This is a genomic window from Neobacillus cucumis (assembly GCF_002860255.1).
GTDB classification, from domain to species: Bacteria; Bacillota; Bacilli; order Bacillales; family Cytobacillaceae; genus Neobacillus; species Neobacillus cucumis_A.
Window position 1 is genome coordinate 1 of the sequence record NZ_PGVE01000080.1, and the last position, 52,691, is coordinate 52,691.

The following is a 52,691-nucleotide window of genomic DNA, read 5'->3' on the forward strand; positions in this document are numbered from 1 at the left end:
CTGCGGATTTTTCAGTGTAATTTTTTTCTTAACAAAAAGAATTTTCTTTAGTATAATAAAATCGTAATTTAATATCGATCTATCTTCGGGGCAGGGTGAAATTCCCGATCGGCGGTATTAGAGTATAACTCTTAAGCCCGCGAGCCTTTTGGGGCAGGATTTGGTGTGATTCCAAAGCCGACAGTATAGTCTGGATGGGAGAAGATGGAGGTTCTGCAGACATTCAAAAAATTTTGATTAATTGAATGTTTATTAAGCGTGCCTTTGTAAACTCCCCCAAGATTTTTCTTGTGGGAGTTTTTAATTACCTAGGTCGTCTGTTTGCTGAACCTCTCTTCCTAACATGATGGATCAAAAGGAGAGAGGAAAATGGAAAAAAGAAAGAGATTAAATGTAAGAGCCTATGTTTCAATTGGAATGCTAAGCAGTATAGCCTATTTATTAATGTTGTTAAATTTCCCGCTGCCGTTTTTTCCAAATTTTCTTTTTGTTGATTTCAGCGATATCCCAGCTTTAATTGCGGCATTAGTTTTCGGTCCGCTTGCAGGAATTTTAGTGGAGTTTCTCAAAAATGTTCTTAATTATATTGCAACTGGAAGTCAAACCGGTGTTCCTGTTGGTCATATTGCCAACTTTATTGCCGGGATCGTCTTTGTCCTTCCAACTTTATTTGTATACAACAGACTTAAAACTAGAAAGGGTATGACTCTTGCTTTAGTGGCTGGGACGGCTATTATGGCAGTTGTGATGAGTATCTTAAATTATGTTGTCATCCTTCCGGCGTACACGCTGCTTATGGGATTCCCGGATATGAGAAATTTGGTCGTACCTGCAATTCTTCCTTTTAATATCTTAAAAGGTGTTATGATGTCAATTATTTTCATGTTGCTGTTTATTCGAATGCAGGCATGGATTAATAAATTTTCTACTGTAAAAGGTGCATAAAAAACAACAAGAGCAACCATAAGGGGGCTCTTGTGTTTTTTAGAGAAAAGAAAAAACCCCGTCTTTTGAAAGATGGGGTTTGTTTAAAAGTAGCTTAAGGGTAATATTATTCGAATTTTGTTGGGTTACCGTCGAATGGCTCGTCTGCAACTTTGATTGAATCTGTTGGACAGCCTTCAAAAGCATCCATCATGTCATCGATTAATACATCAGGAATTTCAACAATTCCCTCATTATCGTCAAGAGTTACAAATGCAATACCTTCATCATCATAATCGTAGATATCTGGTGCTGCTGCGCCGCATGCACCACATGCGATGCAAGTTTCCTTGTCAACAATTGTATACTTTGCCATGAAAAAAAACCTCCCAGTAGATAACAAATATTATTCTTCCCTGTTTCCTGATGCAAATATGGAAACGAATTACTCATTCCTATTGTAAAACTGTATGGGCAACTTTTCAATAGAAAAATGATATTAGGGTATAGTTTGAATGATATCCTATTCATTGAAACTTCTTTAGTATTAGCCAACCAGTTTATGAATTTTCATGGTAAAATATATATGAAAAAATGAAGATTTTTGTCGATTAATAGGTGGAAGTGGTGAGATAGATGCTGCAAATAAAAACCGTTATTCTATATTGTTTAAAACAGCTCAACAAGGAACGGACCATTTATTCCATCTATCATCTTTTAAATGGAAAGAAATCATCACAAACCATTCAAGATGCCCATTTGTTTTCATTGAAAGAATTTTTTGGTATATATGAGTCTCTTACAAGAGAGACCTTTGAAAAAATAACGGAAGAGTTATTCCGTGAAAATTTTATTGAAAGTTTTGGTGAACAGAAGTACCAATTAACGGCTTTCGGAAGAAAACATTTAGAACATATATCTAAGGCCGATTATTTAAATGGTTGGGATTATCACTCCTTTACAGCAACTTTCTGGGAAAGATTGTCGCTGCTTATACAGGTCACTTCAAATCTTGTATATCAAGAAACAAAATACATTCCAATTCAAAAAAACAAAGAGGTCCATAATTGGCTTAAATTAATGTTAAAAGAAATAAAGGTTCCCAGAAAAGAATTAGGTAGTGTTTTATTTACAGAATTAATAGAATGTCTCAATGAGGCAAAGGATATCGATCCGTCTATTTTAGTGTTTCGATTAACTGGCTACCAAAAAATAGGGCTAACTCCACTCCAGACCGCTAGGAAACTGAATTTAGATGAGCACAATTATCACCTTGAATTTATAAACATATTACATTATTTGCTCCAGAAGATTACAAAAGATTCGAACCGCTTCATGGTTTTACCCTTTCTCATTAAGGATTTAGAAAAAGAAAATGAACTAACTATTACCTCAAGAAAAACTTGGGCTCTTTTAAAGCAAGGCTTCAATCCTGAAAAAATAGCCGCAATAAGAAATTTAAAACTAAGCACAATAGAAGATCATTTAGTTGAATTTGCACTGCATCTAGAAAACTTCTCAATCGATACTTATGTTGATAGGGATTTACAAAAAAAGATCATAGAACTTTCACGCGGCCTGGGAACAAGACAATTAAAGTTGATAAAGGATCAATTAAGATCTGCAACGTATCTACAAATTAGGCTAGTATTGGCAAAGTATGGTGATTAAGATGGAATTAGAAACTCTTTTAAAAAAGTACTTTGGATATTCTTCATTTAAAAAAGGACAAAAGGAAGTTATATCCTCAATCCTTGCCGGTGAGCACACATTAGCTATGCTTCCGACAGGTACAGGCAAATCATTGTGTTATCAACTTCCTGGCTATATTCTAAGCGGTCAGACATTAATTATTTCACCATTACTATCTTTAATGCAGGACCAGGTAGAGCAAATGAAACGTTTAGGTGAGAAAAGAGTAGTTGCATTAAATTCTTTCCTCTCCTTGTCAGAAAGAAATAAAGTGCTTCGTCAATTAGACGGTTATAAGTTTATCTTCATATCACCTGAAATGTTACGGGTACCTTTTATTATTAACATCCTGAAACAGCTTACCATTTCTTTATTCGTAGTAGACGAAGCCCACTGTATATCACAGTGGGGATTTGACTTTCGTCCAGACTATTCCAAACTAGGTGATATTCGAAAAACATTAGGTAATCCATTAACCCTTGCGCTTACAGCAACTGCTACCAAAAAAGTCCGTGAAGATATTATTACCTACCTTGGTCTGGGTAAAAAAGAAATGAAAAAAATAGAATCAACCATAGACCGGCCTAATATAGCTTTTAATTTTGAAAGATTGAACGATTATCAAGATAAACAAAATCGAATCATAGAACTTGTTTCACAATTGCAAAAACCAGGGATTATTTATTTTTCCAGTAAAAAAGCTGCAGATCAAATGGCCTCTCTCTTGATGGAAAAAGGGATTTGTCAAGCAATGTCTTATCATGGCGGATTAGATTCAAGTACAAGAGTATTGATTCAACAACAATTTATTCACAATCAGCTAGATGTTGTTTGTGCCACAAGTGCATTTGGAATGGGGATTAACAAGGAGAATATCCGTTTTATTATACACTTTCATTTGCCGATGCAGATTGAGTCTTACCTTCAGGAAATTGGCAGGGCAGGACGGGATGGGCTGCCAAGTGTAGCTATTCTTTTATATGCACCAGGTGATGAACAGCTTCCATTTCAGCTTGCTGAGAGTGAAATACCTTCGGAACTGCAAATAGATTGGTTATTTGAAAAATTATTAGAGCATAGCGTCCAAAATGATGGAAGAATGGAATTAAATGAAGAGTTAAGTTTACTTGGAGGGTTCTCTGAAATACAGTGGAGAATTGTAAAGGAATATGTAAATCACCATGAGAACAGGAGTACTAATTCGGAATTGTTAAGAACATCTATGAAGGAATTTATAAGAGAAAGATTGAGAGTAAAGCAAGATAATATCTACCAAATGAAGAAATTAGTTGATTCTTCTTCATGCAGGCGAGAGTTTATTTTAAAGTATTTTGCTGAAGAAGTGGTCGAACAGATTCCGTCCTGCTGTGATATCTGTGGTGTGGACCTACATGATTACCAAGCTGATGCGAATGCTGCCATTTCACAGATAAGCGAAGAGAACTGGCAGGATTATCTTTCAAAAATTTTAATTCATAGTGAGTTGAGTGAATGAAAAGAAAATATCATCAAATAATTGCAGAACTAACAGATAAAGAACTTCTCTATCACTTATACCTAACACAAATTATTCTTTTAATTGTTTCACTCATCTTGGGAGCAATTTTATATGATCATTTTCCATATATTCAAAATTTTAGTTTGTCAGATGATCATATTTTCACCATTGGTATTCCAACAGGTGTAATGATTGTAATTGTTGATATTTTGTTAATGAAGTTGCTGCCTGCTTCTTTTTATGATGATGGAGGATTAAATCAAAGAATTTTTAAGAATAGACATGTATTTCATACATTTATCATTGCCCTTTTTGTAGCGTTCAGTGAAGAACTGCTTTTCCGGGGCATTATTCAAACGAAAGTGGGTCTAGTGATGGCAAGCACAATATTTGCCATCATTCACTATCGTTATCTATTTAATTGGTTCCTCTTTTTAAATATTATCCTGTTAAGTTTTTTGATAGGGATCATTTATAAGTGGACTGGTAATTTAGCGGTAACCATTATGATGCATTTTGTCATAGATTTTCTTCTAGGATTATATATAAAATTTAGACATACAACAGTTGACAAGAATGGAGAGGAACAGCTCTGTGAATAGAGAAGAACCATACAGGGACCAAGCGGAGAGATTAAAACAACGGATTCAAAAAATAAATGAAAAGGCAGCAGGTAACAGTGAAAAACTCCCTCCGAGAGAGCAGGTTCACAGACAAAAGAAAAAGAAAACTAAATTGAAGGTAAAATATCCGGTCATTCGGTTATTAGTGCTGTGTTTTATTCTTCTTCCTATCATTATTTTTAGTGTGATTTCATACCGAGATCATGGAGGGAAAATTAATGGAACACAAAAAACTTCCGGAAATTCAGTGGGGTATGAAACCATTAACCTCAAAAAAAACAATCCTGAAAATGATGATAAAAAAGTTGAACCCTCAAACTCTGATCAAGACACAAAGGATGCTGTGAAAAAAAGTAAAACAAACACTGTCACACCTTAATATTCCTATAAATAACTAGCCGATCTTTGATCGGTTTTTTTGCGACATAAATTTTAGGACAAGATCATAAATATATATATATCGAATATAGGGAGGGTGAACAACATGGATACACCAATTCAACAGCTTGAACATACAGATCAGGCGACCAAACAAATGTTAGAGAATGTAAGAAAGAGAAAGAAAAAATTTGATGATGTAAAAATGTGGCATTATTTTTCAATTTATGGAACACTCTTTTTGGCATTTATCTTTACTTTCTATTTCTATATAACTTTCGTAAAACAATATTCCTATTCTTTTTTAGCGATGTTGTCAGCCGGTTTAAATGATACTGTTGCTGTGTACTTATTAGCGTTCACAATTGTAGGATTTGGGGCCATGAATCTTTTAAAACAGCAAAAGGAAAAAAAGGAGAAGGAGTATCAGGAGCTAAGGTGTGAAATTGTGGATCGCAGTAAAGACCTGTGGAAGAGGGAAGAGGAATGGAAAAATCGCCATATTGTTTTTGAAATAATGAAAAAGCAATATGATATTAATTTATACCATGAAAAAAAATAAGAAGCAGATCTTGCCGCTGCTTCTTAATTTCACTAAAAAATTCGCTTTTTGTCCCGCTCTTCTTTTAATATTTCTACAGCTTCACGGAAACGTTGGGAATGAATGATTTCTCTCTCCCGTAAAAATCTTAAACCATCATTTAAGTCAGGGTCGTCACTCATATTAATAATCCATTGGTAAGTTGCTCGTGCCTTTTCTTCTGCAGCTATGTCTTCATAAAGGTCTGCGATTGGATCTCCTTTAGCTTGAATATAAGTGGCTGTAAATGGAACACCTGCGGCATTATGGTAGAACAAGGCCTTATCATTGTTCACATAGTGATCCTCGATACCGGCAGCCTTTAATTGTTCTGGTGTAGCATCCTTTGTCAACTTATAGACCATGGTAGCTATCATTTCAAGATGGGCAAACTCTTCTGTTCCAATATCGGTTAACAGACCGATAACCCTATCTGGGATTGTGTATCTCTGGTTTAAGTAACGAAGGGCAGCAGCAAGTTCCCCATCAGCACCGCCATATTGCTCAATTAAATATTTTGCTAATCTTGGATTACATGAACTGACTCGTACAGGATATTGTAGTTTTTTTTCGTAAATCCACATGTATGGCCCTCCCTTGAACTTTGTTTACTTAGTCCGCTTTTAAACTTGCCATGGCCAAGGTGTATCATCCCAGTTCCAAGGGTATCCAGAGTAACTGTTTCCGTATTGCTGTAAAGGCCCAAATTGGCTTTCAAATAATTTTTTTATTCTTTTTCTTTCTTTTGCATAATGATTAAATTGATTAATCGCTTCCTGGTCATCATTATGGGTATCTAAGTACAAGGTTAATTCAACTAATACAAAGTCCACTGCTTGAAGCTGTTCCATTAGTTGATAATATTCAGCTGGAACCTGTTTCATTGTGGAAGTCCTCCTTTACCTGGTTCAAGTGGACTGAACCAAGGATCATAAAAGGCTTTCCATAATGTCCCTGCCCTAAGAGCTTCAAGTGGTGTAAATTGGGGTAAATTTGGAGGTTGAAAGCCCATATATAAATTGGGTGGTGTAGAGTATGCTTTTTCAAGGATTGGCTTACAAGGGTCAAACGGACTAGCGTAAGGATGATAGGTTTTAAAATGTGTATTCATAGTCGCCCTCCCTTTATACAATATCATTTAATCATATGAGATTATTTCGGTTACATGACATAAAACTTTAATATTAAAAGGGGTTTTTAATTGTATTGTAGAAGTATAATAAGGATATAGGAAAGATTTCAGGAGGTGATGGGAATTGTTTGTTAAGAATATTATGATCCCTAAGCATGAATGTTTTGTCGCTCCAGTTGATGTAACACTAATGGATGCTTTAGAAATGTTAGAAAAGTACCAAATTGACGGGTTGCCTGTATTAAACGGTGATAAATATGCAGGTGTGGTAACAAGATTTAACATTTATGAAGGCTTTTTTAAGTCTGGCAAACAGAAAGATGACTACCTGACATCAACTTTTGTAAGTAATATTACTTCGCATGAAGACAAATTTTTGCTAGGTGGAGAATTGTTTGAAAAAACACTTCTCGATTTAAAGGATTTTCCTTTATTAGCAGTTGTTGATGAGAATAAAACTTTTTTGGGCGTATTGACACGTTCGGATGTTTTAAGTTCATTTGAAAGTGCATTTGGTGTTAATCGGCCAGGAGTACGAATTGCTTTTACATCTGTTGAGACCGAAGGACGGATAGCCCGTCTTTCAGAAATTGCTCATCAATTCCATGAACACATCATCTCTCTTGTTACCTTTGATGAAACCGATAAACTTGTAAGAAGAATCGTAATGAAGATTGAAAAGAAAAATAATATAGATAGGTTTACAAAGAAGCTTGAAGAACACGGCTTCCGAATATTAAGTATTCAAGAAGACTAAAAAACGAAGAGGTAAAGAAAAATGATCCCTCTCATACACTGTATGGGAGGGATCATTATGTTTGTCTTTTTTTCTTTAAGTCTTCTTTATGGTATGATTTCCATAGAACTTTAAGAGGGGGAGAATCGGTGATTATTTGGGGGGCAGTAGTAATTCTGATATTGGGAGGTATCTTTCTCCTTTTATTTATGGTGAGGGAGGCCTTTTTAAATAAAGTAGTTAAGCATGAAATTTCCTTCCCTGACTTTCCTGATTCCTTTGGTAAGGTTAGCATTTTTTTTATTTCAGATATTCATAGAAGAGTTATTTCAGATTTGATTATTAATAAAGTAAAAGGAAAAGCGGACTTTGTTATCATTGGAGGAGACTTAACGGAAAAAGGGGTTCCATTTCAACAGGTAAAGGAAAATTTATTAAAATTAAAAAAAATTGGCCCTGTCTATTTTGTTTGGGGAAACAATGATTATGAAGTGGATTTTCGTAAATTGGATGCCATTTTATTAGATTTGGGAGTAAAACTCTTGGATAATACCGCAGTAACATTTGAATCCGAACACGGGGACAAATTATCCCTCCTTGGAGTTGATGACTGTAACCAAGCGAGGGACCGTCTTGATTTTGCCCTAATGGATGCTGATGACAACAGTTTTAAAATATTAGCTAGTCACTATCCAACTATAACAAAAAAAATCCTTCCTGAGCATAGAATTAGCTTAGTGCTGAGCGGACATACTCATGGAGGCCAAATACATATCCTAGGATATAGCCCTTTTGAAATAGGAAAAATTAAAAAACTTGAGAATACCATTCTTTTAATAAGTAATGGTTATGGCACTACAAGCGTGCCTTTAAGGTTAGGAGCCCCTGCAGAAACACATCTTATCTCACTGAAACGAGGACCGGAAAAGATAGGCTGATGTAGACAATTCACCAATAGTACCCTGCGGCATACACTGAAAACAAGAGTTACGTCACGGCAGGGGGCAAAAGCATGCGCTTAGAACGCTTAACGGCCAATAAAATAAAAATTTTTTTAACCTCTGATGATTTATTTGAAAGAGGTCTTTCAAAAGAGGATATTTGGAAGGATTCAAGTAAATGGAATCAGCTCTTTCATGATATGCTCGAAGAAGCTAGTGAAGAATTTGATGTTGATATCCAGGGTTCTGTTGCTGTAGAAATTTTCTCCCTTCAAGCTCAAGGAATGATCTTAATCATTACTGTGGATGAAGTAAAAGATGATGAAGATTTATTATACGATGGATATATCGAAATGCAGGTAAGGGTTGAAGGATGCGAGGATCTCTTATATGAATTTGGAGAATTTGAGCATCTAGTCGGCCTGGCTAAAAGACTTGCCATAATAGACATTTATGGTGGAAGTCTTTATTGGTTTAATAATCGCTATTACCTTGTAATGGATAATATGGAGGCCGCACATAAGGAAAAGGCTGCTTGCATTTTATCGGAATTTGGCAGTCCATCCATTCTAAGTCCATATGTTCTTGCAGAATATGGTAAACCAGTGATGAAACATTTTGCTGTCGAAACAATTCTCCATTTTTTTAAATAACTTTTCATAATCAATATCATACTAAAGGGGCGAAGGCCCCTTTATAAATTAAGGTCTTTTTCTTAAAAATAATATTTTTTTACATTAATAATAGCGTTTACATACAGCGCTTTTAGTCTATGTTTTCTTCTTGCATAAATCGGGTAAACGTGTATACTTGTCTCTGAAAGAAGAGATCATACGTAAAGCATTTTCTAGGAGGATTTCAAATGGTTGCCGATAAAGCAAATGGTCAAACTAATCAAGAGGGAGAACACCACGATGTGTTGAAAGCAACACAAACAGTGATACATAAAGCCCTTGAAAAGTTAGGTTATCCTGAAGAAGTATATGAGCTCTTAAAGGAGCCATTACGTTTGCTGACAGTGAAAATTCCAATAAGAATGGACGATGGTTCTATAAAAATATTTACGGGCTACCGTGCCCAACATAATGATGCGGTAGGACCAACAAAGGGCGGTATTCGTTTTCATCCAAATGTAACTGAAACAGAAGTGAAAGCCCTTTCGATTTGGATGAGTTTAAAATGCGGGATTGTTGATCTCCCTTATGGCGGGGGAAAAGGCGGTATTGTTTGTGATCCACGGGATATGTCTTTTAGAGAACTAGAGAGACTAAGCCGTGGCTATGTAAGAGCAATCAGCCAAATTGTTGGTCCAACAAAGGATATTCCTGCCCCAGATGTATTTACTAATTCACAAATTATGGCATGGATGATGGACGAATACAGCCGTATCGATGAGTTTAACTCTCCTGGATTTATTACTGGAAAGCCGCTTGTATTAGGAGGTTCTCATGGAAGGGAATCTGCAACAGCAAAAGGCGTAACGATTTGTATTCGTGAAGCGGCAAAAAAGAAAGGTATTCAAATTGAAGGAGCTAAAGTAGTCGTCCAAGGATTTGGAAATGCAGGAAGTTACTTATCAAAATTCATGCATGATGCAGGAGCAAAAGTGATTGGTATTTCTGATGCCTATGGTGCTCTTTATGATCCAAACGGTCTTGATATTGATTTTCTTTTAGATAGACGGGACAGCTTTGGAACTGTAACAAAACTATTTAATAATACGATTACCAATAAAGAATTACTTGAACTTGATTGTGATATTTTAGTTCCTGCGGCAATTGAAAATCAAATTACGGAAGAAAATGCTCATAATATTCGTGCGAAAATCGTGGTTGAAGCTGCGAATGGTCCAACAACACTGGAGGCAACCGAAATCTTAACTGATCGTGGAATTTTGTTGGTGCCAGATGTTTTAGCATCCGCGGGAGGGGTTACTGTTTCATATTTTGAGTGGGTGCAAAATAATCAAGGCTATTATTGGACCGAAGAAGAAGTGGAAGAAAAATTAGAGAAAGTAATGGTTAAATCATTCAAAAATATTTATGATACTGCACAAACCCGCCGGGTAGATATGCGTCTTGCTGCCTACATGGTAGGGGTAAGAAAAATGGCTGAAGCGAGCCGATTTAGAGGCTGGATATAATTTATTGGCAGCAATAGTAAAGGGTTGTTTGTTGAAACTAGATTAAAAATCTCCTATCATGATACGGTAGGAGATTTTTTTTTGTAGTAAAAATAATTCTTTTATATATAATTTGTTCTTAAGGAGTTGGCCATAATGCAAATAGAAGATATTATAATTGTGGGCGGGGGGCCTTGTGGATTAGCGGCAGCTATTTCGTTAAAAGAAATCGGAAAGAGACCTTTAATTATCGAAAAGGGGAATGTCGTAAATTCCATTTATAATTATCCCACCCATCAAACCTTTTTCAGTACAAGTGAAAAATTAGAAATCGGCGGTTTTCCCTTTGTTACAGACAGTTATAAACCCAAACGAAACCAGGCACTTGTGTATTATAGAGAAGTAGCTAAGCGTAAACAAATTCGGATTAATGCATTTGAAACGGTTAGAGAAATTTCTAGGAAGGACGATCACTTCCAGGTTAAAACGGATAAAGATACATACCAGACTAGTTATGTGGTCGTTGCAACAGGCTATTACGACCATCCTAACTATATGAACGTACCTGGTGAAAACTTGCCAAAGGTTTTCCATTATTTTAAGGAAGCACATCCATATTTTGATAAGGATGTGTGTGTCATTGGAGGAAAGAATTCAAGTGTTGATGCAGCAATTGAACTTGTAAAGGCAGGAGCACGTGTTACAGTTCTATATCGTGGAAAAGAATACTCACCAAGTATAAAGCCATGGATTCTGCCAGAATTCGAATCATTAGTAAGAAATGGTACGATCAAAATGGAGTTTCAAGCTGATGTAAAAGAAATTACGAAAGATCAAATAATTTATTCAAGGAATGGAGAAGAAAAAGCGATTCAAAACGACTTTGTCTTTGCCATGACTGGTTACCATCCAGATCATGATTTCTTAGTAAAAATGGGGATTAAAATTGATGAAGAAACAGGTCGTCCTCTTTTTAATCCCGATACAATGGAAACCAACATAAGCGGGATTTTTATTGCCGGGGTGATTGCGGCCGGTAATAATGCAAATGAGATATTTATAGAAAATGGCCGTTTCCATGGCGGTCAAATTGCGCAATCTATACTAGAAAAGGAAACTAAAGGGTGATTAATGATGAAGAAGGTTGTTCTTTTAACAACTGGCGGTACGATTGCAAGTAAACCGAATAAGACTTCTGGTAAATTAGCATCTGGAGCGATAACAGGAGAAGAACTGGCTTCCATGTGTAATTTACCTAATGAAATAGAAGTAATAGTGGAATCAGTTTTCCAAAAAGCGAGTATTCATATAACGTTTGCCGATTTAGTTGTTTTAAAGAATAAAATAGAGGATTATTTTAAGGACGAGACAGTTTCTGGTGTAGTTGTTACACATGGGACTGATACGATGGAGGAAACAAGTTATTTTCTTGATTTAACTATTAATGACCACCGTCCTGTAATTGTAACGGGATCACAGCGTTCCCCAGAAGATCTTGGCAGTGATGTGTATATTAATTTACGCCACGCAATTTATTCCGCTTGTTCCCTGGATTTACTTGATGTAGGTACTGTTGTTGTTTTCAATGAAAGAATTTTTGCCGCTAGGTATGTAAAAAAAGAGCATGCATCTAACATCCAGGGATTTAATGCTTTTGGTTTCGGCTATCTAGGTATAATTGATAACGATAAAGTTCATGTTTTTCAAAAACCTATTAAAAGAGAGTATTTTCAATTAAACTCTTCAATCCCTGAAGTTGAAATTATCAAATGCTATATAGGAGCAGATGGGAAATTTATTAAAGCTGCCCGAGAAGCTGGGGTTGCCGGTATCATTCTTGAAGGAGTAGGAAGAGGACAAGTAGCTCCGAAAATGATGGAGGAGATTGAAAAGTCTATCAAAGCAGGTATAAAAATTGTAATAACTACCAGCGCTGAAGAAGGCGCTGTGTATACAACCTACGATTATAAAGGGAGTGCCTACGACCTTTATAAAAAAGGAGTAATCCTGGGAAGTGATAATGATTCTAAAAAAGCAAGAATGAAATTGGCTGTAGCGTTGGCCAGCGGATTAGAAAACATAAATTTTTAACTTATGTTTTTTAAACAATAGAGTTAGAAAACAGTAAGCGCTGGAATGAAACTTTCATTTTCTTTATAGGCTATCCATGGTACCATTAAGAAAAAGGATTGGAAAAGAGGTTCAGCATGCTTGGAATATTATCTGCTGGAGTTGCTCCAGGTTTGGCCTTGCTAAGTTATTTTTATTTAAAAGATGAATATGAGCCCGAGCCTATTTCCTTTGTTTTTCGGACATTTTTATATGGAGTTCTGCTAGTGTTTCCAATAATGTTTATCCAATATGTTTTGGAAACTGAGCATTTATTAAAATCTAATGTATTAAATGCCTTTTTTGGCTCAGGTACTTTGGAAGAATTTTTTAAATGGTTTATTCTTTTTTATCTTATATATCAACATGTTGAATTTGATGAACCGTTTGATGGCATCGTTTATGGCGTTGCAGTTTCCCTTGGGTTTGCTACGGTTGAAAATATCTTTTATTTAGTTGCAAATGGAATTGAGCATGCCATGACTCGTGCATTGCTACCAGTATCAAGCCATGCTTTATTTGGCGTTATTATGGGATTTTATCTGGGAAAAGCAAAGTTTACCAAAGGGAATAAAGCAAAATGGATATTATTATCCCTGGTTTTACCGATACTTCTGCATGGTTCTTATGATTATATATTAATCTCACTTGAAAATTGGATGATGATTATTTTTCCTTTTATGATTTTCCTTTGGTGGTTTGGATTACGAAAAGTTAAAAAGGCGAAAATCCTCAGTGCCAATCATTTTAAGAAGCAATATTCGGACCAAAAGGCACAAGCGCCAGTGTAATTTCATTTTTATTAGTTAAAAAAGCCCTTCAATAATTTTGAAGGGTTTTTTTCTGCTTGAAATGGAATAAAAACACCAATTAAACAAAAAATAGGTTTAATGCTAAAAAGATTCAAAACGGGGGTTATTATTCCATGATTAAGAAAAGCATCCTAATCAAATTCTTCATCCTATTCTTTTCTTGCCTTATGCCATTTTCTTTATTGGAGAGCCAAAAAGTATTTGCTTTTAGCAATCAAGTTATCCAACGAGGGGCAGTTGGTGAGGATGTCATTGAACTTCAATCCAGGCTTAAGTATATTGGGTTCTACCATGGGAAAATTGATGGAGTATTTGGATGGAGCACCTATTGGGCATTAAGAAATTTTCAATATGAATTTGGTTTACCGATTGATGGACTTGCCGGGGCAACAACTAAAGCGAAATTAGCCAAAGCTACAAAATATAATAAACAAACAGCACAGAAATCTACTGCTCCAAATTCAACTGCTCCAAAATCAACTGGAACAAAGAAGGCTGCGTCTAATACACCGAAGGGTTTTTCACAAAATGATATTCGGCTAATGGCCAATGCTGTTAATGGCGAATCAAGAGGAGAGCCTTATATAGGTCAAGTTGCAGTTGCCGCTGTTATTTTGAATCGTGTTAATAGTCCTTCATTCCCAAACACTGTTTCTGGAGTTATTTTTGAACCAGGGGCATTTACAGCTGTTGCCGATGGACAAATTTGGCTTACTCCAAATGAGAATTCAAGAAAAGCGGTACTAGATGCAATTAATGGTTGGGATCCGACGGGCGAAGCGTTGTACTACTTTAATCCTGCTACGGCTACAAGTGGATGGATATGGGGAAGACCGCAAATCAAACGAATTGGTCAACATATTTTTTGTAAATAGAGAGGTGAGTTGAAATGATAAGAGGAATATTGATAGGAATTCTCGCTCTGGGTATTGCGGGAACAGCATATTGGGGCTATCAAGAACATCAAGAGAAAAACGCAGTACTTATTAATGCTGAAAACAACTATCAACGAGCATTCCATGATCTTGCATATCGAATGGACATGTTGCACGATAAAATTGGGACTACGCTAGCTATGAATTCTAAAGAGTCCTTATCTCCATCCTTAATTGAAGTATGGAGACTGACGTCACAGGCACATGGAGATGTTGGCCAGCTTCCTTTAACACTATTACCATTTAACAAAACTGAAGCATTCTTAGCGAATATTGGAAATTTTAGTTATCAGACTGCCGTAAGAGATTTATCGAAGAACCCATTAACAGATAAGGAATATCAAACACTTAATTCTCTGTATAAACAGTCTGGTGACATTCAAAATGAACTGCGGAATGTACAGCATATGGTCCTAAAAAATAATCTTCGTTGGATGGATGTAGAACTTGCCCTTGCATCAGGGAAAGAGAATACGGATAACACGATTATTGATGGTTTTAAGACAGTTGAGAAAACAGTAACCAGCTTTGATGAATCAGACTTTGGACCTACATTTGCTAACTTTCAAAAAAGAGATGAAAACTTTAATAAAATAAAAGGCAAAACCATAACACGTCAGGAAGCCATCCAAATTGCTAAAAAATATATGAATTTCGACGGGAATGCAAACGTAAAGGTAACGGATAATGGTAAAGGTTCTGATTTTGGTTTTTACAGTGTATCGATTAAAAATAATAAAACAGGGCAAGAAGCAAGTATGGATATAACCAAAAAGGCTGGACACCCAATATGGTTTATTAATAGTCGTGATGTAAAGAAACAGACACTAAGCTTAAATGATGCGAACAATAAAGCAGCTGCATTTTTGAAGGATACAGGTTTTAAAAATTTAGAAGTATTTGAGAGCACACAATATGACAATATTGGAGTATTTAATTTTGTTACTAATATAAATGGGGTAAGAATTTATCCGGAATCAGTGAAGGTTAAAGTAGCATTGGATAATGGGGATATCATAGGTGTTTCAGCAGAAGAATACTTAAAAACCTTTCAAACTCGAACAATTGAAAAACCGGTCCTAACGCTTGAACAAGCTCGTGCAAAAGTAAATCCTAAATTAAAGGTGATGGAACACCGTCAAGCAATGATCGTGAATGATTTAAATGAAGAAGTACTATGCTATGAGTTTTTAGGTACAATGGGCGAAGATACCTACCGCATCTATATAAATGCTAAATCCGGAATAGAGGAAGAAGTAGAAAAGCTAAAAAACACAGAGGCAACATATGAAGATGTATTATGAGGGAAAAGAGGCTTTTCCCTCTTCTTATTTATTGCTGGCAGTTGTAAGAAGAATAAAATCAGTGGCGTACTCCAATACTAATGGATATATAGTCTTGGAGTGATTTGATTGAAAACAGTGGAGAGAATTCTAATTAAAGTGGTCATTGTTCAATTTATTTTTTTATTTATTTCACAAATACTATTTCATCAAATGGATATCCTTCCACAAGTAAAACATTTGGCAAGGTATGAAGGAGTTAATGAAAATACATTAACGGAAATTTTACAAACTTTTTCAGGGAAACGATAAAAAATGAATCTATTTGCAATAGGAAAGTATAAAGTACTTCCATCTAACAGGGAGGTTTATACTTTCCTATTTTTATATGGTGAATTGGGGAATCTTATTTTAAAACAGTTGAAAATTCTTTTAATTATATATTTAAAAAAAAGAAGCATATCTTTATCTTGTGGTAAAATAAATAGAGTGGACCAGACGATTAAGAGAGCATTTAGGAGGATTTATGGAAAACAAAATATCAATCGCAATTGACGGACCAGCCGCAGCCGGGAAGAGTACAGTAGCAAAAATTGTGGCAGAAAAACTATCTTATATTTATATTGATACTGGAGCCATGTATAGAGCATTGACATATAAAGCCATTATTAATCAGCTGGATTTGGAAGATGAAATCACTTTATTGAACACTCTTTTATCCACTGTAATTGAATTAAAACCGTCAGATAGAGGACAATTAGTCTTTTTAGACAACCTTGATGTCACTGATTTAATCCGTTCAGCTAAAGTAACTAATTCTGTATCATATGTGGCTAGGCTTCCAAAAGTCCGTGAAGAAATGGTAAAAAGACAACAGGCATTTGCTACAGAAGGCGGTGTTGTAATGGATGGCCGGGACATTGGAACGCATGTTTTGCCAAACGCTGAAGTAAAAGTATTTTTGCTGGCAAGTGTAGAAGAGAGAGCTGAGAGGCGGCATGCTGAAAATCTTGAAAAAGGCTTTCCTTCTGATTTAGAACAATTAAAAGCAGAAATTGCACAGAGAGATAAAATTGACTCAGAAAGAGAAGTAGCTCCATTAAAGAAGGCAAGTGATGCAATCGAAATCGACACAACCTCTTTGACTATTCCTGATGTTGTCGGTAAAATCATGGCGCTCGTGCAGGAAAGGATTGGTAGAGTGTGACGTTTTATGGCTTTGCAAGATCGGTGGTTTATACCATCTTCAAACCGTGGTACCGGATACAAGCTATAGGGGTGGAAAATATCCCGAAAGAGGGAGGCGTCCTTCTTTGCGCCAACCATATCTCTGTACTCGATCCCATTGTTGTCGGAATTATGTGTCCTCGTCCTGTGCATTATATGGCTAAGGATGAGCTATTTCAGGTCCCTGTACTAGGAGGGATTGTTAGAAAATGTAATGCGTTCCCAGTGAAAAGGGGATTTAATGACCGAGAGGCTCTAAGGACAGGATTGAAGCTTTTAAAAGACGGACATGTTTTTGGCCTCTTTCCGGAAGGGACCAGAAGTAAAACGGGGGAACTAGGAAAAGGGCTTTCAGGGGCTGGTTTTTTTGCATTAAGAACGGAAGCTCAAGTTGTTCCATGTGCGGTCATTGGTCCGTATAAAAGTCTAAACAAATTGAAAATGGTATATGGAAAACCAATCGATATGACTGAAATGCGGCAAACAAAAGCTTCAGCAGAGCAGGTTACTGAATTAATTATGTCAGAAATTGATAAACTTATAAAAGAGCATAAATAGCTTCTGCTTGACAAAAAAGACTATTTGTAAGAAGTTAATAAAAAGAGATTTTTTTTGAAAATTCTATTGGTTTTGTTTAATTTATATGTGGTGGATGCAGTGTGCTTCTCACCAAATCATATATAGATTTTTTAGAGTAAATGGAATAAGGAGGAATACATATGTCGGAAGAATTAAATCAAGTAGAAGTGAAAAACTTTGAAATTGGGGATAAAGTAACTGGACAAGTTACTAAGGTTGAAGAAAAACAGGTGCTTGTGAATATCCCAGGCAGTAAGCTGGATGGTATTATACCAATTAGTGAACTTTCAAGTCTCCATATCGAAAAGGCCTCTGACGCTGTAGCAGAAGGCGACGAATTGGAATTAGAAGTAACTAAAGTAGAAGAAGATGCACTTGTATTATCAAAACGGAAAGTTGATGCTGAAAAGGCTTGGGAAAGCTTAGAACAAAAATTCCAAGCTGGAGAAGTTTTTGAAACAGAAGTAAAAGATGTAGTTAAAGGCGGACTAGTTGTGGACCTTGGTGTTCGCGGATTTGTTCCTGCTTCTCTTGTTGAAGCTCATTTTGTTGAAGATTTCAGTGACTACAAAGGACGTACACTTTCATTTAAAATTGTTGAACTTGATAAAGAAAAAAATCGTTTAATTCTCTCTCATCGTGCAGTGGTAGAAGAAGAAAAAGGTAAATTGAAACAAAACCGTCTTGGTGCTTTAGAAGTGGGGCAGGTTATTGATGGAACTGTACAAAGAATTACTGATTTTGGTGCATTTGTAGATATCGGTGGAATTGATGGTTTAGTTCATATTTCTCAGTTATCCCATGAACATGTTAATAAGCCTTCTGACGTTGTCCAAGAAGGACAGCAAGTGAAAGTGAAAGTATTAAGTGTTGATCGCGATAATGAGAGAATTTCATTATCCATAAAAGAAACTCTTGCAGGACCTTGGAGCGATATCTCTGAAAAAGCTCCTAAAGGAAGTGTTTTAAATGGAACAGTGAAAAGATTAGTTTCTTATGGAGCTTTCGTGGAAGTTTTCCCTGGTGTAGAAGGACTTGTTCATATTTCGCAGATTGCTCATAAACATATTGGAACTCCACATGAAGTTTTAAAAGAGGGTCAAGAAGTACAAGTGAAGGTTCTTGATGTAAACCAGCAAGATCAGCGTTTATCATTAAGCATAAAGGAATTGCTTGAAAAAGAGGCTGAGGAAAACTTTGATTACGAGCTTCCTGAAGAATCTAAAGGGTTCCAGCTTGGAGAAATGATCGGAGATAAACTAAAGAATCTAGGAAAATAATGGTGATGTAAGTGTCAAGATCTGAACGAAAATGGGATCATATTCGCTTTGCCTTGGAAAATAGGCAAAATCGTTCTACAGTTTTCGACGATATCAAATTTATTCACCAAAGCTTACCGAATATCCATGTATCCGATGTTCGATTAAATGACTCAATTGGCGAACTTTATTTAAGTTCGCCAATTTTTATCAATGCAATGACAGGCGGCGGCGGAGAAAAAACATATCGAATTAACGAGCAACTGGCGATTGCCGCTAAGCATACTGGGGTAGCGATGGCTGTAGGTTCACAAATGTCAGCTATTAAAGATAAACAAGAGAGATACACTTATGATATTGTACGTAAAGAGAATCCGAAGGGAATCGTTATTGCTAATTTAGGAAGTGAGGCGACCATTGAAAATGCTAAATTGGCAATCGATATGATTGGTGCCAATGCCTTACAAATTCACTTAAATGTGATTCAAGAACTGACGATGCCAGAGGGAGATCGTGATTTTACCGGCTCTTTAAAAAGAATAGAAGAAATCTCAAATGCAGTGGATATACCCATAATAGTGAAGGAAGTTGGGTTTGGTATGTCCAAGGATACGGTTTCATCTTTGATTTCTGCAGGGGTTTCGATTGTCGATATCGGAGGCTTTGGAGGAACCAATTTTGCTGAAATCGAAAATAAGCGCAGGGAACATTCTCTTCCGTTCTTTAATGATTGGGGAATCCCTACACCAATATCAATCATAGAAGCTGTAAGTACAGGTAATGGAGTTCCAATTATTGGATCTGGTGGTTTTTCCTCAAGTCTTGATATTGCAAAAGGTTTGGCAATTGGTGCCAGCGCTATCGGTTTGGCTGGTTTCTTTTTAAAAATTCTTGTTGATGAAGGTCTAGAGGCACTAGTAAAGGCTATTGAAAATCTTCATATGGAATTACGGATGATCATGACCGCGTTAGGAGCAAGAACTATTTCAGACTTAAAAAAAGTGCCTCTAATTATTTCCGGTGATACGTATCATTGGTTAAATCAAAGAGGAATCGACACTAAACAATATAGCCAGCGTAAAATTTAAAGCTCTCGCATCAGCGAGAGCTTTTTAAGTAGCTAAGAAAGAAAAATCGACTTTGAGACTTGTCCAGCGCCTAGCCCCTCGAGGTCACAAGCCAATCCGTCCAAAAGGTTAAAGAGCAACCTTTCCGCCGGCTTGTCTTGTGCTTGTCGGGGCTAACCAAGGCGCTTGCGCTCTTAGTTTTAACGATCATATTTTCCATCGTTTAAATCCCTAGCTTCTTCGGGACTAGATAATTTTGTAGCACCCTTATAATGTAATGCCTGATCACGATCTGACTCCACTCTTCTACTAGCTTTTAGCTTTTTCTCTTGGCGGTCTTTTCCCATTTTCCACACCTCCTCTTAATAAGATGATTCACGATTGAAATATTATTCAAGGAAGTATGAAAGTACATAAAGATTACCAATAATGATAATAATAGGAGGTGTATGTATGGAAGGTTCGATGTTTTATTTGATTTTTTGGTCCTTTTGGGTGTTTTTAACATTCATCGTAGATAAAAAAAATCCCTATCGATTAAAATTATCTGTAATTATTCTAATTGTCATTCTTTTATCTAGTTTTCAGTTTGTCATTTTTGGGTATGAAATTCATGCTAGTGGTTTATTTTTATTAATGATTTGTTATTTATTTATTAGCCAAGAAACAAGGGGGAAAATAGTCTATTTCTTTATTTGTTCATTAATTGTTTCGATTGGTTATGTGGCGTTTCATTTGTTTGAGATTTTTGACCCAATCTGGATTATATTCAAAAAGGAATGGATGATGGGTTTTTGCTTTGGATATCTAGCGATTCTTCTTCAGAAAACTTTAAAAGGCAGAATACTGATTACCATTTGCGGAACGATGCAAGGGGAGTTCTTATATGCTTATACCTTAAGTAAATTTCCTTTTCCATATGCAATAGGCACTTTTGAATATCTTGACGTTTGTGCATTAATTACAGCTATACTCGCATGCTGGAGTGTAATTGAAAATGCAGGGACATATATGCAGACTCACTTTCATTTTTTTGAAAAAGGAAAACAAAAATCATCGTAAATGCCATGCTTGGATAAACCTTTCCATTGCGGGAAAGGTTTAACATTGTTAAAATAATTGAAGTTAGGCCCTTCTTGTTGACAGAAGGGTTTCTTTACTTAAGGCTATTTTCCTTACTTAAATAAGAACTTTCAATTTGAATAATGCTAACTAATATTTTTTGTGAAATATATAAGAAAGGATGGCGATTTTAATGGTAAAACCCGTTATTGCCATTGTAGGAAGACCTAACGTTGGAAAATCCACGATTTTTAATAGGATTGTCGGTGAGCGAGTTTCCATCGTTGAAGATGTACCAGGAGTAACGAGAGATCGGATTTACAGTTCAGGAGAATGGTTAACACATGATTTTAATGTGATTGATACTGGTGGAATAGATATTGGTGATGAGCCGTTCCTAGAACAAATTCGTCAGCAAGCGGAAGTTGCTATCGATGAAGCCGATGTTATTATCTTCTTAACAAATGGGCGGGAAGGTGTAACAGCTGCGGATGAGGAAGTAGCAAAGATTCTTTATAAATCAAAAAAGCCAATCGTATTAGGGGTGAATAAGATAGATAACCCTGATATGCGTGAGTTTATTTATGACTTTTATGCATTGGGTTTTGGTGAACCAATCCCAGTTTCAGGATCCCATGGACTTGGTCTTGGTGATTTATTAGATGAGGCAGCTAAACACTTTCCAAAATCTAAACCAATAGAATATGATGAAGATGTCATCAAATTTTCTTTAATTGGACGTCCTAATGTTGGGAAATCATCACTAGTAAATGCCATTTTAGGAGAAGAACGTGTCATTGTCAGCAATATTGCTGGTACCACCCGTGACGCTGTCGATTCACCATATACCTATAACGGCCAAAAATATGTCATTATTGATACAGCAGGGATCAGAAAAAAAGGAAAAGTATACGAGAGTACCGAAAAATATAGTGTACTGCGTGCGCTAAGAGCAATAGAACGTTCTGATGTTGTTTTAGTAGTTATTAATGCTGAAGAAGGCATTATTGAACAAGATAAGAAAATAGCAGGATATGCTCATGAAGCAGGACGAGCTGTAGTCATTGTAGTTAATAAATGGGATGCCGTTGAAAAAGATGAGAAGACGATGAGAGAGTTGGAACAAAAAATAAGAGAACATTTCTTATTTCTTAGCTATGCTCCGATTGTTTTCTTATCCGCAAAAACAAAAAAACGGATCCATACACTTATGCCAATGATTAATACGGCAAGCGAAAACCATTCGATGCGGGTTGAAACAAGCGTGTTAAATGATGTAATTATGGATGCAGTGGCGATGAATCCAACACCTACCGACAAAGGAAAACGGTTAAAGATTTACTATGCAACCCAAGTAGCAGTCAAACCTCCAACCTTTGTTGTGTTTGTGAACGAACCTGAATTAATGCATTTTTCCTATGAGCGTTTTCTTGAAAACAGAATTCGAGATTCTTTTGGATTTGAGGGAACTCCAATTAAAATTTATGCTCGAGAAAGAAAATAATAAAAAAGCTGGTGATTAGTTTGCAGGAGGAAAGCAAAATAGTAACAGTAATAGGGGCAGGCAGCTGGGGAACTGCCCTTGCCATTGTACTTGCAGATAATGCTAGTAATGTGCGTTTATGGAGTCATAATGAGGATCAGGTAAAGGAAATTAATCAATTCCATACGAATAAAAAATATTTACCTGATATCAGACTGCCTGAATTAATTGTCGGTTATGCCTCGCTAAGTGATGCTTTAATGGGGGTGGAACATGTTATATTAGCCGTTCCAACAAAAGCCATACGCGAAGTCTTAGGGAACATTCGGGCAATACAGAAGGCGCCTATTACCATTACACATGTAAGTAAAGGGATTGAGCCTGATACTTTGTTACGAATCAGCGAAATTATAGCAGAAGAGATGCCAAAAGAACTCTTGAAAAATGTTGTTGTATTATCGGGACCAAGTCATGCTGAAGAAGTAAGCCTCAGACACCCAACAACCGTTACAGTTTCATCTGAAAGTATGGAAGCAGCTGAACAGATCCAGGATTTATTTATCAATCAAAATTTCCGTGTTTATACAAATTCAGATGTCATTGGTGTGGAGATTGGCGGGGCATTAAAAAATATTATCGCTCTAGCGGCAGGTATCACCGATGGCCTTGGATATGGTGATAATGCAAAGGCCGCTCTAATGACCCGTGGACTGGCAGAAATAGCGCGCCTCGGAACAAAAATGGGGGCTAATCCATTAACTTTCTCGGGGTTAACAGGGATAGGTGATCTAATTGTAACATGTACGAGTGTGCATTCAAGAAACTGGAAAGCAGGTAACCTCCTAGGGAAGGGAAAAACACTTGATGAAGTTCTTGATAATATGGGAATGGTAGTAGAAGGAGTTAGGACAACTAAAGCTGCATATCAGCTCGCTCAAAAGTATGATGTTCAGATGCCGATTACATTTGCCCTTTATAATGTTTTATTTAATGGTAAAAATCCAAAGGATGCCGTGGATGTATTAATGGCACGCGGCAGAACACATGAGATGGAAGATTTAGTAAATGTCCTTGAAGAAAAATCCTTTGAAGAATAAAAATGTGCATTTTTATTAAGAAAATAGGCTTTCTCATGATGCGTTTTTTGTTTAGTTTGCATACAATGCAACGAAGCAACCTGGTAGTAGACGCTGGAGTATGGGTTATTTAGTCCAGATTTGGCTGAAGTAAAGAACTCGCCCCTCTTTACTTCAGTTTTTTTATTTTGGTAAAAAAATTTTTTTATAATATCAGCTATGTTATAATTAAATTTCGAAAAAGGGGGAATAACAATTGTCGCCAGCTATGATTAAAATGTGGATATCCATTGCAGGGATGGCTCTTATGTTTCTTGCCATTATAACGATTTATTTAAGCCGTTATAAGTTAAATGGGGTATTTCGAATTATAACAGCTATTGTTGCTTACTTATTTATGATTGTTGCAGGATTGACCTTACTAATTGTCTTCTTCACTTAATATTCAACCATACATAAATCTAAAGGTGATCTTATGAAAAGAATAATGCTGTTTGGCACTCTAATTATTACAGCTGTACTTTTATCGGGCTGTTTATATCCGAAAGAGGAATTAACACAAAACCAAGTACCATATAATGATCAAATTAAAGCTGTACAATCGGCAGTAGATGACTTTCAAAAGGATAATGGCGGTATTTTGCCGATTAAAACAAAGGAAGCGGATACCCCCATTTATCAAAAATACCCAATTGATTTTAAAAAAATTGCACCAAAGTATATGTCCGAGCCACCAGGAAATGCCTATGAGAGTGGTGGTATATTTCAATATGTACTTGTAGATGTGGAGACAAATCCTACTGTAAAATTATTGGACTTAAGGATGGCAGAGACTATTCGCGATATCAAATTGCGGATAAAAACAAATGGTTATCCTCCGTATAAAGAACAACTTGCTAAAAATGTCTTTTCTCTCGACTATTCAAAACTCGGGCTAAAGAAGGCACCATATATTGTTAGTCCATTTACTAATCAAAACCTCTCATTAGTTATTACCGGTGAAGCTGAAGTATATGTTGATTATCGTCCGGATCTCTATCAGGTCCTAAAAAAGTCAGGTAAGGAGCTAAAACCGGGGGAAGATATACGTTCTATCTTAGTGAATGACTCAATGTTTGTTCCTGCTTATTCCCTGCCCTATACAATTGAAACTAAGACGAAAGAACCGATATTTTTAGAAGAATAAGATAACTTAGGTGCATCTAATATACTGAGTAGCGGGAGTCTCAAACTTTATTTTTGTCATAACCCTTTTCCTATGAAATATATTGTAGGAGAAGGGTTTTTTTATGCTAAATAATATAATGGCGATATGGATTCAGGTAATACACTCCGTATCCGTTAACCATAGTTAGAAACCCTCCATACAACCTAATTTTCAGAGAAAACAGATATCAGTACATTATGTGAAATTTTAACAAGGGGGTAAAAAAATTTAGAAAAGTGTCATAACAGGATAGGACAACATCATAAATATATACTGTCCAAAAATACCTAATATGGATGATATTATCCCACTTTACTCTATGATCGGGAGGGGATCACTTGGAAAAGGTCGATATTTTTAAAGATATTGCCGAAAGAACAGGCGGTGATATTTATCTAGGAGTAGTCGGAGCAGTTAGAACAGGTAAATCAACATTTATTAAAAAATTCATGGAGCTTGTTGTCTTGCCGAATATAAGTAGTGAAGCTGAAAGATCTCGTGCACAGGATGAGCTTCCACAGAGTGCCGCGGGTAAAACCATCATGACTACTGAGCCAAAATTTGTACCAAATCAGGCAGCCACAGTGAATGTTGAAGAGGGTCTTAATGTTAATATTAGGCTTGTAGATTGTGTGGGATATACTGTACCAGGTGCTAAAGGCTATGAGGATGAAAATGGGCCTAGAATGATTAATACACCATGGTACGAGGAACCAATCCCATTCCATGAAGCTGCTGAAATTGGTACGAGGAAAGTAATACAGGAGCATTCTACGATTGGCGTTGTGGTTACCACTGATGGAACAATTGGTGAAATACCTAGAAGCAATTATATTGAAGCAGAAGAAAGAGTGATTAATGAGTTAAAAGAAGTTGGTAAGCCATTTATTATGGTAGTCAACAGTGCTCAGCCATATCACCCTGCGACTGAAACACTTAGAGCAAGTTTAGCTGAAAAATATGATATTCCTGTCATTGCGATGAGTGTTGAAAGCATGCGAGATACCGATGTTCTGAATGTTCTTCGCGAGGCTTTATACGAATTCCCAGTACTTGAGGTAAATGTCAACTTGCCGAGCTGGGTCATGGTGCTTAGAGAGAATCATTGGCTCAGGGAAAGCTATCAAGATGCAGTAAAAGAAACAGTTAAAGATATCAAGAGATTAAGAGATGTTGATCGTGTCGTCCAACAGTTTAGTGACTTTGAATTCATTGAAAAAGCCGGATTAGCTGGTATTGAAATGGGTTCTGGTGTTGCTGAAATTGATTTAATCGCACCTGATGAATTATATGATGATATTTTAAAAGAAATTGTTGGAGTGGAAATCAGAGGGAAAGATCACTTGCTTGAATTGATGCAAGATTTTGCCCATGCAAAGGCAGAATATGATCATATTGCCGATGCGTTAAAAATGGTTAAACAGACTGGCTATGGGATTGCCTCGCCAACACTGACTGATATGAGTCTTGAAGAACCGGAAATTATCAGACAGGGTGCCAGATTTGGTGTGAGATTAAGAGCAGTTGCTCCATCCATTCATATGATTAAAGTCGATGTAGAATCAGAATTTGCCCCTATTATCGGCACAGAAAAACAAAGTGAAGAATTAGTCCGCTATCTAATGCAGGACTTTGAAGACGATCCATTATCAATTTGGAATTCCGACATCTTTGGCCGCAGTTTAAGTTCCATTGTTCGCGAGGGAATTCAAGCAAAACTTTCTTTAATGCCAGAGAATGCCAGATACAAATTAAAGGAAACTCTAGAGAGAATTATAAACGAAGGTTCTGGAGGATTAATAGCCATTATCCTCTAAATGTTGGGCTCCATTTCGGAGTCCTTTTTTATTGTTCATAAAATTAGGGCTCCAAATGGGTCAAATATAGCAGAATATTGATAAACTAAAGAAAAGATTACCATTATTTCATGAAATCTTCTTGATAAGCGGAAATGATTATGATAATCTTTTAACAGAATTACGTTATAGTGCTTAAAACCTTTATTTTATAAGGTTTTCATCAAATAAATAGATTAAGGTAACTAAAGTCATCAATTTGGATAACTTTGGTAATAAAAACCTTGCTATGACGTATAGAAATTAGAAAAATTGTTTAGAAATGTAGATAAGTAATCTTATTTACGAATCTTGATAATTTCTTTGGGAGGAGGTGAATGGCATGAACAAGACAGAACTTATTAATGCAGTTGCTGAAGCTAGCGAGCTTTCAAAAAAGGACGCTACCAAAGCAGTTGATGCTGTTTTTGATGCGATTTTAGATGCTTTAAAAAATGGTGATAAAGTACAATTGATTGGTTTTGGTAACTTTGAAGTACGTGAGCGTGCTGCCCGTAAAGGTCGTAACCCTCAAACTGGTGATGAAATCGAAATCGCTGCTAGCAAAGTACCAGCTTTCAAACCAGGTAAAGCGCTTAAAGATGCAGTTAAGTAATTTACATAAATTGCTTAAAGCGATAGCTTAGGCAAAAAGGTCATGGAGAAGTCCATGACCTTTTTTCTATTGATAAGCTAACATCATTAGAAATCATCTATTTTTTTGCTTGCACTGAAATGATTGTGCTAATATGTATTTGTTGTTTATACTTAATAGATATACTTTAGGAGGAATTCAGTATGTCGGAATTCAATCGTGCGCAAATAGAAGACGCGGTACGTTTAATATTAGAAGCAATTGGTGAAGACCCAAATCGTGAAGGGTTACTTGACACACCTAAGCGGGTGGCAAAAATGTATGAGGAAGTATTCAGCGGTTTAAATGAAGATCCAAAGGAGCATTTTGAGACAATTTTTAGTGAAGATCATGAAGAACTTGTCTTGGTAAAGGATATTCCATTTTACTCTATGTGTGAACATCATTTAGTTCCATTCTTTGGAAAAGCTCATGTAGCATACATTCCACAAAATGGCCGTGTAACCGGCTTGAGTAAATTAGCACGTGCAGTTGAGGCTGTTGCTAAAAGGCCGCAGCTGCAAGAACGGATTACATCGACCATAGCAGATAGTATGATGGAAAAGCTTGAACCACGGGGTGTCATGGTTGTTGTTGAAGCGGAGCATATGTGCATGACAATGCGGGGAGTAAAGAAACCTGGTTCAAAAACAGTAACAACAGCTGTCCGAGGGATTCTCGCAGACGATGCAGTGGCGCGGTCTGAAGTACTTTCCTTAATTAAATATTAAATAGATATTAACTTCTTGACATATTGGAGAGTGTTTAAATTGGAAAAGAAAAATCCGCAAAATAGCGATTATGTAGTTATAAAAGCAGTAGGTGATGGAGTCAGCGTGATTGGGTTAACAAGGGGTTCGGATACAAGGTTCCATCATTCAGAAAAGCTTGATAAAGGGGAAGTACTTATTGCTCAGTTTACCGAACATACATCAGCGATTAAAATTAGGGGAAATGCTAAAATTCTAACACAATTCGGTGAAATCGAGAGTGAAATGAAGAAATAGTTTAGGCAGTTATCGGATGAAGTGATTATTTTGTGAATTTCTGCCCATGTCAGACCTTTTATGATATAATGGTGTCTGCCTTGTTTATTAGAAGTAGAGATTTTTCTTTAGAAAGAGGCATGAAAATCCCATTCAAATAAACAATATAAAATACATAAAGCGAAAACATCGGGGAAGCAAGGGTGATGAAAGTGCAGGATGTTCGACAAAAATTTAATAATATAAAAGAGCAGGTCGAAAAGAGGGTTTTTAATTCCTATTTGCTTGAATATATAGAAACCCCAAATATTGATGAGGATAAGCTATTAATCCTTGTCTCCATATTGGAATCATTAGATCTGTCTTTTGAAAAGATAAAAACCTATACCTTGTCAACTATGCTAATACAAATTGCCCTTGACACCCATGAATACATCTCAGGTGCTGTGGTTGATGAGAAAAAGCGTCAATTAACAGTGCTTGCTGGAGACTATTTTAGCGGACTTTACTATAAACTTCTTGCTGAATCAGAAGATATTAACATGATAAAATCTCTTTCAAAAGGGGTTAAGGAAGTTAACGAAAACAAAATTCTTGTCTATCAAAGTGACCTTGATAGAGTAGATAGTTTAATGACCAGTATCATTCGAATTGAAAGTTCACTTCTTACAAAAGTCTCTGATTATTTTAAGGTTGAATTTTGGAATGAATTTCTTGCCAATTTGCTATTATTTAAACGCTTAATAAATGAAAGAAACGAGTATTTTCAATCAGGATGTTCTATTTTTTTTCAATCATTACAAAAAATCTTCTTTAGTGAGGTAAAATTAGAAGATTTAACAGAACCACAACAACAGCAATTACTCAAGGTTTGTGATGATTATTTAGAACGTTTAAAACAAGCTGTTGAAAAAGCTTTAATAACACTCCCTAACCTGAATGACTTCCTTGTAAAAAGGGTTAAATTGTTGTTGAGTCAATACCAGCCATATGCAAAAACTTTTGTGGAAGAAGGGTAAAACATGCAGCAATCGAAAGAACAGCGCGTTCACAATGTGTTTGAAAAGATATCTGATAACTATGATAAAATGAACTCAGTTATTAGCTTTCAGCAACACATCAAGTGGCGGAAAGATACCATGAGAAGAATGAATGTTCAACCTGGTTCAAAAGCTCTCGATGTCTGCTGCGGAACTGCCGATTGGACAATAGCCTTAGCTGAAGCAGTTGGCCCGGCCGGAAAAGTAACAGGTCTTGATTTTAGTCAAAATATGTTGAATGTAGGTAAAGAAAAAGTTAAAGATTTAGGTCTTGAGCAGGTAACATTAATACATGGAAATGCTATGGAATTACCATTTCCAGATAACAGTTTCGATTATGTAACCATTGGGTTCGGATTAAGGAATGTACCGGATTACCTTCAAGTCCTAAAAGAAATATATCGGGTTTTGAAGCCAGGGGGCATGGCAGTTTGCCTTGAAACATCACAGCCTACCTTAATTGGTTATAAACAACTATATTATTTTTATTTTCGTTTTATCATGCCGTTGTTCGGTAAATTGTTGGCGAAAAGCTACCGAGAATATGCATGGCTGCACGAATCGGCCCGTGATTTTCCGGGAATGAGAGAACTTGCCAAATTATTTGAGCGTGCAGGTTTCAACGATGTGAAATATAAACCGTATAGTGGTGGTGCAGCTGCTGTTCATATTGGTAAAAAAAAATAATTGATCAAAAATGAAGACAGGATGAAAAGCAGGGTGAATACAAATGAAATTAAAAATGATGTATTCATTTTTGAATTCGGATATTAACATTATAGAGAGAGAACTTGAAGAGACCATCCAGCCGGAGTCTCTTCTTTTGAAACAAGCTTCTATGCATACATTACAAGCCGGAGGAAAAAGAATTCGTCCTGTTTTTGTTTTGCTTGCAGGTAAATTTGGCCAGTATGATATCCATATGATGAAAAATGTAGCTGTTGCATTAGAATTGATACATATGGCCTCGCTCGTTCATGATGATGTAATTGATGATGCTGACCTTCGCAGAGGACAGCCAACAGTTAAATCAAAATGGGATAACAAAATAGCCATGTATACAGGTGATTTTGTTTTTGCCCTTGCGTTGGAATTAATGACTAATATTAAAAATCCGGACGCACATAAAATTTTAGCAAACACCATCGTCGAGGTAACCGTTGGGGAAATCCAGCAAATAAAAGATAAGTATCGTTTTAATCAAAATTTAAGGGATTATCTAAGAAGAATTAAAAGGAAGACAGCACTGTTAATAGCAGTAAGCTGTCAATTAGGTGCGATTGCTGCGGGAGTGGAAGAATACCATCATAAGAATCTATTCCGATTTGGTTATTATGTAGGGATGTCCTATCAAATTATTGATGACATATTAGATTTCACCTCCACTGAAAAAGAATTAGGCAAGCCGGCAGGTAGTGATCTTTTACAAGGAAATATAACTGCCCCAGCGCTATTTGCAATGGAAAATCATTATATACGAAGTGAAATAGAAAAGGTACATGATAATATGAAGCCTGAGAAAATTGGTGAAATTATCTCGCTGATCAAACAATCAGGTGCCATTGAAAAATCCTTCGCTTTAAGTGATTCCTACTTAGAAAAAGCATTAACTGTTTTAGAAGAACTGCCGGATCATAAAGCCAAAAAAACCCTTCGAGATATTGCTAAATACATAGGCAGACGAAAGTTCTAATTTCTCTGTCAGGGTCATCTTGCTAAAAATTCAAAAAAATGATAACATTTTCATGGATTGTTCATTCTAACAACCAATATACATAATATTTTTTAGGAGTGGAATTCATGGAGAAAACATTTTTAATGGTGAAGCCTGACGGAGTTCAGCGTAACCTTATCGGGGAAATTGTGTCTCGTTTTGAAAAAAAAGGGTTCCAATTAGTTGGGGCAAAATTAATGAGTATTTCGAATGAGCTCGCTGAAGAACATTATGGGGAGCATAAAGAGCGTCCATTTTTTGGAGAATTAGTAGATTTTATTACCTCTGGACCTGTTTTTGCAATGGTTTGGCAAGGTGATAATGTTATTGCATCAGCACGCCAAATGATGGGTAAAACTAATCCAAAGGACGCTGCCCCAGGAACTATTCGCGGTGATTTTGGCCTCATTGTTAGTAAAAATGTAATTCATGGTTCCGATTCTCCTGCAAGTGCAGAACGTGAAATTGGATTATTTTTTAAGGAAAATGAGTTAGTTGATTATTCTAAGTTAGTGAACGAATGGATTTACTAATTGATTTGAAAAGCACTTGTATAAACCTTATACAAGTGCTTTTTTTGTATCCGATTACACAAAAATTTATTCTTATTTTCTGAATAGTAGTACTATGTTTATTTTGCTCAATATGTTATATTGATACATAATTCTTTAATGAGTTGAAGGGGGAAAGAGCAATGGGAATGAGATACTTAACAGCAGGAGAATCCCATGGGCCGCAGCTAACAACAATTTTAGAGGGCTTGCCAGCGGGTATGCCGCTTGAGGCTTCAGATATAAATGATGAATTAGCAAGACGGCAAAAAGGCTATGGCCGCGGAAGACGCATGCAAATTGAAAAGGATACAGCAGAAATTGTTTCAGGTGTTCGTCATGGACAAACCCTTGGTTCACCAATAGCATTAGTGGTCAAAAACAATGACTGGAAGCATTGGACAAAAATTATGGGCATTGAGGCTTTAGAGGAAGGGCAAGAAGATGAGATTAAACGAAAGGTAACCAGGGCAAGACCTGGTCACGCAGATTTAAATGGGGCCATAAAGTATGGTCACCACGATATGAGAAATGTTTTAGAGCGTTCTTCAGCTCGAGAAACAACCGTTAGAGTTGCAGCAGGTGCAGTTGCTAAAAAACTTTTATCATTGCTTGGCGTGGAGATTGTCGGACATGTTGTCGAATTAGGAGGAGTAAAAGCTACGGTTAATCCTAATCTTTCGATGGAAGCTTTAAAAGAATCGACAGAAGCATCCCCTGTTCGAGTCGCGGATCCGAATGTAGAGCAAGCAATGATGTCTGCGATTGACGAAGCAAAGAAAAATGGAGACTCGATTGGCGGGGTTGTCGAGGTTGTTGCAACAGGTATGCCAGCAGGTATTGGAAGCTATGTTCACTACGATAGAAAATTGGATGGTAAACTAGCAGCCGCAATTATGAGTATCAATGCTTTTAAAGGTGTTGAAATTGGGATAGGTTTTGAAGCGGCAAGATTACCGGGAAGTCTAGTTCATGATGAAATTGCATGGGATGGAAAAACTGGCTATTACCGTAAGACCAACCGTCTAGGAGGTTTTGAGGGTGGAATGACCACCGGTATGCCTGTTGTAGTTAGAGGTGTGATGAAACCCATCCCAACACTCTATAAACCACTAATGAGCGTTGATATTGAAAGCAAGGAGCCTTTTGCAGCAAGTGTTGAGCGATCCGATAGTTGTGCAGTACCCGCAGCTGCCGTTGTAGCAGAGCATGTAGTCGCATGGGAACTTGCCAATGCCCTAATTGAACAGTTTAATAGTGACCGGTTTGAAACCCTTGTCGATGAAATCAAAAGACATCGTGAATATGCGAGGGAGTTTTAATGGAAACCATTCAAATTCAAACAGAGTCCAAGAAATATCCCGTTTTTGTAGGTGAAGGAATTAGAAAAGAGCTGAGCAAATTTCTAACTGATCATTTTCCCAATCTAACAAAAATATTAATTATTACCGATGAAACCATAGCAGATCTTCATCTTGAAAAATTACTTCGGGTGTTAAAACCTTTGGAACCAGTCATTTTTACGGCACCTTCTGGTGAAAAGGCAAAAACTTTTGATGTATATTATGAGGCCCTGTCTACTGCTCTTGGTAATCACTTGGATCGTAAATCCGTTGTTCTTTCTTTTGGGGGAGGGGCAGTTGGGGATTTAACCGGATTTGTTGCTTCGTCGTTTATGCGAGGGATTCCTTTTATTCAGATACCTACAACCATTCTCGCGCATGATAGTGCTGTTGGCGGCAAAGTTGCAATTAATCACCCGCTTGGCAAAAATATGATTGGAGCCTTTTATCAACCCGAAGCTGTATTTTATGATCTTGAATTATTAGAAACACTTCCAATTCATGAAATACGTTCGGGGTTTGCAGAGGTTATCAAACACGCTCTCATTGCAGATCCTCAATTTTATAAGTGGTTAAGATCAAATGTTAATGATTTGAATGTCATTACAAAAGGGCAATTATCCGATTCTTTAGTAAAAGGAATTAAAATTAAAAACAAATTTGTATCACAGGATGAAAGAGAAACAGGTGTACGTGCTTATTTGAATTTAGGGCATACACTTGGACATGCTATTGAAGCGGAAATGGGTTATGGAAAATTTACTCATGGCGAAGCGGTTATGATCGGAATGATTTTTGCATTAAAATTAAGCAGTAATTTATTAGGTTTATCATTTAATATAAGTGAATTTATTGACTGGATTAAAAAGTTGGGTTATGAAACATCAATCCCAACGCAACTATCCTTTGAGAGCCTTATCGGTAGAATGAAACAAGATAAAAAATCTGTTGGTCATTCAATCCGTTTTGTTTTACTTGAACAGGAGGGGAATCCAGTACTTCTAGAAGTAGCTGAAGAGGTAATAAGACAAGAGTTAACACAATTTTAATATATAAGGGGGTTTGTCTATGATTAGAGGGGTAAGGGGAGCCACTACGGTTAATATTAATTCTGAAGAAGCTATCATTACAGCGACAGAGGAACTTTTTGCGAAGTTAATTGAAGCTAATCAAATACAGCCTGAATCCGTGGCCTCGGTATTAGTTTCAACCACAGAAGATGTGGATGCGGCTTTTCCAGCTAAAGCATTGCGAAAATTTACTGGCTGGACCTATGTACCAGTAATGTGTATGCGGGAGATGCCTGTACCTAATTCTTTGAAAATGTGTATTAGAGTAATGATTCATGTAAATACAAATGTATCACAGGAAGAGATTGTCCATTTATATTTAAGAGATGCAAAAGTGTTAAGACCTGATTTAAACAACAGTCTGACACTATAGAGTTAATTAATTTATTTATAGAGCAAACGAGGTGGCTAATAATGAGATGGAAAGAGCAGTTATTAACACTGACTCCATATCAACCAGGTAAGTCTATTGATGCGGTAAAAAAACAATTTAATCTTGAAAATATTGTGAAGTTAGCTTCCAATGAAAATCCTTTTGGTTGCTCAGAGACAGTTTCCGCGGCACTAAAAGAAAATCAAACCAGCTTAGCCATCTACCCTGATGGTTATGCCACTAAATTAAGAGAGACACTTGCTTCATTTTTGCAGGTTGAAGAGAATGAAATAATCTTAGGTAATGGATCAGATAATCTGATTCAAATCATTTCAAGGGCACTCCTACATCCTAATGCCAGCACAATTATGGCTAATCCAACATTTTCTCAGTATAAACATAATGCTGTAATTGAAGGAGCTATTATAAAAGAACTTCCTCTAGTCGATGGTGAGCATGATTTAGATGCAATGTTAGAGGCAATTGATGAACAGACCAATGTAATTTGGGTTTGCAGTCCTAATAATCCAACCGGTACATATATACCGGAGAGTAAATTAGTGCCGTTTTTAGAAAAAGTACCGGCACATATCCTAGTGGTTCTTGACGAGGCTTATTATGAGTATGTAGTGGCTGAGGATTATTATAATTCTATTAGTTTGACCCGTAAATACAATAATTTAATTGTATTAAGGACCTTTTCGAAGATTTATGGTTTGGCTGCTTTAAGAATTGGATATGGGGTAGCTAATCCAGCAATTATTAAGGCTTTAGAACCAGCAAGGGAACCCTTTAATGTTAATTCTTTAGGTCAGTTGGCAGCAAGTGCAGCGATTAAAGATCAACAATTTGTCGAAGACTGTAAAGAGAAAAACAGACAAGGGATTGCACAATTTTACGAATTTTGCGAACAGCATAATCTTGAATATTACCCTACCCAGACCAATTTTATCTTAATAGATTTCAAAGTAGACGGAGATAAGGTTTTCAATTATTTACAAGAGAGAGGATTTATTGTACGTTCCGGAAAAGCGCTCGGCTTCCCAACTTCAGTAAGAATTACAGTGGGCTCCGAAGAACAAAACGATGGAGTATTAAAGGTATTAAGTGAATTTCTGGGAGCGAACTAAAAGAGCTTTCTCAAAATAGGGGGACTGAAATTGAAGGGCCGAGTTTTTGTCATTGGCTTAGGATTAATAGGTGGTTCCTTGGCGTTATGTATTAAGAAGGAACATCCCGATTCAAAAATTGTTGGGTTCGATATTAACTACGAACAGGCAAGGCTAGCTAAGATGCTTGGTGTAATAGATGAAATAGCCCATAGTATTCAAGATGGAGCTATTGAAGCAGATTTAATTATTATTGCTGCTCCGGTAACTGAAACAAAGGAAATCATACAGCTTTTAGCTGAACTTCCACTTAATCCAGAAGTGATTGTTACAGATACAGGCAGTACTAAGCGGAAGATTGTTGAGAGCAGTCTAAGTTTAGAAAAACGCGGCATAACCTTTATTGGGGGTCACCCAATGGCAGGTTCACATAAGAGCGGTGTTTCAGCAGCCAAGGAAATATTATTTGAAAATGCCTTTTATTTATTAACACCTGTAGATTATGTTGACAGTGCCAAGGTGGCTGCTTTAAAAGAGTGGTTAATCGGGACTCATGCTAAATTTTTAACAATCAGTCCGGAGACACATGATTATCTAACAGGAATCGTCAGTCATTTTCCACATATTATTGCTGCATCGATTGTTCGTCAAACGGAAAGACTCTCTGAATCAGAGAGTCTAATCCCTCGCCTTGCTGCTGGCGGTTTCCGCGATATTACAAGGATAGCGTCAAGTAGCCCTAAAATGTGGAAAGATATTTTAATTCATAACCGTGAAATCTTAATAGAATTGCTTAATCAGTGGCTGCAAGAAATGAATGAGGTTAAAGCACTGTTAGAACAAGAAAATAGTTCGGCCATCTTTAATTATTTTGATCAGGCAAAACAGTTCCGTGATGGATTGCCACAAAAAGAAAAAGGGGCTATACCTTCATTTTATGATTTATACGTGGATGTGCCTGACTATCCAGGTGTGATTTCAGAAATTACTGGTTATTTGGCAAAGGAAAAAATCAGCATTACCAATATACGCATCTTAGAAACACGTGAAGATATTAATGGAGTGTTAGTAATAAGTTTTCAAACGGAGGAAGATCGTCAAAGAGCAGAGAGTTGTATAGGCAGCTATTCAAGCTACGCAACTTCAGTGGGTACCTGACGACTGCTCATTGAGAATCTAAAAACAAATTCTGATATAAATAAAAAGGTGATTTTGATGGCGACATTAAAACTTAAGACCAAGATAAATCAATTAGTTGGTGAAGTAACAATCCCAGGTGATAAATCTATTTCCCATCGCTCTGTGATGTTTGGTTCCATCGCTCATGGCGAAACAAGTGTAACTAACTTTTTACCTGGTGATGATTGTTTAAGTACCATATCTTGTTTTCGAAAATTAGGGGTTACTATTGAGGAATCTGATGGTCAGCTTCGCATTATTGGGAAAGGTTTTGAAGGCTTGACTGAGCCGACCGAAGTCTTGGATGTGGGGAATTCTGGAACAACGATTCGATTATTAATGGGGATTTTAGCTGGCAGACCGTTTTATTCATCTCTAGTTGGTGATGCTTCGATTGGTAAGAGACCAATGACAAGGGTAACAGTCCCATTGTCTAAAATGGGTGCAAAACTGGATGGACGAAAAAATGGAGATTTTACACCCATTTCAATCCGAGGAGGCCAATTACAGCCAATTCAATATGAACTTCCAGTTGCAAGCGCACAAGTGAAATCTGCACTTATCCTTGCAGGACTCCAGGCAGATGGAGTGAGTACCATTATTGAGCCTGCTGAAACTCGTGATCATACAGAAAGAATGATTCGACAATTTGGCGGTGAAATAATAAAAGATAATCAGACAATCAGGGTTAAAGGTGGACAAAAATTGACAGCTTCAACCATCCATGTACCTGGTGATATTTCATCTGCAGCATTTTTCCTTGTTGCTGGTGCTATTATCCCAGGGAGTGAAATTGTCTTGAAAAATGTTGGACTAAATCCAACTAGAACTGGGATTATTGAAGTTATGCAAAAAATGGGGGCGGATTTAGAAATTGTTCAAGTGGAAAACAATAATTTTGAACCGGCTGGGGATCTCATAATCAAAACTTCTAATCTTAAAGGAACAGTGGTGGAAGGAAGCTTAATTCCAAAGCTAATTGATGAAATTCCAATAATCGCTCTCCTTGCAACTCAAGCGGAAGGAACAACGATTATTAAAGATGCTGAAGAATTAAAGGTAAAAGAAACAAATCGAATTGATACAGTGGTTCAAGAGTTAAAAACATTGGGAGCAGATATTGAAGCTACTGAAGATGGTATGATAATTCATGGGAAATCGAAGCTGTCAGGCGGAGAGGTTTCTAGTCATGGAGACCATCGAATTGGCATGATGCTTGCTATAGCTTCACTTTTATGTCAGAATGCTGTAGAGCTTGAACATCCTGAAGCAATTTCAGTTTCATACCCAAACTTTTTTGATCACTTAAATAGCCTTATTCAATAAAGCTGCCTATGTGCAGCTTTTTACTATTTATTATACTGTTACAAAGTCATAGATTTACTTTTTATTGCATAGCTTGTCTTAAGAATATTAAATAGGTGGTGGACGATGTATATAATCGAAAATGCCAATATACTTAGAGACAAGCGGCTCCATACATGTTCGCTATTCATTTGTAATGAAAAAATAAGCATGATTCGAAAAAGTACAGCACATGATCAGTATATGCGAATGAATCTAGAATCCTATATTCTCACCCCTTCATATGTCCTTTTAAGTACAGCTTTTCCCATGAAAAGTACCTTTCAGGTTTTAAAAACATTTTTGTCAGAAAAATTTTTATTAAAAGGATGTACCACCATCTTTACCTATGTAGAGCTATCCTACGAGAATGAACTTGAAAATAAGATAAATGAAATGAAGACGGCCCTAATCAGTAGTCCCATTGATTTTATAATCGGGGTTAAAATTCCTCCCAGACTGATTACCCTCTCATTGATTAGAAATTGTAAAAAACTTAAAATTCCTGCTATCTTCGTCGAACTCAAAGATAATGATGAATTAGAAGAAATTCCGTGGGGGTGGATTAGGGAAGCAATGTTTCCATTTAATAGTCCATTAATTCCATTAATTTCTTCTCCACAAAAGAAGGAAGCAAGGATGCTTCTGTCGAAATGGAAAGATATAATGGTGAAAGAAAAAATTACAGCCATATACGATGTAATTGCTGAAAACCAACCTTTGTCTCTAGCTGTTTTAAATAAAATCGGTCTTTATCCGCACAAAGGCAGCCTTATGACGGGCACAGAATTGAGTTATAATTTATATTTAAAGGAAAGTGAAATCCTTAAGGTTGATGCAGAAAGTTTATTTCATTATCATAGTAATAGACTTGTTGCTACAGTCCACAAAGGAAAAGTAATCCGTGCGGGCGAAAAAGTATTATATAGTCCAGGAAGTGGAGAATATGTTAAGGTACGAACCCCATCGTATTTTTCTTTGTAAATCTGGGAAGTAGAGGTAAAGTAATGGAACGAGTAAATAAAATTATTCAAATGTTAGAAAACGGCCAACATAAAGAGGCATTAAATGAATATAATGATGTATTACAAAGCGGTAATCCGGAAGAAAAATTTCTTCTCGGCGAAGAACTGTACCATTATGGTTTTCTAGAAGAGGCAAAGGCATTGGTTGAGAGTTTACTAAATATCTATCCAGAAGAAGGCGAGCTCCTTGTCCTGCTGGGAGAAATTTTAGTTGAAGCAGGAGAAGAAGAAGAAGCAATCCTTGTATTAGAGAGAATTTCAGAACAAGATGCTCATTTTGGACAGTCACTATTATTATTAGCTGATCTTTATCAAATTCAGGGGCTTTATGAAGTATGTGAAAGTAAGTTGTTAAAGGCGAAAGAATTACTGCCGGACGAGGTTATTATCGACTTTGCTTTAGGGGAGCTTTACAGTGAACAAGGTGAGGTAATTAAGGCCAAGAATGCATACGAGCGAGTTTTAAGCGAAGAAGATGAAATTGCTGGTGTTAATATTCATGGAAGAATGGCTGATTTATTGAGTACTTCAGGAGCTTTTGAAGAGGCACTTACTTATTATGATCATTCATTAAGAGAAAAATTAGAGATTAATACTCTATTTGGCTATGCTTTTACGGCCCTTCAAGCAGGTTACAACCGTACTGCAATTGAAAAGTTTAATGATTTAAAAGAGCTTGACCCAGAATACCATTCTCTTTATCTACATTTGGCTAAGGCATATGAGCGGGAAGAAGAACTTGAAAATAGCCTACAAGCAATTAAAGATGGAATTAAACAGGATGAATTTAATAAAGAATTATTTTTCTACGGAGGAAAAGTGAGTTTAAAACTTGGTAAGGAAGATGAGGCAGAACATTATTTTCGTGAGGCAATTGCATTAGATCCGGGATTTATGGAAGCCGCCCATACTTTAAATAAACTTTTTTTCCGGCAGGAACGATATGAGGATGTCATTGATTTGATCTCCCAACTTGATATCCATGAAGATGAGGAACCGCAGTTTCTTTGGGATTCAGCCTTAGCCAATGCTAAACTTGAAGAATATTCTTCCGCATCAGACAAATATGAAAGTGCATATACTTTTTTTAAGAATAACGAATCTTTTTTACAGGATTATGGATATTTTCTTGTAGAAGAAGGAAAAAACGAACGCGCTGCCGAAATTTTTAAACAGTTGTTAATAGGGGATCCAACTAACGAAGAATATCTTGATTTGCTTGAACGTCTTACCGATGTGAACATTTAAAAAAAGCTGATTTTGCAGAGGAGGGAAACTATCATGACAACCCCTGTTTCTGTCAACGAGAAGAAGGATTTTATTCGCTGGTTTTTAAATCATTATCAATTAAAGAGAAGAGAATGTGTTTGGATTCTTAACTATCTAATGAGTCATGACCAATTAATGGAAAAAGTACATTTTGTAGAGCAAGCACAGTACTGTCCTAGAGGCTTAATTATGTCAACGCATTGCGTGGATAAAGTGCCGTTTCGTTTTTACAAAGAAAATGTCATGACAACAGATGCAGAAAAATCCTTTCATGATATTCGGCTGAACCGTGATGAAGATATCTTTATCCAATTAAATTTTCATGCTTCTAATCAGGCACATCAGTATGCAGCTGTTTTGGAGGAAAATCCGTTTGTTCCGAAACACTTACAGGTAAATGAAAAAGATGGCATGATAGCCGAACAATTATTGCAGTACAGCATTGAACGTTTTCAACGGGAAAAATTAATGGAGTTAATTGATGAAGCTCTAGATAATCAGGATCAGCAATTATTCCAAATGCTAACAGAAAAATTAAATAACTTATCAGAAATTCAACAAAAGGGGAGTCTGCGCTAAGCTGACTTCCTTTTTTTATGAAATAAGACAGAAAAACTTTCGACTTTGAGAATTGTCCAGCTCCAGCGCTTTCGTTGCTTGGGTAATATTTCAAAATATTCTACTTTATCTTTTATATTTTTAGGAGATAATGATATGATAGAAATAGTGAATCAAAAAGGTTGGTGTAATAATGAAATGGGTACCTCAAGAGGTTGAGACCTACTTAACTGCAAAAGAGTATGTCGATACCGCGGTTATTCCAGTATACTCTTTATCATTCGGAGAGGAGATGAAACAGTCCGCAGCAGCATTTGAATTTATTTCGCTCTTAACAGGTCACCTGGAAAGACAGTTTACAGGCAGAATTCTATTATTTCCGCCATTTACCTATCTTAAGAGTGACAATATGGATAATGTTTTAAGCAATTTGTTAAATTGGGAAGATAATATTTCGAAAAGTGAATTTAAGCACGTAATTTACATAACTTCTGAACTGGATTGGCGTATGTATGAGAACAGATTAGGCGGGTCGTTAATATGGCTGCCATCAATGCCGCTTGGAAGCATGAGTGAACCTCAAAAAATGGAGGTTGTGGATAGTCAGGTTAAACAGCTGTTTTCAATTTTTACACAAAAATGGAGAAACAACGAGAAAAGCTAACTATATTATATGTTTTTGAAATAGTATGATATTGACCTTACTACAAGATTGATATATCATTGTTATGTCCTAGTTTTATATGTGTTTAAATTGTGTCCGTTGGACTGAAACTTATGAACAAGGGGGGGATAAGCTTGAGTAAAGAGCGCGTTTCAAGACGTCAATTTTTAAACTACACTTTAACTGGTGTAGGCGGATTCATGGCAGCCGGTATGTTAATGCCAATGGTTAGATTTGCTGTGGATCCTGTTTTAAAGGCTGAAGCAGGCGGAGATTTTATCGCAACAAAACAAAAGGTTTCTGAATTAACAAAAGAACCAGTTCGTGTGGATTTTACCTTCAAACAAAAGGATGCATGGTATGAGTCTGAAGTTACGAACACTGCTTGGGTTTATAAGGATGGAGACAAAATTGTAGCACTTTCTCCGATTTGTAAACACCTGGGCTGTACTGTGGGCTGGAATACGAACAAAGAACATCCAAACCAATTCTTCTGTCCATGCCATTATGGGCGCTATGAGAAGGATGGAACCAATATTCCTGGTACACCACCGTTAGCCCCGCTTGATGAATACCCATACAAGGAAAAAGGCGGCTATCTATACTTAGGAAAAGCTGAACCACGGAAGGAGGCGTAATCATGTTAAACAAAATTTACGATTGGGTAGATGAACGTTTAGATATTGCGCCGTTGTGGCGAGATATCGCTGACCATGAAGTTCCAGAGCATGTAAACCCGGCGCATCACTTTTCAGCCTTTGTTTATTGCTTTGGAGGTCTAACTTTTTTTGTTACAGTTATTCAAATCCTTTCCGGTATGTTCTTAACCATGTACTATGTACCGGATATTAAAAATGCTTGGGAATCAGTTTATTATTTGCAAAATGAAGTTGCATTCGGACAAATTGTCCGTGGTATGCATCACTGGGGAGCCAGTTTAGTACTTGTAATGATGTTTTTACATACGTTACGCGTCTTTTTCCAAGGTGCCTATAAGAAACCTCGTGAATTAAACTGGATTGTCGGAGTACTTATTTTCTTCGTCATGTTAGGATTAGGTTTTACGGGTTACTTATTACCTTGGGATATGAAAGCGCTGTTTGCTACAAAAGTTGGTCTGCAAATTGCTGAGGCAACACCGTTCATCGGTTCTTACGTGAAAGTATTACTAGCTGGACATGAACATATTGTTGGTGCTCAAACATTGACTCGATTCTTTGCTATTCATGTATTCTTCTTGCCTGCAGTGTTGTTTGCTTTAATGGCAGCACACTTTATCATGATTCGTAGACAAGGTATCTCTGGACCGCTTTAAAATCAGTTTTTTCTGACCTTATAAGTACTATTACAGAAAAAAGGAGGGGATTGCTCAATGCATCGCGGTAAAGGTATGAAATTTGTTGGTGACTCACGTGTTCCAGCACCAGAAATGCGGACGCCAAAACTTCCGAAAGATTACTCTGAATATCCTGGTAAAACAGAAGCATTCTGGCCTAACTTTCTCTTGAAAGAATGGATGGTAGGAGCAGTATTCCTTGTCGGTTATTTAAGTTTAACAGTAGCTCATCCGGCTCCGCTTGAAAGGATAGCGGACCCAACAGATACAGGATACATTCCATTGCCAGACTGGTATTTCTTGTTCTTGTATCAATTGTTAAAATACTCATTTGCCTCAGGTCCTTATACAGTAATTGGTGCAATGATTATACCAGGTTTAGCTTTTGGTGGATTATTATTAGCACCATTCCTTGATCGTGGGCCTGAACGCCGCCCAAGAAAACGACCGCTGGCTACCGGCTTTATGCTTTTATCATTAGCTGCTGTCGTGTTCTTAACATGGCAGTCTGTTGCAACGCATGACTGGGCTGCAGCAGAGCGACAAGGAAAAATTGTCCAAAAAGTAGAAATCGACAAGAACAGTGAAGGATATAAAATCGCTCAAGCAAATACTTGTATCACTTGTCATGGTGACAGTTTCCAAGGTGGGGCCGGTGCTCCAACGCTAATTGGTACAGGTTTATCTGCAGACGAAGTGGCTAAGATTGCTAAACAGGGTAAAGGCGGAAAGATGCCACCAGGTGTTTTTAAGGGTTCAGATGAAGAGCTTAAAAAGCTTTCTGAATACATCTCAGGTCTTGGTAAAAAATAATTTAATGAATAAAAAGCTGACGGGGATTCGTCAGCTTTTTTCTTGAGGAAGAGTTCTATTTAAAGGGGGAGTAGTTGTGGGGTGGATGTACCCTCTCCTGTCTAACCGGTCTGTGTTAAAGCTATTACTGCTTGTAAATATTGCGGGGACAATCTATGGATACTATTGGTACGGGTGGCAGTTAAAGGAGACACCGCCTGTGTTCCTTGCTTTTGTTCCTGACAGCCCGACTGCAAGTCTATTTTTCGTTTTTGTATTGTTAGCTTTCCTATTAAAAAAGAATTGGCCTTTACTGGAGTCTCTAGCAATGGTAACTCTATTTAAATACGGGATTTGGGCTGTTGTTATGAACCTGCTCGTTTTATTTTTCCAAGGGGAGCTGGATTGGATCGGGTATATGTTGATTTTTTCTCATTTAGCTATGGCAGTACAAGGTATTCTTTATGCCCCATTCTATCGTTTTAAGGCGTGGCATTTAATTGTAACTGCGATTTGGACACTTCATAATGACATTATTGATTATGTCTTCTTTATGATGCCAAGCTATCAAATGCTAAATAAATTTATGCCGCAAATAGGCTATTTTACATTTTGGCTTTCCTGGATTTCCATAGGCATTGCCTATTATCTTGGAATGAGGCCTAGTCGCTTTAAACTAAAAATTAATAATTGAAATTGGTCTAACCTTGTCCAACCTTACATACATTTTATTAGTATTGAAAGGGGGGACAAGGATTGAAATTTAGATGGTTATATTTTTTAGCAATTATCATGATGCTCACTCCCATATCTGTTTATGCAGAACAGCAATCGCCAATGGAGAAGCTTGATGATATCTCTGATGAAGCTCTCCAAATGGTGAAGTTTCAAAGATATGAAGATGCAAAAAAATTACTTGATTATTTTTCTGACCAGTTTACAAGCATTACTGGAACAGAGGAACCGCTTTCGATGGATGAAGTAAGAATTGTTAATACTTCACATGATGAAGCAATGGAAGCTGCAGTTAGTCCTAATATGAAATATGAGGAAAGATTAAATAAACTAACGAAGTTCCGTCTTGTTATTGATGCTTTAGCAACGAGTCATCAACCCTTATGGACAGAAATGGAAGGACAAGTCATGTCTGCCTTTCACCAAGCAAAAGAAGCAGCAGTAATGGGTGATAGTGCCCATTTTTATACAAATTTTAACACATTTTTATCATTATATAATGTTATTTACCCAAGTATGAAAATAGATGTGCCTGTGGAAAATATTCAAAGAATAGATGCAAGGATAGATTATATTAATGAATATCGATCACAAGTTCTTAGTGATGCTAAGAGCCAGCAAGAGCTGGATGCACTTGACACTGACTTAAAAAACCTTTTTGCTAATATGGAAGATGATGAAGCTGATCCATCGTTATGGTGGGTGATTATTTCTACAGGAAGCATTATTATCATGACATTATCATATGTGGGCTGGAGAAAGTATCAAGGAGACAAAGAACTGAAGAAGAACCGATCAAGAGACTTAAAAGATTGACGCGTCTAATCGGCTGGACATATACTGATAACATCATGAGCTGATTTGGAGGATATTATGTATCTTATTTACTTTGCTATTATCGTTTTAATTCCTTTATGGGCACAAATGAGAGTGAAAAATACTTTTGCCAAGTTTTCACGTGTTCCAACTTCGACATATCGAAGAGGGGCTGACGTTGCAAGGGAAATTCTAAATGCAAATGGCTTATATAATGTTGCGGTTGAAGAAGGGCGTGGTTATTTAAGTGACCATTACGACCCAAGAAGTAAAACCGTTCGACTTTCACCGGAAAATTATCATGGGAATTCAATTGCGGCTGCTGCAGTTGCTGCCCATGAATGTGGACATGCTATTCAGGATGGAGAAGGCTATGCATTCCTTCGATTTCGTCACGCTTTAGTCCCTGTTGCAAATTTAGGATCAAACGCGTCGTGGGTTCTCATTATGATTGGAATATTTGCTCATTTAAGCGGGTTTCTTTTACTTGGGATTATCTTCATGGCGGCTGCGGTTCTATTTCAAATAGTTACACTGCCAGTTGAATTTAATGCTTCAAACCGAGCCATGAATCAGGTGGTTTCTCTTGGATTAATAGGTAATCGTGAACAAAGAGAAGCGAGAAAAGTATTGAATGCTGCTGCACTTACTTATGTAGCCGCCGCAGCTGTAGCTGTCCTAGAGCTATTAAGACTAGTTTTCATATTCACAGGAATGAATAGGAATGATGATTAGAAAAATGTCCTCATAAAATGGGGACATTTTTCTTTTATTCTCCAATTGGCATTTTATTTTCATCAAGGGTAAAACCTTCACCATGTACATCATGAACAACAGAGATAGAAACGAAGGCATGTGGATCAATAGAGGTAATTAGATTTTTCAAACGGATAATTTCATTCCGCGCTACAACACAATATAGTACTTCACGTTCGTTTTTTGTATATGAACCATATGCTTTAAGAGCAGTGACGCCGCGGTCCATTTCAGCCATTATTTTTTCTGCAATTTGCTCGTTTTGATCAGAAATAATTATAGCTCCTCTTGCCGAGTAGGCTCCCTCCTGAATAAAATCAATGACTCTAGCTCCAACAAAAACAGCCACCAGTGTATACATGGCTTGTTTATAATTTAAGTATGTAAACCATGAAAGGGCTATTACACAGGCATCAAATAGAAACATTGTTTTCCCCATGTTCCATCCTGCATACTTTTGTACGAGCCGGGCGATGATATCTACTCCGCCGGTTGTCCCGCCAAAACGAAAAATAATTCCTAATCCTATCCCAGTCAAAACACCAGCAAACAAGGCTGCTAAGGTTAAATCGTGTTCAAGAGGCATTTCAATTGTATGGCGCTGAAAAATCCATAAAGAAACAGAAACACCAACGGTACCAATGATCGTGTATAAAAATGCATTCCTGCCCAATAGCTTCCATCCTATAAAAAATAAAGGAATATTAAGTATTAAGTTCGTATAGGATGGATCCCATTTAAACAAAAAATAGAAGAGAAGGGTAATTCCTGTAAACCCACCCTCAGCTAGTTTATTTTGCATATTAAAATTAACGAGACCGAATGACATTATGGCGGAACCTATTAGGATAAAAAGGATGTTTTTAAGCTTAAGTCCCATTATCATAGTTATTTTCACCTCTTTCTCTTTTATGGCGGTTCTAATTATAACGAATTAGGCAGATAAGAGCAATGAGAGGGAGGAAAACAGCTTGTTTTAAAGCGAAAACATTTGTAAATCTGTCGTAATTTAGCTAACATTAAAAAGAATAAATATAAGCAAAATGCCCGTTCGAAGATGAGGTGGAGAGAATGACTAACGGGAAGTCTATGAAGGAACTTCAAGAAGAGGTAGATACATACATAAGTCAATTTAAAGAAGGTTACTTTAGCCCTTTAGCCATGCTTGCAAGACTTACGGAGGAGCTTGGTGAATTGGCTAGAGAAGTAAATCATTATTATGGTGAAAAACCTAAGAAATCGACGGAAACAGAAAAAGCGATTGAAGAGGAACTTGGAGATCTGCTTTTTGTAATGATTTGTTTTGCTAATTCCTTAAACATTGATTTAGAAGAAGCTCATGATTTTGTCATGAATAAATTTAACACCAGAGATAAAAACCGTTGGACTAGAATTGATCAAGAAAGTGTGGAGTGAAGAAATGGATACAATTAAAATTATCATTGCAGGTCCACGAGGCCGTATGGGCAGTGAGGCAGTGAAATTAGTTACCAATACAGAACATTTTGAATTAGTAGCAGCTGTAGATCATAAACATGATGGATTAATGCTTAGTGATGTGGAAGGATTTCAATCCATTGGTAATGTACCTATTTATTCCAATATTGAAAAATGTCTACAAAATATAGAAGCAGATGTATTAATTGACTTAACAACTCCAGAGGTGGGCATGTATCACGCAAGAACTGCACTGGAACATAATGTACGGCCAGTTGTAGGGACAACAGGTTTTACAAAACAAGATTTAGAGGAGCTGGAGCGGCTTTGTTTTGAAAAAGAACTTGGTTGTATCATTGCACCAAACTTTGCAATTGGTGCGGTCCTCATGATGAAATTTTCACAAATGGCAGCAAAATACATGGATGATGTGGAGATAATTGAATTGCATCATGACCAAAAGCTTGATGCTCCATCTGGGACAGCCGTTAAAACAGCAGAAATGATTTCAGCTGTAAGGGAAGCAAAACAACAAGGTCACCCTAATGAAAAAGAAACAATACAAGGTGCTAGAGGCGCAGAATTCGATGGGATGCATATTCACTCTGTCAGATTACCGGGTCTGATTGCTCACCAGCAGGTTTTATTTGGTTCTGATGGACAAACATTAACGATTCGTCACGATTCTTATAACCGCGGATCCTTTATGTCAGGTGTCAAAGTAGCAGTTGAAACAGTTATGAAGAACAATACATTTGTATACGGACTTGAAAATATTTTAGGTTAGGAGCACGGATATGAATATTGCATTAATAGCACATGACCAAAAGAAAAATGACTTAGTTCAATTTGTTACAGCTTACAAGGACATTTTTGCAAAACATGCCCTATTTGCTACAGGAACGACAGGCTCTAGAATTAATGAGGCTACGGGATTGGATGTAACTCGTTTCAAATCGGGACCTTTAGGCGGAGACCAAGAAATAGGGGCATTGATTGCCAAAAATCAAATGGATGCCATTTTCTTTTTCCGTGATCCGTTAACCGCACAGCCGCATGAACCTGATGTGACGGCTCTAGTAAGACTTTGTGATGTCTATTCTATTCCACTTGCGACAAATATGGGAACAGCAGAATTGCTCATACGAGGATTAGAAATGGGATTGTTAGAGTGGAGAAATGTAGTTAAAGAGAATGGTGATGTTAATGGAGAAAAATAGGTTACTTATCCTAGCATTTGGTGCACATGCCGATGATGTAGAAATTGGCATGGCTGGAACCATTGCGAAATTAGCGGGAGAGGGAAAACAAATCGGTATTTGTGACTTAACCGACGCTGGTCTCTCCTCCAATGGAAATGTAGTGCTTAGGAAAGAAGAGGCAGCGAAGGCTGCTGATATCTTAGGTGTATCAGTTCGAACTTCTTTAGCTTTTCCAGATAGAGGACTATTCCTTAAAGAAGAATATATCCAAAAGGTTGCAGAGATGATTCGGAGGTTCAAACCCCAAATTGTATTTGCACCATTTTTGGAAGACCGGCATCCTGACCATGGGAATTGTGCCAAAATTGTAGAAGAAGCAGTATTTTCTGCGGGGATAAGAAAATACTCTACAAATGAATGGAATGAGCCACATCGTGTAGAAAAAATATATTTTTACATGATAAATGGTTTCCATAAACCTGATTTTACAATTGATATAACAGAGGCGATGGATAAGAAGGTAGCGGCATTACGTGCATATAAAAGTCAGTTTGAATTAACTGAAGAAAGTGTGCAAACGCCGCTTGTGAACGATTATATCGAAACAGTCGAGGCCAGGGAAAGAATGTTTGGAAAACTGGTCGGAGTAACATTTGCTGAGGGTTTCAAGACAAAAGTCCCACTTGTTTTGAAACATGATTTGCTAGGAGAAGAACCATGCGGAAACTAAAAATAGGAATCACTTGTTACCCGACTGTAGGTGGATCTGGAGTAGTAGCAACCGAATTAGGGAAAATGCTTGCAGAAAAGGGACATGAAATTCACTTCATTTCTTCCAGTCTGCCTTTTCGTTTAAATAAGATGTACCATAATATTCATTACCACCAAGTAGAAGTAAATCAATATTCAGTTTTTCAATACCCTCCTTATGATATTGCATTAGCTAGTAAAATGGCTGAAGTGGCGAATCGTGAAAAATTGGACATTCTTCATGTCCATTATGCCATTCCACATGCCGTATGTGCTATTTTGGCTAAACAGATGTGCAGCAGAGATATAAAGGTCGTTACAACTTTACACGGTACGGATATAACTGTTTTAGGCTATGACCCATCATTAACAGATGCTATTAAGTTTGGTATTGAAAAATCAGATATTGTCACAGCTGTATCGCTTGCTTTGGTGAAACAAACCTATGAACTGATTAATCCAGATAAGCAGATCGAGACAGTTTACAATTTTATTGATGAAAGGGTTTATCATAAAACAGAAGGTACCTCATTAAAAGCGCAATTACAGATTAAAGAAGATGAAAAAGTTATTATTCATGTCTCTAATTTCCGTCCTGTAAAGAGGGTCAGCGATGTAATTAAATCGTTTGCAAAAATTTCTGCGGCAATGCCGGCAAAGTTACTGCTGGTTGGTGACGGGCCAGAAATGACAATCGTATGTAAACTGGTAAAACAGCTTTCGTTAGAAGGAAAAGTTATCTTTTTAGGCAAACAAGAAAATTTAGAGGAATTATATTCCATTAGTGATTTAAAGCTATTGTTATCTGAAAAAGAGAGCTTTGGACTTGTTGCATTAGAGGCCATGGCATGTGGTGTTCCTTGTATTGGGACAAATGTTGGAGGAGTACCGGAAGTTATCCAAGATGGTGTATCTGGGTATATTTGCAGAGTTGGTGATATTGAGGATATCTCGCAAAAGGCAATTTCTGTCCTAAATGATTTTGACTTACATAGGAGTATGTCATTCCATTCATTGGAAACGGTAAAAACTAAATTTAAAGCGGACCAGATTGTTGAACAATATGAACAGCTTTACTGGAAGCTTTTGAATTAAGGTGAACGAAATGATCGAACCCTTTTTATCAGCAATTCCGGTTATTAACCGGCTTGAGGCATCAGGTTTTCAGGCCTATTTTGTTGGAGGGTCTGTAAGGGATTATCTTTTAAACAGACCAATCAGCGATGTGGATATCGCTACATCGGCCACACCCAATGAGGTGAAAGAAATATTTCAAAGAACGGTTGATATTGGGATTGAACATGGAACAGTACTGGTCCTTTTTCAAAATAAATCTTATGAAATTACAACCTTTAGGACGGAAGGCGAATATCAAGATTTTCGCAGACCAAAAGAGGTTTCATTTATACGTAATCTTGATGATGACCTCAAACGCCGGGACTTTACAATGAATGCCATTGCGATGGATCGCAAAGGAAAGCTCATTGACCCATATAATGGTCAATCTGCCATTCGAAATAAGATAATCCGGACTGTTGGCTCTGCAAATGAGCGATTCCAAGAAGATGCCTTAAGAATAATGAGAGCCATCCGATTTGTCAGTCAACTTTCTTTTTCAATTGAAGATGAGACACTTCAAGCAATAAAAAAACTTGTTCCATTATTAAAAAACATTGCGGTGGAACGGATAAAAGTAGAGTTTGAAAAATTACTTGTTGGAGAAAATGCTAATAATGCAATTTTAATACTGCTTCGAACTGGTTTATTTGCTTATCTTCCCGGCATAAGAAATTATATAAGCCAAATGGAATCTTTCGCTTCCCTTTCTTTTAAAGGGTTAAAAAAAGTAGAAATGTGGTCTTTACTTCTTTTCTCTTTAAAACTTAACAATACGTCTGTGGAGGCCTTTTTACGAGAATGGAAGCTTCCTGTGAAGGAAATCAAGGAGATTCAACAAATTTTATTTTTTTTAGAAAAAAGGCTGGAGCAGGAATGGACTGTTTACGATCTTTATTTAGCAGGAAGGAAAGTATTAATTTCCACTGAAAATCTATATGGAGTTCTAAAAGGTCTAACAAACATAGATTCTCTTACTCATTGGTTAAATTTATACGGGAGACTGCCTATAAAGCAGCGTAGCGATATGAAGGTAACGGGCAGGGATCTTATGGAGTGGCTGCATGCTGATGGAGGACCATGGTTAAGGGAGACTATTTTTAACATTGAGTGTGCCATCTTAGCAGGGGATGTCCCAAATGATAAAGAAAAGATTAAGGAGTGGCTGATCAAGTGCAGTCAGAAATAAGAAATAAACTGCTTGATGCTTTTACAAATGCTGGTGAAACCTTTCTCTCGGGGCAGTATTTAGCTGAACTAATTGGCTGCTCAAGAACGGCGGTTTGGAAGCATATGGAGGAATTGAGAAAAGAAGGATTTACATTAGAGGCTGTTAGAAATAGGGGATATAGGATTGTCAAAACACCTGAAAACATTACACCTGACGAGATTAGACTTGGTCTCTTAACAAACTTTATTGGAAAGAATATCCATTTCGAAGAAAGTGTTGAATCAACGCAAAAAATTGCTCATCGCTTATCAAATGAGAGTGTACCGGAGGGAACAGTAGTTATCGCTGAAGAGCAGCGTTTAGGTAAAGGTAGAATGAACCGAAGCTGGCATTCACCAAAATATACCGGTATTTGGATGAGTTTAATTCTTAGACCGAATATTCCACTCACAAAAGCCCCTCAATTGACCCTTTTAACGGCGGTGGCAATTGTCCAGGCAATTGAAGAAGTAACAGGTTTGGAGCCGGAAATAAAATGGCCTAATGATATATTGATTAATGGTAAGAAAATAACGGGTATCTTAACAGAGCTCCAGGCGGAAGCAGACCAGATTCATTCAGTTATTATTGGTACAGGAATTAATGTTAATCAAAAAAAAGAGGATTTCCCTCAAGAGCTTCATGAAAAAGCCAGCTCCCTTTCTATTGAGAAAGGGGAATCTATTTCCCGTGCGGAATTAATTAGGAGCATTTTCAAGCATTTTGAAAAATTATATTTGTTATATTTAGAACAAGGTTTTTTCCCCATTAAACTATTATGGGAAGGATATGCTATTAGTATTGGAAAAAATCTGAAGGCGAGAACACTAACAAATGTTATTGAGGGCAAAGCATTAGGAATTACCGACGATGGTGTTTTAAAACTCGAGGATAAAACAGGCATGATCCACCACATTTATTCAGCAGATATTGAAATTTAACAATTGAATCAGAATGTCAGCGCAAGGACGATAATCGTTCTTGCGCTTTTCGTATTGTCTAGCTCCAGCGCCTAGCCCCTCGAGGTCATAAGCCGATCCGTCCAAAAGGTTAAAAAGCAACCTTTCGGCCGGCTCGTCTTATGCTTGTCGGGGCTGATCAAGGCGCTTGCGCTTTTCTGAT

At 36.9% G+C, this 52,691-nt stretch carries 62 protein-coding genes and 1 riboswitch; of the genes, 56 read left to right on the forward strand and 6 right to left on the reverse strand.

Translation table 11 applies throughout. The features are described from left to right. Positions 1-77 precede the first annotated feature (77 nt). A riboswitch (FMN riboswitch) is annotated at positions 78-210 on the forward strand. A 159-nt stretch (positions 211-369) separates the two neighbouring features. Next, positions 370-945: an ECF transporter S component gene (locus tag CVD27_RS21280; protein WP_101650270.1), complete on the forward strand. Its 576-nt coding sequence runs from the start codon at positions 370-372 to the stop codon at positions 943-945. Positions 946-1,051: 106 nt separating this feature from the next. On the opposite strand, the gene CVD27_RS21285 is transcribed toward CVD27_RS21280, so the two are convergent. Beyond that, positions 1,052-1,300, reverse strand: coding sequence for a ferredoxin (locus CVD27_RS21285; RefSeq protein WP_042355233.1), 249 nt, complete (start codon positions 1,298-1,300; stop codon positions 1,052-1,054). 260 nt (positions 1,301-1,560) lie between these two features. Here CVD27_RS21285 and CVD27_RS21290 point away from each other — a divergent pair, with 260 nt between their 5' ends. From CVD27_RS21290 to CVD27_RS21310, 5 genes are all read left to right on the forward strand, one after another. Beyond that, positions 1,561-2,595, forward strand: a complete 1,035-nt coding sequence (locus CVD27_RS21290; RefSeq protein WP_101650273.1) for a helix-turn-helix domain-containing protein — start codon at positions 1,561-1,563, stop codon at positions 2,593-2,595. A 1-nt stretch (position 2,596) separates the two neighbouring features. Further along, the gene (locus CVD27_RS21295; RefSeq protein ID WP_101650275.1) at positions 2,597-4,111 is read left to right on the forward strand and encodes a RecQ family ATP-dependent DNA helicase; all 1,515 of its coding nucleotides are present in this window, start codon (positions 2,597-2,599) and stop codon (positions 4,109-4,111) included. Beyond that, positions 4,108-4,716, forward strand: a complete 609-nt coding sequence (locus CVD27_RS21300; protein WP_101650277.1) for a CPBP family intramembrane glutamic endopeptidase — start codon at positions 4,108-4,110, stop codon at positions 4,714-4,716. Before CVD27_RS21295 ends, CVD27_RS21300 begins: the two co-directional genes overlap by 4 nt. Then, entirely contained in the window at positions 4,709-5,116 is a 408-nt protein-coding gene (locus tag CVD27_RS21305; RefSeq protein ID WP_101650279.1) for a hypothetical protein, read from the forward strand. Before CVD27_RS21300 ends, CVD27_RS21305 begins: the two co-directional genes overlap by 8 nt. Positions 5,117-5,221: 105 nt before the next feature. Further along, positions 5,222-5,677, forward strand: coding sequence for a DUF2663 family protein (locus CVD27_RS21310; RefSeq protein ID WP_101650281.1), 456 nt, complete (start codon positions 5,222-5,224; stop codon positions 5,675-5,677). Between the two features lie 32 nt (positions 5,678-5,709). Here the strand turns inward: CVD27_RS21310 and CVD27_RS21315 are convergent, their stop codons facing one another. Genes CVD27_RS21315 through CVD27_RS21325 form a run of 3 tightly spaced genes read right to left on the reverse strand, consistent with a single transcriptional unit; the run spans position 5,710 to position 6,806 of the window. Further along, on the reverse strand, positions 5,710-6,279 hold the full coding sequence (locus tag CVD27_RS21315) for a manganese catalase family protein (RefSeq protein WP_101650283.1): 570 nt from the start codon (positions 6,277-6,279) through the stop codon (positions 5,710-5,712). Positions 6,280-6,318: 39 nt separating this feature from the next. After that, positions 6,319-6,579, reverse strand: coding sequence for a spore coat protein CotJB (locus CVD27_RS21320; protein ID WP_101650285.1), 261 nt, complete (start codon positions 6,577-6,579; stop codon positions 6,319-6,321). Then, a complete protein-coding gene (locus CVD27_RS21325; protein WP_101650286.1) occupies positions 6,576-6,806 on the reverse strand; it encodes a spore coat associated protein CotJA in 231 nt (76 codons plus the stop codon). The genes CVD27_RS21320 and CVD27_RS21325 overlap by 4 nt, the downstream gene beginning before the upstream one ends. 145 nt (positions 6,807-6,951) lie before the next feature. On the opposite strand from CVD27_RS21325, the gene CVD27_RS21330 reads away from it, so the two are divergent. The 14 genes from CVD27_RS21330 (at position 6,952) to fni (ending at position 19,918) form a co-directional block, all read left to right on the forward strand. Further along, a complete protein-coding gene (locus tag CVD27_RS21330; protein WP_101650288.1) occupies positions 6,952-7,584 on the forward strand; it encodes a CBS domain-containing protein in 633 nt (210 codons plus the stop codon). Positions 7,585-7,772: 188 nt separating this feature from the next. Beyond that, complete coding sequence (locus CVD27_RS21335; RefSeq protein ID WP_180960393.1) at positions 7,773-8,501, forward strand: metallophosphoesterase; 729 nt, start codon at positions 7,773-7,775, stop codon at positions 8,499-8,501. Positions 8,502-8,575: 74 nt separating this feature from the next. After that, positions 8,576-9,157, forward strand: coding sequence for a genetic competence negative regulator (locus CVD27_RS21340; RefSeq protein ID WP_101650290.1), 582 nt, complete (start codon positions 8,576-8,578; stop codon positions 9,155-9,157). Between the two features lie 209 nt (positions 9,158-9,366). Beyond that, positions 9,367-10,647, forward strand: a complete 1,281-nt coding sequence (locus CVD27_RS21345; protein WP_101650292.1) for a Glu/Leu/Phe/Val family dehydrogenase — start codon at positions 9,367-9,369, stop codon at positions 10,645-10,647. Between the two features lie 135 nt (positions 10,648-10,782). Next, entirely contained in the window at positions 10,783-11,754 is a 972-nt protein-coding gene (locus tag CVD27_RS21350) for a YpdA family putative bacillithiol disulfide reductase (protein ID WP_101650294.1), read from the forward strand. Positions 11,755-11,760: 6 nt separating this feature from the next. Continuing rightward, positions 11,761-12,717 carry an asparaginase gene (locus CVD27_RS21355; RefSeq protein WP_101650296.1) on the forward strand — a complete coding sequence of 319 codons (957 nt, stop codon included), beginning with the start codon at positions 11,761-11,763 and terminating at the stop codon, positions 12,715-12,717. 116 nt (positions 12,718-12,833) lie between these two features. After that, positions 12,834-13,526 (forward strand): glutamic-type intramembrane protease PrsW, encoded by a 693-nt coding sequence (gene prsW / locus CVD27_RS21360; protein WP_101650297.1) that lies wholly within the window; start codon positions 12,834-12,836, stop codon positions 13,524-13,526. A 188-nt stretch (positions 13,527-13,714) separates the two neighbouring features. Beyond that, complete coding sequence (gene sleB / locus CVD27_RS21365; RefSeq protein ID WP_374703093.1) at positions 13,715-14,422, forward strand: spore cortex-lytic enzyme; 708 nt, start codon at positions 13,715-13,717, stop codon at positions 14,420-14,422. A 14-nt stretch (positions 14,423-14,436) separates the two neighbouring features. After that, positions 14,437-15,786: a germination protein YpeB gene (gene ypeB, locus CVD27_RS21370; protein WP_101650301.1), complete on the forward strand. Its 1,350-nt coding sequence runs from the start codon at positions 14,437-14,439 to the stop codon at positions 15,784-15,786. 117 nt (positions 15,787-15,903) lie between these two features. Next, positions 15,904-16,077, forward strand: a complete 174-nt coding sequence (locus CVD27_RS21375) for a YpfB family protein (RefSeq protein ID WP_257984453.1) — start codon at positions 15,904-15,906, stop codon at positions 16,075-16,077. 214 nt (positions 16,078-16,291) lie between these two features. Then, a complete protein-coding gene (gene cmk, locus CVD27_RS21385) occupies positions 16,292-16,972 on the forward strand; it encodes a (d)CMP kinase (RefSeq protein WP_101650308.1) in 681 nt (226 codons plus the stop codon). Next, positions 16,969-17,550 (forward strand): lysophospholipid acyltransferase family protein, encoded by a 582-nt coding sequence (locus CVD27_RS21390; protein ID WP_101650310.1) that lies wholly within the window; start codon positions 16,969-16,971, stop codon positions 17,548-17,550. The genes cmk and CVD27_RS21390 overlap by 4 nt, the downstream gene beginning before the upstream one ends. A 161-nt stretch (positions 17,551-17,711) precedes the next feature. After that, entirely contained in the window at positions 17,712-18,851 is a 1,140-nt protein-coding gene (rpsA, locus tag CVD27_RS21395) for a 30S ribosomal protein S1 (RefSeq protein ID WP_101650311.1), read from the forward strand. 11 nt (positions 18,852-18,862) lie between these two features. Then, positions 18,863-19,918 carry a type 2 isopentenyl-diphosphate Delta-isomerase gene (gene fni / locus CVD27_RS21400; protein ID WP_101650313.1) on the forward strand — a complete coding sequence of 352 codons (1,056 nt, stop codon included), beginning with the start codon at positions 18,863-18,865 and terminating at the stop codon, positions 19,916-19,918. A 179-nt stretch (positions 19,919-20,097) separates the two neighbouring features. Here fni and CVD27_RS21405 read toward each other — a convergent pair whose 3' ends face one another. Continuing rightward, on the reverse strand, positions 20,098-20,244 hold the full coding sequence (locus tag CVD27_RS21405) for a YpzI family protein (protein ID WP_101650315.1): 147 nt from the start codon (positions 20,242-20,244) through the stop codon (positions 20,098-20,100). Between the two features lie 106 nt (positions 20,245-20,350). On the opposite strand from CVD27_RS21405, the gene CVD27_RS21410 reads away from it, so the two are divergent. The 29 genes from CVD27_RS21410 (at position 20,351) to CVD27_RS21550 (ending at position 45,833) form a co-directional block, all read left to right on the forward strand. Beyond that, positions 20,351-20,959 carry a YphA family membrane protein gene (locus tag CVD27_RS21410; RefSeq protein WP_101650317.1) on the forward strand — a complete coding sequence of 203 codons (609 nt, stop codon included), beginning with the start codon at positions 20,351-20,353 and terminating at the stop codon, positions 20,957-20,959. Positions 20,960-21,152: 193 nt separating this feature from the next. Next, positions 21,153-22,463: a ribosome biogenesis GTPase Der gene (gene der, locus CVD27_RS21415; RefSeq protein ID WP_101650320.1), complete on the forward strand. Its 1,311-nt coding sequence runs from the start codon at positions 21,153-21,155 to the stop codon at positions 22,461-22,463. Positions 22,464-22,501: 38 nt separating this feature from the next. Beyond that, positions 22,502-23,539 (forward strand): NAD(P)H-dependent glycerol-3-phosphate dehydrogenase, encoded by a 1,038-nt coding sequence (locus tag CVD27_RS21420; RefSeq protein WP_374703094.1) that lies wholly within the window; start codon positions 22,502-22,504, stop codon positions 23,537-23,539. 235 nt (positions 23,540-23,774) lie between these two features. Continuing rightward, positions 23,775-23,960, forward strand: coding sequence for a DUF2768 domain-containing protein (locus tag CVD27_RS21425; RefSeq protein ID WP_101650324.1), 186 nt, complete (start codon positions 23,775-23,777; stop codon positions 23,958-23,960). A gap of 33 nt (positions 23,961-23,993) precedes the next feature. After that, positions 23,994-24,704, forward strand: coding sequence for a hypothetical protein (locus CVD27_RS21430; RefSeq protein ID WP_101650326.1), 711 nt, complete (start codon positions 23,994-23,996; stop codon positions 24,702-24,704). A 359-nt stretch (positions 24,705-25,063) separates the two neighbouring features. Next, complete coding sequence (spoIVA, locus tag CVD27_RS21435) at positions 25,064-26,542, forward strand: stage IV sporulation protein A (protein ID WP_101650328.1); 1,479 nt, start codon at positions 25,064-25,066, stop codon at positions 26,540-26,542. Between the two features lie 361 nt (positions 26,543-26,903). After that, positions 26,904-27,176, forward strand: coding sequence for an HU family DNA-binding protein (locus CVD27_RS21440; protein WP_007084878.1), 273 nt, complete (start codon positions 26,904-26,906; stop codon positions 27,174-27,176). 182 nt (positions 27,177-27,358) lie between these two features. Continuing rightward, the gene (gene folE / locus CVD27_RS21445) at positions 27,359-27,925 is read left to right on the forward strand and encodes a GTP cyclohydrolase I FolE (protein WP_101650330.1); all 567 of its coding nucleotides are present in this window, start codon (positions 27,359-27,361) and stop codon (positions 27,923-27,925) included. A gap of 39 nt (positions 27,926-27,964) precedes the next feature. Further along, the gene (mtrB, locus tag CVD27_RS21450; protein WP_101650332.1) at positions 27,965-28,201 is read left to right on the forward strand and encodes a trp RNA-binding attenuation protein MtrB; all 237 of its coding nucleotides are present in this window, start codon (positions 27,965-27,967) and stop codon (positions 28,199-28,201) included. 185 nt (positions 28,202-28,386) lie between these two features. After that, positions 28,387-29,199 (forward strand): heptaprenyl diphosphate synthase component 1, encoded by an 813-nt coding sequence (locus tag CVD27_RS21455; protein ID WP_257984452.1) that lies wholly within the window; start codon positions 28,387-28,389, stop codon positions 29,197-29,199. A 3-nt stretch (positions 29,200-29,202) separates the two neighbouring features. After that, the gene (locus CVD27_RS21460; protein ID WP_101650334.1) at positions 29,203-29,907 is read left to right on the forward strand and encodes a demethylmenaquinone methyltransferase; all 705 of its coding nucleotides are present in this window, start codon (positions 29,203-29,205) and stop codon (positions 29,905-29,907) included. A gap of 43 nt (positions 29,908-29,950) precedes the next feature. Then, complete coding sequence (gene hepT / locus CVD27_RS21465; protein ID WP_101650336.1) at positions 29,951-30,913, forward strand: heptaprenyl diphosphate synthase component II; 963 nt, start codon at positions 29,951-29,953, stop codon at positions 30,911-30,913. A 107-nt stretch (positions 30,914-31,020) separates the two neighbouring features. Beyond that, positions 31,021-31,467 (forward strand): nucleoside-diphosphate kinase, encoded by a 447-nt coding sequence (gene ndk / locus CVD27_RS21470; protein ID WP_101650338.1) that lies wholly within the window; start codon positions 31,021-31,023, stop codon positions 31,465-31,467. A 167-nt stretch (positions 31,468-31,634) separates the two neighbouring features. After that, the gene (aroC, locus tag CVD27_RS21475) at positions 31,635-32,807 is read left to right on the forward strand and encodes a chorismate synthase (RefSeq protein WP_101650385.1); all 1,173 of its coding nucleotides are present in this window, start codon (positions 31,635-31,637) and stop codon (positions 32,805-32,807) included. Further along, positions 32,807-33,877 carry a 3-dehydroquinate synthase gene (gene aroB / locus CVD27_RS21480; RefSeq protein ID WP_101650340.1) on the forward strand — a complete coding sequence of 357 codons (1,071 nt, stop codon included), beginning with the start codon at positions 32,807-32,809 and terminating at the stop codon, positions 33,875-33,877. The genes aroC and aroB overlap by 1 nt, the downstream gene beginning before the upstream one ends. Positions 33,878-33,896: 19 nt before the next feature. Continuing rightward, on the forward strand, positions 33,897-34,271 hold the full coding sequence (gene aroH / locus CVD27_RS21485; protein WP_101650342.1) for a chorismate mutase: 375 nt from the start codon (positions 33,897-33,899) through the stop codon (positions 34,269-34,271). A gap of 41 nt (positions 34,272-34,312) precedes the next feature. Continuing rightward, a complete protein-coding gene (hisC, locus tag CVD27_RS21490; protein ID WP_101650344.1) occupies positions 34,313-35,401 on the forward strand; it encodes a histidinol-phosphate transaminase in 1,089 nt (362 codons plus the stop codon). Between the two features lie 30 nt (positions 35,402-35,431). Further along, positions 35,432-36,538 (forward strand): prephenate dehydrogenase, encoded by a 1,107-nt coding sequence (locus CVD27_RS21495; RefSeq protein WP_101650346.1) that lies wholly within the window; start codon positions 35,432-35,434, stop codon positions 36,536-36,538. Between the two features lie 57 nt (positions 36,539-36,595). Continuing rightward, positions 36,596-37,885 carry a 3-phosphoshikimate 1-carboxyvinyltransferase gene (aroA, locus tag CVD27_RS21500; RefSeq protein ID WP_101650348.1) on the forward strand — a complete coding sequence of 430 codons (1,290 nt, stop codon included), beginning with the start codon at positions 36,596-36,598 and terminating at the stop codon, positions 37,883-37,885. 105 nt (positions 37,886-37,990) lie between these two features. Beyond that, entirely contained in the window at positions 37,991-38,887 is an 897-nt protein-coding gene (locus tag CVD27_RS21505) for a hypothetical protein (RefSeq protein ID WP_101650350.1), read from the forward strand. A gap of 23 nt (positions 38,888-38,910) precedes the next feature. Then, the gene (locus CVD27_RS21510; protein ID WP_101650352.1) at positions 38,911-40,176 is read left to right on the forward strand and encodes a tetratricopeptide repeat protein; all 1,266 of its coding nucleotides are present in this window, start codon (positions 38,911-38,913) and stop codon (positions 40,174-40,176) included. A 33-nt stretch (positions 40,177-40,209) separates the two neighbouring features. Further along, positions 40,210-40,776: a ReoY family proteolytic degradation factor gene (locus tag CVD27_RS21515; protein WP_101650353.1), complete on the forward strand. Its 567-nt coding sequence runs from the start codon at positions 40,210-40,212 to the stop codon at positions 40,774-40,776. 172 nt (positions 40,777-40,948) lie between these two features. Continuing rightward, complete coding sequence (locus CVD27_RS21520; protein ID WP_101650355.1) at positions 40,949-41,419, forward strand: YpiF family protein; 471 nt, start codon at positions 40,949-40,951, stop codon at positions 41,417-41,419. A gap of 113 nt (positions 41,420-41,532) precedes the next feature. Further along, entirely contained in the window at positions 41,533-42,057 is a 525-nt protein-coding gene (locus tag CVD27_RS21525) for a QcrA and Rieske domain-containing protein (RefSeq protein WP_142384124.1), read from the forward strand. Positions 42,058-42,059: 2 nt separating this feature from the next. Next, the gene (qcrB, locus tag CVD27_RS21530) at positions 42,060-42,734 is read left to right on the forward strand and encodes a menaquinol-cytochrome c reductase cytochrome b subunit (RefSeq protein WP_101650359.1); all 675 of its coding nucleotides are present in this window, start codon (positions 42,060-42,062) and stop codon (positions 42,732-42,734) included. Between the two features lie 57 nt (positions 42,735-42,791). Beyond that, positions 42,792-43,568 (forward strand): menaquinol-cytochrome c reductase cytochrome b/c subunit, encoded by a 777-nt coding sequence (locus tag CVD27_RS21535; RefSeq protein ID WP_101650361.1) that lies wholly within the window; start codon positions 42,792-42,794, stop codon positions 43,566-43,568. Positions 43,569-43,644: 76 nt separating this feature from the next. Then, positions 43,645-44,241 carry a DUF1405 domain-containing protein gene (locus tag CVD27_RS21540; protein ID WP_101650363.1) on the forward strand — a complete coding sequence of 199 codons (597 nt, stop codon included), beginning with the start codon at positions 43,645-43,647 and terminating at the stop codon, positions 44,239-44,241. 62 nt (positions 44,242-44,303) lie between these two features. Then, a complete protein-coding gene (ypjB, locus tag CVD27_RS21545) occupies positions 44,304-45,098 on the forward strand; it encodes a sporulation protein YpjB (RefSeq protein ID WP_101650364.1) in 795 nt (264 codons plus the stop codon). 57 nt (positions 45,099-45,155) lie between these two features. Beyond that, positions 45,156-45,833 carry a zinc metallopeptidase gene (locus CVD27_RS21550; RefSeq protein WP_101650366.1) on the forward strand — a complete coding sequence of 226 codons (678 nt, stop codon included), beginning with the start codon at positions 45,156-45,158 and terminating at the stop codon, positions 45,831-45,833. Positions 45,834-45,867: 34 nt separating this feature from the next. Here CVD27_RS21550 and CVD27_RS21555 read toward each other — a convergent pair whose 3' ends face one another. Further along, the gene (locus CVD27_RS21555; RefSeq protein ID WP_101650368.1) at positions 45,868-46,740 is read right to left on the reverse strand and encodes a YitT family protein; all 873 of its coding nucleotides are present in this window, start codon (positions 46,738-46,740) and stop codon (positions 45,868-45,870) included. A gap of 185 nt (positions 46,741-46,925) precedes the next feature. Between CVD27_RS21555 and CVD27_RS21560 the strand changes: the two genes are divergently transcribed. Genes CVD27_RS21560 through CVD27_RS21590 form a run of 7 tightly spaced genes read left to right on the forward strand, consistent with a single transcriptional unit; the run spans position 46,926 to position 52,510 of the window. Next, positions 46,926-47,270, forward strand: coding sequence for a nucleotide pyrophosphohydrolase (locus CVD27_RS21560; RefSeq protein ID WP_101650370.1), 345 nt, complete (start codon positions 46,926-46,928; stop codon positions 47,268-47,270). 4 nt (positions 47,271-47,274) lie between these two features. Beyond that, positions 47,275-48,078 carry a 4-hydroxy-tetrahydrodipicolinate reductase gene (gene dapB / locus CVD27_RS21565; RefSeq protein WP_101650372.1) on the forward strand — a complete coding sequence of 268 codons (804 nt, stop codon included), beginning with the start codon at positions 47,275-47,277 and terminating at the stop codon, positions 48,076-48,078. Positions 48,079-48,088: 10 nt separating this feature from the next. Further along, positions 48,089-48,511: a methylglyoxal synthase gene (gene mgsA / locus CVD27_RS21570; RefSeq protein WP_101650374.1), complete on the forward strand. Its 423-nt coding sequence runs from the start codon at positions 48,089-48,091 to the stop codon at positions 48,509-48,511. Further along, positions 48,498-49,223 (forward strand): bacillithiol biosynthesis deacetylase BshB1, encoded by a 726-nt coding sequence (gene bshB1, locus CVD27_RS21575; protein ID WP_101650387.1) that lies wholly within the window; start codon positions 48,498-48,500, stop codon positions 49,221-49,223. The genes mgsA and bshB1 overlap by 14 nt, the downstream gene beginning before the upstream one ends. Next, positions 49,211-50,338 (forward strand): N-acetyl-alpha-D-glucosaminyl L-malate synthase BshA, encoded by a 1,128-nt coding sequence (bshA, locus tag CVD27_RS21580; RefSeq protein WP_101650376.1) that lies wholly within the window; start codon positions 49,211-49,213, stop codon positions 50,336-50,338. The genes bshB1 and bshA overlap by 13 nt, the downstream gene beginning before the upstream one ends. Positions 50,339-50,348: 10 nt before the next feature. Further along, positions 50,349-51,548, forward strand: coding sequence for a CCA tRNA nucleotidyltransferase (locus tag CVD27_RS21585; RefSeq protein WP_101650378.1), 1,200 nt, complete (start codon positions 50,349-50,351; stop codon positions 51,546-51,548). Further along, on the forward strand, positions 51,533-52,510 hold the full coding sequence (locus CVD27_RS21590) for a biotin--[acetyl-CoA-carboxylase] ligase (RefSeq protein WP_101650379.1): 978 nt from the start codon (positions 51,533-51,535) through the stop codon (positions 52,508-52,510). Before CVD27_RS21585 ends, CVD27_RS21590 begins: the two co-directional genes overlap by 16 nt. The last annotated feature ends 181 nt before the right edge of the window (positions 52,511-52,691 follow it).

What these genes read in the sequence shown, in the direction of transcription:
- CVD27_RS21340 (WP_101650290.1), top strand. Translation starts at nt 8,576, where the DNA reads ATGCGCTTAGAACGCTTAACGGCCAATAAAATAAAAATTTTTTTAACC.
- CVD27_RS21505 (WP_101650350.1), top strand. Translation starts at nt 37,991, where the DNA reads ATGTATATAATCGAAAATGCCAATATACTTAGAGACAAGCGGCTCCAT.
- CVD27_RS21440 (WP_007084878.1), top strand. Translation starts at nt 26,904, where the DNA reads ATGAACAAGACAGAACTTATTAATGCAGTTGCTGAAGCTAGCGAGCTT.
- aroA (WP_101650348.1), top strand. Translation starts at nt 36,596, where the DNA reads ATGGCGACATTAAAACTTAAGACCAAGATAAATCAATTAGTTGGTGAA.
- CVD27_RS21550 (WP_101650366.1), top strand. Translation starts at nt 45,156, where the DNA reads ATGTATCTTATTTACTTTGCTATTATCGTTTTAATTCCTTTATGGGCA.
- rpsA (WP_101650311.1), top strand. Translation starts at nt 17,712, where the DNA reads ATGTCGGAAGAATTAAATCAAGTAGAAGTGAAAAACTTTGAAATTGGG.
- CVD27_RS21355 (WP_101650296.1), top strand. Translation starts at nt 11,761, where the DNA reads ATGAAGAAGGTTGTTCTTTTAACAACTGGCGGTACGATTGCAAGTAAA.
- qcrB (WP_101650359.1), top strand. Translation starts at nt 42,060, where the DNA reads ATGTTAAACAAAATTTACGATTGGGTAGATGAACGTTTAGATATTGCG.
- aroC (WP_101650385.1), top strand. Translation starts at nt 31,635, where the DNA reads ATGAGATACTTAACAGCAGGAGAATCCCATGGGCCGCAGCTAACAACA.
- CVD27_RS21410 (WP_101650317.1), top strand. Translation starts at nt 20,351, where the DNA reads ATGGAAGGTTCGATGTTTTATTTGATTTTTTGGTCCTTTTGGGTGTTT.
- CVD27_RS21310 (WP_101650281.1), top strand. Translation starts at nt 5,222, where the DNA reads ATGGATACACCAATTCAACAGCTTGAACATACAGATCAGGCGACCAAA.
- CVD27_RS21585 (WP_101650378.1), top strand. Translation starts at nt 50,349, where the DNA reads ATGATCGAACCCTTTTTATCAGCAATTCCGGTTATTAACCGGCTTGAG.
- CVD27_RS21315 (WP_101650283.1), bottom strand. Translation starts at nt 6,279, where the DNA reads ATGTGGATTTACGAAAAAAAACTACAATATCCTGTACGAGTCAGTTCA.
- CVD27_RS21345 (WP_101650292.1), top strand. Translation starts at nt 9,367, where the DNA reads ATGGTTGCCGATAAAGCAAATGGTCAAACTAATCAAGAGGGAGAACAC.
- CVD27_RS21520 (WP_101650355.1), top strand. Translation starts at nt 40,949, where the DNA reads ATGAAATGGGTACCTCAAGAGGTTGAGACCTACTTAACTGCAAAAGAG.
- mgsA (WP_101650374.1), top strand. Translation starts at nt 48,089, where the DNA reads ATGAATATTGCATTAATAGCACATGACCAAAAGAAAAATGACTTAGTT.
- CVD27_RS21430 (WP_101650326.1), top strand. Translation starts at nt 23,994, where the DNA reads ATGAAAAGAATAATGCTGTTTGGCACTCTAATTATTACAGCTGTACTT.
- CVD27_RS21535 (WP_101650361.1), top strand. Translation starts at nt 42,792, where the DNA reads ATGCATCGCGGTAAAGGTATGAAATTTGTTGGTGACTCACGTGTTCCA.
- CVD27_RS21350 (WP_101650294.1), top strand. Translation starts at nt 10,783, where the DNA reads ATGCAAATAGAAGATATTATAATTGTGGGCGGGGGGCCTTGTGGATTA.
- der (WP_101650320.1), top strand. Translation starts at nt 21,153, where the DNA reads ATGGTAAAACCCGTTATTGCCATTGTAGGAAGACCTAACGTTGGAAAA.
- CVD27_RS21515 (WP_101650353.1), top strand. Translation starts at nt 40,210, where the DNA reads ATGACAACCCCTGTTTCTGTCAACGAGAAGAAGGATTTTATTCGCTGG.
- CVD27_RS21295 (WP_101650275.1), top strand. Translation starts at nt 2,597, where the DNA reads ATGGAATTAGAAACTCTTTTAAAAAAGTACTTTGGATATTCTTCATTT.
- CVD27_RS21460 (WP_101650334.1), top strand. Translation starts at nt 29,203, where the DNA reads ATGCAGCAATCGAAAGAACAGCGCGTTCACAATGTGTTTGAAAAGATA.
- CVD27_RS21555 (WP_101650368.1), bottom strand. Translation starts at nt 46,740, where the DNA reads ATGATAATGGGACTTAAGCTTAAAAACATCCTTTTTATCCTAATAGGT.
- bshA (WP_101650376.1), top strand. Translation starts at nt 49,211, where the DNA reads ATGCGGAAACTAAAAATAGGAATCACTTGTTACCCGACTGTAGGTGGA.
- aroB (WP_101650340.1), top strand. Translation starts at nt 32,807, where the DNA reads ATGGAAACCATTCAAATTCAAACAGAGTCCAAGAAATATCCCGTTTTT.
- CVD27_RS21525 (WP_142384124.1), top strand. Translation starts at nt 41,533, where the DNA reads ATGAACAAGGGGGGGATAAGCTTGAGTAAAGAGCGCGTTTCAAGACGT.
- cmk (WP_101650308.1), top strand. Translation starts at nt 16,292, where the DNA reads ATGGAAAACAAAATATCAATCGCAATTGACGGACCAGCCGCAGCCGGG.
- sleB (WP_374703093.1), top strand. Translation starts at nt 13,715, where the DNA reads ATGCCATTTTCTTTATTGGAGAGCCAAAAAGTATTTGCTTTTAGCAAT.
- folE (WP_101650330.1), top strand. Translation starts at nt 27,359, where the DNA reads ATGTCGGAATTCAATCGTGCGCAAATAGAAGACGCGGTACGTTTAATA.
- CVD27_RS21325 (WP_101650286.1), bottom strand. Translation starts at nt 6,806, where the DNA reads ATGAATACACATTTTAAAACCTATCATCCTTACGCTAGTCCGTTTGAC.
- ypeB (WP_101650301.1), top strand. Translation starts at nt 14,437, where the DNA reads ATGATAAGAGGAATATTGATAGGAATTCTCGCTCTGGGTATTGCGGGA.
- CVD27_RS21300 (WP_101650277.1), top strand. Translation starts at nt 4,108, where the DNA reads ATGAAAAGAAAATATCATCAAATAATTGCAGAACTAACAGATAAAGAA.
- CVD27_RS21455 (WP_257984452.1), top strand. Translation starts at nt 28,387, where the DNA reads ATGAAAGTGCAGGATGTTCGACAAAAATTTAATAATATAAAAGAGCAG.
- CVD27_RS21560 (WP_101650370.1), top strand. Translation starts at nt 46,926, where the DNA reads ATGACTAACGGGAAGTCTATGAAGGAACTTCAAGAAGAGGTAGATACA.
- prsW (WP_101650297.1), top strand. Translation starts at nt 12,834, where the DNA reads ATGCTTGGAATATTATCTGCTGGAGTTGCTCCAGGTTTGGCCTTGCTA.
- CVD27_RS21290 (WP_101650273.1), top strand. Translation starts at nt 1,561, where the DNA reads ATGCTGCAAATAAAAACCGTTATTCTATATTGTTTAAAACAGCTCAAC.
- CVD27_RS21285 (WP_042355233.1), bottom strand. Translation starts at nt 1,300, where the DNA reads ATGGCAAAGTATACAATTGTTGACAAGGAAACTTGCATCGCATGTGGT.
- CVD27_RS21320 (WP_101650285.1), bottom strand. Translation starts at nt 6,579, where the DNA reads ATGAAACAGGTTCCAGCTGAATATTATCAACTAATGGAACAGCTTCAA.
- dapB (WP_101650372.1), top strand. Translation starts at nt 47,275, where the DNA reads ATGGATACAATTAAAATTATCATTGCAGGTCCACGAGGCCGTATGGGC.
- CVD27_RS21405 (WP_101650315.1), bottom strand. Translation starts at nt 20,244, where the DNA reads ATGGGAAAAGACCGCCAAGAGAAAAAGCTAAAAGCTAGTAGAAGAGTG.
- bshB1 (WP_101650387.1), top strand. Translation starts at nt 48,498, where the DNA reads ATGGAGAAAAATAGGTTACTTATCCTAGCATTTGGTGCACATGCCGAT.
- hisC (WP_101650344.1), top strand. Translation starts at nt 34,313, where the DNA reads ATGAGATGGAAAGAGCAGTTATTAACACTGACTCCATATCAACCAGGT.
- CVD27_RS21335 (WP_180960393.1), top strand. Translation starts at nt 7,773, where the DNA reads ATGGTGAGGGAGGCCTTTTTAAATAAAGTAGTTAAGCATGAAATTTCC.
- hepT (WP_101650336.1), top strand. Translation starts at nt 29,951, where the DNA reads ATGAAATTAAAAATGATGTATTCATTTTTGAATTCGGATATTAACATT.
- ndk (WP_101650338.1), top strand. Translation starts at nt 31,021, where the DNA reads ATGGAGAAAACATTTTTAATGGTGAAGCCTGACGGAGTTCAGCGTAAC.
- CVD27_RS21510 (WP_101650352.1), top strand. Translation starts at nt 38,911, where the DNA reads ATGGAACGAGTAAATAAAATTATTCAAATGTTAGAAAACGGCCAACAT.
- CVD27_RS21280 (WP_101650270.1), top strand. Translation starts at nt 370, where the DNA reads ATGGAAAAAAGAAAGAGATTAAATGTAAGAGCCTATGTTTCAATTGGA.
- aroH (WP_101650342.1), top strand. Translation starts at nt 33,897, where the DNA reads ATGATTAGAGGGGTAAGGGGAGCCACTACGGTTAATATTAATTCTGAA.